The sequence below is a fragment of the Brevibacillus sp. NSP2.1 genome (genome assembly GCF_000470975.2).
Lineage (GTDB): Bacteria > Bacillota > Bacilli > Brevibacillales > Brevibacillaceae > Brevibacillus > Brevibacillus agri.
In genome coordinates, this window is record NZ_CP048274.1 from 5207501 (window position 1) to 5263579 (window position 56079).

A 56079-nucleotide genomic window follows, 5' to 3' on the forward strand; every position below is an offset into this window, starting at 1 on the left:
TGCGTTGAAACCAATGCCCACTGCTTCTTTTTTCAGGCGCTCTACGATTACAGAACCTTCCAGTCCTGCGTTCGCAGCGATTTGACGAACCGGCTCTTCCAGGGAACGGAGTACGATTTGTACACCTACAGCCTCTTCGCCTTCTACTTTGATTGCTTCTACCGCTTTGATCGCGTTAATCAGAGTAGTACCACCGCCAGGTACGATACCTTCTTCTACTGCAGCGCGAGTAGAGTTCAGAGCGTCCTCGATGCGGAGTTTTTTCTCTTTCAGTTCGGTTTCAGTAGCTGCACCGACTTTGATAACTGCTACGCCGCCAGCCAGTTTAGCCAGACGCTCTTGCAGTTTTTCGCGATCGAAGTCGGAAGTAGTGTCTTCGATTTGTTGACGGATTTGGGATACGCGGCTTTCGATAGCTGCTTTGTCGCCAGCACCTTCAACGATGGTTGTGTTTTCTTTGGTAACCACGATTTTGCCAGCGCGGCCCAGTTGCTCCAGCTTAGTGGATTTCAGGTCCAGACCCAGCTCTTCTGTGATTACTTCGCCGCCAGTCAGAGCAGCGATGTCTTGCAGCATAGCTTTGCGGCGATCGCCGAAGCCAGGAGCTTTCACCGCTACGGCTGTGAAGGTACCACGCAGTTTGTTCACTACGAGAGTAGCCAGCGCTTCGCCTTCCACGTCTTCTGCGATAATCAGGAGCGGTTTGCCGCTTTGTACCACTTGCTCCAGTACAGGCAGAACTTCCTGGATGTTGGAGATTTTTTTGTCAGTAATCAGGATGTAAGGGTTGTTCAGAACCGCTTCCATCTTGTCAGTGTCAGTAATCATGTAAGGGGAAGCGTAGCCGCGGTCAAATTGCATACCTTCTACTACTTCCAGCTCAGTTACGAAGCCTTTGGACTCTTCAACGGTGATGACGCCGTCTTTGCCCACTTTTTCCATAGCTTCTGCGATCAGGTTACCCACTTCTTGATCGTCAGCGGAGATCGCAGCAACTTGTGCGATGGAGGACTTGTTCTCAACTGGCTTCGCGATGGATTTGATTTCTTCTACAGCAGCACGAACAGCTTTTTCCATACCGCGACGGATTACCATCGGGTTAGCGCCGGCTGTTACGTTTTTCAGACCTTCGCGGATCATAGCTGCAGCCAGAACGGTTGCAGTAGTAGTACCGTCACCTGCGATGTCGTTCGTTTTGGTAGCAACTTCTTTAACCAGTTGCGCACCCATGTTTTCGTAAGCGTCTTCCAGCTCGATTTCTTTCGCGATGGTTACGCCGTCGTTTGTAATCAGCGGAGAACCGAATTTTTTCTCCAGAACCACGTTGCGTCCTTTTGGTCCGAGAGTTACTTTCACTGCGTTTGCCAAAGTTTCCACACCGCGGAGCATGGAGCGGCGAGCGTCTTCAGAGAATTTGACTTGTTTTGCCATCTAAAACTCAACCTCCTGTTATGTGTATTGTCGTTCGACTTCCTATGTCAAGAGCCTTAACCGATGATCGCGAGGATATCGGATTCGCGCAGCACGAGGTATTCTTTATTGTCTACCTTTACTTCAGTACCAGCGTATTTGGAGAAGATTACTTTATCGCCTTCTTTTACTTCCAAAGCGATGCGCTCGCCGTTGTCGGCAACACGGCCAGAACCAACTGCGATTACTCGGCCTTCTTGCGGTTTTTCCTTTGCAGTATCAGGCAAAACGATACCGCTTGCAGTCGTTTCGTCTTTGGAGATAGCTTCGATTACCACACGGTCACCCAATGGCTTAAGCACTAAAAACACCCTCCTCAAAAAATGTAGGTAAACAAATTTTTCTGTTGTTAGCACTCACTTGTTATGAGTGCTAACACCCAATTCCTATAATAATGAATCGCTATGTACTTTGCAAGTAGTTTCCCTCATTTTTTCTCAACCGCTAGTCTCCATTTGCAGTTTCTCTAGCAAATGATTTTTCTAGCAAAACGGTTCTAGCAAACAGACCGGCTCATATAAATCAAACAAACGATCAGACAAGCCTGCCAAGGAGGGATATGTTCCATGCATAAATGGCTCTGGATCGGCCTGATTGCCCTCGGTGTGCTGGGAATCAGCCGTTTGTTCTCATCGGACACCACTTCCTTTATACGGGTAAACATCTACCCTTCCGCCATCTTTTGGGACGGACGCCAAATCGCCACTGGCGGAAAGCAAGGGTATTACGTAGAAAGAGGCCAGGAGGTGCCCGCTTCCCTGGAGTATCGGGGAACGCTCTACGTCCCGCTTTCCATGATCGGACGGCACCTGAACAAACCAGTTGGCTGGGACAAAGCCTCTCATTTTGCCTGGGTCGGTCAGCCGCCGACGATCCCGACGGAGCTGCCTGCCGACAACAGCACTTCTCCGGCTGCTCCCAAACCGGACGAGGCTATACCCGCAAGCGCGCCGGCGCCAACTGCTCCGGCAAAAGCTACAGCCACAGACGCCTCTTCGCAGCAAGAGTCCGCTACGCTGTTCGGGCTGACTATCGGGACGCCTGCCGAGGAAGTCCGCAAGCTGCTGGGCGAGCCGGCGCGCAAAGACCCGAGCAGCCTTGGCTACGAATGGTGGGTGTACAACCGCGATCCGGCCCGCTACGTCCAGGTGGGCATCGCCAACGGCAAAGTAGTGGACCTGTACTCTCTCGCTCCGACCGCAATGCTGGGCAACATCGGGGTGGGCAGCAGCCTGCAAGCGCTGGAGCGGCAATACAGCCCGCAAAATACGCTCACCTTTTCCTATATGGGAGCCACCATCCAGATTACCAACCAGAAGCAGCAGCGTCCGCTCGTCATGAAGAACGGCATCCCGCACATTTTTTACCTGGACAAGCAAAATGGCAGCAAAGTGACCGGACTGCGCCTGATCGACACGCAAATGCTATTGCGCGGCGGGTTTTACGAAACGAAATGGTCGTACCAGGGGCAAGCCCCGGATTTCGATCCTCCGGCCTTGAGCGTGGGCGAACGGGAACAGGTCAACCTGGCCAATGAGCGGCAAACGCTCGATCTCGTCAATGTCTCCCGCTACCGCTACAAGCTGCCTCCCCTGCAATGGAACGAGGAAGCTGCAAAAGTAGCCAGAGCCCACAGCCTGGACATGGAAACGAACGATTACTTCGATCATGTTTCCGCGACGACCGGAAGCAGCCCGTTTGATCGTCTGAAGCAGGCCAAAATCGCCTACAGCATGGCGGGAGAAAACATCGCAGCAGGCTATCCCGACGCAATCGAAGCGCATGAAAGCTGGATGAACAGCCCCGGCCACAGGAAAAACATCCTGGAAAAAGACTTCACCCAGCTTGGCGTCGGCGTCATTACCGACTATTTCACCCAAACCTTCCTCACGCCGAGCAAGTAAGCCGCTGTCAGCGCAAACGGACGCTCGCCCTGAGCTGATCCACCGCTCCGGAAAACTCGACTACGACTGTCTCGTATTCTTTGGTGTGCAAAATCAGCCACGGGCGCCTGCCTTCTTTTTTCGGCATGATGACGAACATCTCCGCGATCTCCGTGTCGATGCCAGACGGGGCATGCTGCAACCTCTGCGGCGGTGCCAGCGGGATTTTGACGATCATCACGTGGTCGAGCGACGGATTCAGCTCCAACACGCGCCCGCTTACGGTGCGTAACAGTTGCTGCGCCTCTTTTTGAAACACGTCCGAATTGGCAAACGTCGCGACAACCTGCTGCTTGTCCGAATCGAACAACTCTACCTGCTCTCCGCCATTGGCGGAACCAGCCGAAAAAAACAAGGTCAAGCATAAAATTAGCCACATGTTGCCCTAACACCTCCCCTTCCTAACTTTTCTAGTATCTCCTACCTGTTTGCGGTCATTCGCATCGTGGCTGCTGCCCAGCGGTGACAGCCTTGCCCAGCCGATTTTTTTCATCAAAAAAGACCCGCTGCTATCCGTCCCGATAGCAAGGGGTCTTCTCTGTGATCGTCCTTATCGTACCAGCTCGTCCGTTTCAAAGCCGCCAAATTCTTTTTCCCACTCCGCTTCTTCGCGCAGTTGCTTGCGGTAGACGATGCGCGACAGCCAAATGCTCAGCTCATAGAGCAGCAAAAGCGGGATCGTCACCATAATGTCGCTGACGATCTCGGGAGGCGTCAACGTAATGCCGACTACAGCCAGCCCAAAATAGGCGAACCGTCTCACCTTTGCCAGCCGCATCGGATTGAGGATGCGCAGACGGGTCAGAAACATCACGATAATCGGCAATTGAAACAGGATGCCAAAAGGGATGACCATGTTGAACAGGAAGCCGAAGTACTCAGCGATTCCGTAGTTCGGATCAGCCCCGATGGTCGCGGTCATGCCGGTCATAAACTGCATAATCATCGGAAAAACGACGTAATACCCAAACAAAATGCCCGTGATGAAAAGCAAACAAGCCGCCGGAATAAAGTAAAGCGAACCGCGCCGCTCATGCTCCTGCAAGCCTGGCGAGACGAAGCGCCAGAGATGATAGAGCGCAACGGGCAGCGCTACTACCGCGCCAATCAAAAAGGCAAACTGCATGTAGACGCGAAGAGCATCGGATGGATGCAAGGAAATAATCGGCACGCCATCGGCGATCGGCTCTTGCTTCAAATACTCAATCAACGGACCGGCAAAGAAAAAGCCGGCTATCAGTGCGACAACGAAAACAGCCAGCACCCATATGATGCGCTTGCGCAGCTCCGTTAGGTGTTCAACCACTGTCATTTCCTGATCTTTCATGGCAACCACCTTACCTGATTAGGCCTTCTGCTGCTCTTTTTCCATCTGAAGGCGTTCCTTTTCCAGCTTTTCGCGAATTTCTTTTTCCAGACGCTCGCGCTCCAGGCGTTCACGCACTTCCCGCTCGATTTTTTCGCGGTCAAAGGCGTCCTTCTCCGTGACGACAGCCGTTTTGGCTGGTGCTTCTTTTGCAGCCAGCTCCTTCTTTTTCGCTTCTTCGTCATCGTCGTCGTCGCTCGTCAGGCTGCGCGTTGCGTTTTTAAACTCTTTCAACGTATGGCCTACTGCTCGTCCCAGTTCCGGAAGCTTTTTCGGCCCAAAGAGCACCAGCGCCAACACCAGAATCAAAATTAATCCAGGAATCCCAATCGTACTCATGCTTTTCACTCCTTTTTCCTGTTATTTGACAGTCTAACCAGCTAGCACTTCCGTAAACCGCCATAACCGAGTCTCGTCATGTCGGAAGCGACTATTCGTTCTCCTGCAAGAATGCGCGGCAAAAATACATCGAATGAGGTAAACGGCTCATGCATCACGGCTCCGGGCAGACCGAGGATCGGGACGTCCCCTTTATAGGCGACCATCAGCATCGAGCCTGGCAGCATCGGCGTGCCGTAACGGACCACTTCCGCTCCCACTCCGGCAATCGCTCCCGGCGTCCTGTCATCCGGGTCGACGGACATGCCGCCTGTGACGAGCACCAGATCAACGCCTTCGTCGAGGAACGAAAGAATTTGTTTTTCAATCGCTTCTTTATCGTCCGGAGCAAAACGTTGATCGACTACGGTAGAGCCGAGCGCTTCCACCTTGTTGCGGATCACAGCGCCGAACTTGTCTTCGATCCGGCCGGAAAACACTTCGCTTCCGGTCGTCACAAGGCCGACCTGCTTCTCCTGGAACAGCTTCACCTCGATGATCGGGCCGTCAAACTGCTTAGCTAGCTTCTCCAGCTCCACAATGCGCTCTTCTTCGATAATCAACGGAATGATTCGGGTGGCAGCCAGCGTGTGGCCGGGGTGCACGATCTGATCGCCGTACATCGTGGAGAAGGCAATGCCCTCCAATGCATTAATGGCGTGTACCGCTTCCTCGTTGACTTTGGCAAGACCCGTCCGCGAAGCTTTCATCGAGACTTTGCCCTCGTACGGAGGCGTGAGCGTCAAACCTTGACCGGATACGGCCTTGGCGATCCGGATGCCCGCCTCTTCCTCGTGAATGAAGCCTTCTGGCATCTCCAGCACGTAAATGTGTTCCTTGCCAATGGACAAAAGCGGCTCGATATCCGCCTCCGTGATAACATGTCCTTTTTTAAACAGGCGGCCTTTAAACTCACCAGGCAAAATTTGCGTCATGTCGTGCGGCAGCATCATGCCGATCGCTTCTCGCACCGGAACTTCCCGCATTTTCGGTTTTTCTACCAACCCAATCCTCCCCAATCTTCATTGGCTTCGCCTGTCCCTTGCAAAATGTGCAAAGCATCCGCGAGCATGTCGCCGATGGCGTTGAAACAGATTTCTACCCCTTTTGAATTTCCGGGAAGGTTAATGATGAGCGAGTTGCCGCGTGTACCCGCTACCGCGCGTGTCAGCATCGCCCGTCGGGACTGCTGCAAGCCGGCGCGGCGCATTTCTTCCGCAAGTCCTGGCACTGGTCTGTCAATCACCCAGGCGGTCACTTCCGGCGTCACATCGCGCGGGCTCAGTCCAGTTCCCCCGGTCACGATCAGCAGGTCGCATTTTTCGCGGTCCACCAGCTCAATCATGTTTTCCTGCAGCTCTTCCATATCATCAGTAACGGCACGGTAGACAGCTACATCTACGTCCAGCCAATCCCTTGTCAGATTGCGGATGATGGGAATCCGATCATCAGCCCGGTCCCCTCTGGCAATCGAATCACTCGCCGAGATAACGCCTACCTTCCATTTACCCACAGTTCATTCCTCCGTTTTCTCATTCGTTAGTATTGTACACTTTTTTGTCCATAGTGTAGAGGGCACAACAAGAAAAAGGAACCTCCTGACACAAAACCTTCACGATTGGAAAAAGCCGTTTTCCGTCACCATTCCATCCAGACGAATATCGTGAGGCTCAAGTGGGACATGCTCGACTACCTGCATGGAAAAGCCGACGCCGAGCAAAAAAGGCGGTTTGTCCAGCCCGGCAAGGAACCGATCGTAAAAACCTCCGCCGTAGCCCATTCTGCCGCCCTGCCTGTCAAACGCCACACCGGGCACGACTACGGCGTCCAGGCGGGCAAGCTCTGCTTCCTCTGCCTTTGCCGGGTCCGGCTCCATGATCCCGTACACGCCCTGCTTGAGCATTTCCGGTCCTGTATAGCGGTAAGGAATCAGGCGGCGCTGCTCGACAAGGGCGAGTGGCAGCCATATTTCCTGCCCTCTTTTCATCGCCTCCTGAATGAACGGCAAAATGTCTGCCTCGTCTCCAAAAGGATGAAAGGCCATGATTGCCCCCGCTGCCGCGAGCCGCTCATTTTCCAGCAGATGGCGGCATATCCGGGCAGCGTATTGCTGGCGCTCGTTTGGCGGCATGGCTTTGCGCCTCTCCAAAATATGGCTTCGCAACTGTTTTTTATTCGTTTTTTGGTCCATGGCAACCTCTTCCCTCTCCTTGCCGCACAAGGACCGCCCCCTGAAGGCTTGTCCCGTGCGCCGTCTCTAGGCTACACTTGCATTACTATATAAAGAGGTGAATCAGATGATTTTGCTGCAGGCTGAACATATAGAAAAAACATATGGCATCGAAACCATTCTACAAGACATCTCTCTGCAAATACAAACAGGAGAGCGGGTCGGGCTTGTCGGCGTGAACGGCGCGGGCAAATCGACGCTGATGAAAATACTCGCGGGCGAGCTGAGCTACGACAGCGGGCTGGTCCGCATCCCGAAAGATGTGACGGTCGGCTACTTGGCCCAAAACGGCGGGCTTGAATCCGAGCGATGTATTTGGGATGAGCTGTTGAGCGTCTTCGACCATTTGCGGGCAGAGGAACAAGAACTGCGGGAGCTGGAGGCCAAAATGGGCGACCCGGCCGTGCTTGCGGACGAAAAGCGCTATCAGCAAATTTTGGAAAACTATTCGCTCCGCTCGGAAGAGTTCAAGGAAAAAGGCGGCTACAGCTACGAAGGCGCCATTCGCGGCGTCCTGCACGGCTTGCGCTTTGCGGACATGGACTACCAGACCCCGATCAAGACGTTGAGCGGCGGACAGAAAACAAGGCTGGCACTAGCCAAGCTGCTGCTGCAATCCCCTACGATTCTTTTGCTGGACGAGCCGACCAACTACCTGGATATCGAGACACTCACCTGGTTGGAGACGTATTTGCAAAACTATCAGGGCGCGATTCTCGTCGTCTCCCACGACCGCTACTTCCTCGACAAGCTGGTGACGGTCGTCTATGAAATCGAGCGGACTCGCGCTACGCGTTACGTGGGCAACTACAGCCGCTTCCTCGATGAAAAGGCAGCTCGTCTCGAGCAGGAGCTGAAGCGCTTCGAGAAGCAGCAGGAGGAAATCGCCAAGCTGGAAGACTTCATCGCCCGCAACATCGCTCGCGCCACCACGACCAAACGGGCGCAGAGCAGGCGTAAGACGCTGGAAAAGATGGAGCGCATGGACAAACCGATCATGCACAACAAGTCCGTGAATTTTTCCTTCGACGTAGCCAAAATGAGCGGAACGATCGTCATGAAGGCGAACAACCTGTCTGTCGGCTACCCGGATGCCGTCCTCTCCCGCGGCCTGACGTTTGAAATCGAACGCGAGGAACGTGTCGCACTGGTCGGGCCAAACGGGATCGGCAAGTCGACTTTGCTGAAAACGATTGTCGGGCAACTGAAGGCGCTCGCGGGCGACGTGCATTTCGGCAGCAATGTGACGATCGGCTACTACGACCAGGAGCATCGCAATCTGAATGAGCGCAACACGGTGCTCGGCGAAATATGGGACGAGTATCCGCACATGCTGGAAAAAGACGTGCGGACGCTGCTCGGCAACTTCCTGTTCAGCGGCGACGATGTGCAAAAGAAAATCAGCGATCTGTCCGGCGGGGAGCGCGCGCGTGTCTCGCTGGCGAAGCTGATGTTGAAGCAGGCCAACTTCCTGATTTTTGACGAGCCGACGAACCACCTGGACATTTTCAGCAAAGAAGTGCTGGAAAACGCGCTCTACGACTATCCGGGCACGATCCTGTTCGTCTCCCACGACCGCTACTTCCTGAACAAGATAGCCAGCCGCGTGCTGGAGCTGACGGGCGATGGCGTGACGAGCTACTTGGGCAACTACGATTACTATTTGGAGAAAAAGCAGGAGCTGGCAGAGCTTGCCGCCGAGCAAGCGGCGCAGCCTGTGAAAAAGCAGGGGTCTACTGCCGCAGCCCAACCGGAAAAATCGTCCTACGAGCTGGACAAGGAAGCAAAAAGGCGCGAGCGTCAACGCCAGCGCCGTTTGGAAGAAATCGAGGCGACGATTCAAAAGCGGGAAGCCGACATCGTCAAATGGGAGGAAGAGCTGTGCCTCCCGGAAATCTACAGCGATCACGTGCAAGCCAAAGAGCGCAACGACCTGATCCAAGCCGCCAAGCAGGAGCTGGAGCAGTTGTACGACGAATGGAGCACGCTGTCGGAGGAATAGCGACTGTCTGACCGCATGAACGTATGCAGGCGGTGTCGTCGCGCTTCACTTGCGACTCACGTCGAGCAGCGCTCCTGTGTCGGCTCCTCCAGCGCCGCGTACAGAGCGGGCACGACGAGAAACGAAATGCAGGTCGCAGCGGTCACGATTCCCGAGTCGTTGAGCGCAAGTCCCGCCAGCGCTCCAGCAATGACGCCCGCGAAGCCTTTTACCAAATACGGCGTATCCTGTGCCAGATGACGGAGAAAGCGGTCGTTTTTCAAGGCGAGCAGCCCGAGTACGATGAGCGAAACGGCAAACACCTTGCTCCAGATCGAGACGCGAATCAAACGCAAGTTCATCGCCAGCTTCCGCTCGACCATCTGCCCGATCTCCGCCCACTCGCCTGCCATTATTTGCTGGGCTACTCTACCGACGTGAGTGGGAGGCTGATCGGAAACGAGGCTCGCCGCCATCAACCCTATAACGCCAAGCATGAGGCCGCCTGCCAGAAGCAGGAGGCCTTTTTTGCCTATGCGCCAGCCGTGCAGCCGGGAAAAGGCGACAAAAAAGCCGACCAGCCCGGCGAGAAAGCCGCCTGCGTCCGTGCCCAAATCCGGCGCGACCATGTAGTACAGGACAATGCCGCACATAGCGGCCGAGGCAGCAGGCAGCAGCAGGCTCGCCCCGAAAAGCGCCCGGCTCCGCTCCCGGTAAAGCTGGTACAAGGAAGCGACCAGCATGATCGTTCCTCCGATCATGACGCCTTCGTATTCATTGCCCAAGCCGTAAAAACGCGCCCCGATCACCGGGTCGTAGCCGAGAAACGACTGCCGCATCAGCGTTGCCCCCGACCAGCCGTCGAGCAGCAAGGCGGCAACGGTTACGGCGCTTGCGGTCAGCGTGACGCGGGCAAGGGAGTGGTTTTCCTGCCAAAAGGCCGCTGCCAGCGCGGCCATAATCAACGCCCCGAGAACGACTGAACCGTGAACCTGCCAATCGAGCAAACTCTCGGCCAACAGCAAAAAGGGAAACCAGAGCAGCGCGAGCAGCGCCAGACGGACACCTCTGCGTATGCGGGACAAGCCTGCGCCTTCTCTTCTCCTGCCCCACAGCCACAGCAATGCCGCGAACGCCAACGTCACAATTTGCAGCATGACGTACGTATAGAGGACAGAAGAGCGCGTGGCGTACGTATGATGAATGTTCTCCACCTGATGGCTCAACAGCGGCAGCGTCCCCCTCTCCGTGCTGTGCATGACATGACCCGCCAAGCCTTTCGGAACAGGCACGTCCAGCCAGGACAACACCGTCGGCAATACGTCAAGTCCGCTTACCAGGCCGGCCTGCCGCGTAGTCGCTGAGGTCAGCAGCCCCGCTCCTTCTCCTGACCAGCTCAAAAGCGGCGACAGCAGCGCCTTTTCTTTTACGGCTACCGGGTTGACTGCTGGCGACACGAGCAGCACCAGTTGGTTTTCCCCGCGCGCGGAGAGCAGCTCGTCGAGAAACTGCGACAGATCGTGCAAAACCCGTTGATACTGTCTGGCAAACTGTCCCGGCTCCATGTCCGGGCCAAGCTGGTACAGGCGGGACAAGTCGGAAAGCTGTACCGCAATCAGGCCGGATATGCGGTCTGCCCGAATCTGCTCGCGCAAGTAGCTGTAATTCGTTTTCACCCCGAACGGATAGCCCTGCGCGAACAACGTGCTTTTGCCGGACACATCCCCTGCCGGAACTCTTCCCTCCTGGTCCATGGCAAACAGGACAGCGTGCCGCTGCCTGGCTTCCTCGACATCGCCGTTGCCGTAGGAAGCTACCCGAATCTTGTGCGCGGCAAGCGTCGTGCCCAACAGCCCAAGCCGGGAGGAATACGGTTTGTCCCGGTTATCCTCGTGCAGCCGGAAAATACCGGGAAAAACGATGGCAGAACGCGCCAGGTCCTGCGCTTGGTAACCGCCCAGCTCCTGCATCCGCTCTCCTGCCGTCTCTTTGGGGGAGAGCGCTTCTTGCGGGTGATAGGCCGTACCGCTGCGCTCGGTGTAAAGAGCCTGGGCGCCGCTGCCCATCAGCAAGTAACCGTTGGCCGCTGTCCGTGGCCCCGGCGTGCGCATGGATAAGGCACCTGCTGCCGCCTCGCCGATCCATTTATCCACAGGCGGCAGGCGTTTCAGCTTTTCCAGATCGGAAAAAGACAGCCCGTCTACAAACAGCACGACGACCTGGCGCTTTTCGTTGGCAGCAAGCGAATTTCCGCAATTTGTATGAGCAAACAAAATCAGGATGACCAAGAAAAGCCACACGAATTTTGTCTTCACGGCGTACCTCCTGTTGATAACCAGAGTCTTTTATCCACATATTCCACAAAATAATCCACAGGCTATACGTGAATTTCCCGGCCATTTTTCGCGTTATCACCAGTATTCACAGGCGACTGTGAGAACAACCCGGAAAGTTATCCTGATCTTGTGGATAATGCTGAAAACGCTTGGGCAACAGCAGGAACGAGGGCGGAATCAAAGGCGGCGCACAGCTCTCCTGGCGGGGAGAGACTGGCAGCAAGTTCTTTTCCCACGGTCGGGCTTTCCAGACGACAAGACTCGCGGAACGCAAAAAAGCCCATCCCCGCAAGGAATGGACTTTGCTGTTCGATCCAGCTACTGCTCGTTTTCGTTCAGCGACAACCCAGGCACGCCGTTCAAATCGAGCGCGGCGAACTGCCCTTTTTCATACTTGATATAGCCTGCTGCCGCGATCATGGCGGCGTTGTCCGTGCAAAGCGACAGCGGCGGGATGACGAGCGGGATTCCTTCCGCCTCGCAGCGTGCCTGCAGCCGTTCCCGCAGACCGCGATTCGCTGCTACGCCGCCTGCCAGCAGCACTTGCTTCGCCTGGCAGGCACGCACTGCGCGGATCGTTTTTTCCACCAGCACCTCTGTTACGGAGTCCTGGAAGCTCGCGGCCAAGTTCGCCGGCTCAATCGTCTCTCCCCGCTGCGCGGCGTTGTGCAGTGTGTTGAGTACCGCCGACTTCAAGCCGCTGAAGCTGAAATCGTACGAGTCTGGCTCCAGCCAGGAGCGCGGCAGCGGCACATTCGCTACCCCTTCGTGCGCGAGTCTGTCGATGTGCGGCCCGCCGGGATACGGCAGATTCAGCGCGCGCGCTACCTTGTCGTAGGCTTCGCCAGCGGCGTCGTCCCGCGTTTCTCCCAAAATCTCGAACTGGCCGTGCTCCTTCATCCAGACGAGTTCGGTATGGCCGCCGGAGACGACCAGGGCGATGAGCGGGAAGTTCATCTCAGCCACCAGCCGGTTCGCGTAAATGTGGCCTGCGATATGATGAACGCCGATGAGCGGGATTCCGCGCGCCAGTGAAATGGCTTTCGCCGCTGCCACGCCAACCAGGAGCGCGCCCACGAGGCCAGGGCCATAGGTCACCGCAATGGCGGAAATGTCCTCCAGCTTTTTGTCTGCTTCTGCCAAAGCCTGCTCGATCGTCAGCGTGATGTTTTCCACGTGCCTGCGGGAAGCGACTTCCGGCACGACGCCGCCGAAGCGCTTGTGAATATCGGCTTGAGAAGCGATGACATTGGACAGCACCTCCCGGCCATCGCGGACCACAGATGCCGAAGTCTCGTCGCAACTGGTTTCAATCCCTAAAATGTACACGGGCGCGCCAGACTTTTTCTGCGCCTCGTAAGCTTCTTGTATGCGCATCTCGTAGCGCGACGTCTTGGTCTTGTTCATTACAAAGTCACCCACATAATGATTGCGTCCTCATTGTTATCCGAATAGTATCCTTTGCGCACGCCATGCTCCCGGAAGCCGAGCTTGGTGTACATGTTGCGCGCTACGGTGTTGGAGGGCCGAACTTCCAGCGTCATGCTTTTCGCTCCAAACATTCTCGCGACTCCCATCATCTTAATCATGAGCCCCAGGCCGATTTTTTTCCCGCGAAACAGCGGATGTACGGCCACGTTGGTAATATGGGCCTCATCAACCACGATCCACATGCCACAGTATGCGACGATCCGATTTTGGTGGACGACGACGACATAGCGGGCGTTCGGGTTTTTCGTCAGCTCGTTGACGAACGCTTCATGCGGCCAGGGGGTGGAAAACGACAACCGTTCCAGCTCGGCCACAGCCCCGACGTCCTGCATCGTCATGAAACGATATTCCAGGTCAATTGGTTGGCTCATGCTTCTACTCCTTTACGGCCCCCGCCTGCTTTTGGGCAAGCCACTTCGCTTCTGCCTCCGCTAGCTGCAAATATTCAGGGACAAGCTCGTGCGCACTGCCTCCGTCCTGCAGTCGGCGCAACGCCGCATACCCGATGTGGGCTGCGCGCGGGTGGTTGGCAGCAGGAGAGGCAAACCGGGCCTGCTCCCCCAGCTCCTGCTCAATCGCCTTCCGATGAATCCGCACATCTTCGCCTAAAAACAAAACAGGCTCTCCCTGCGCCAAGTCCCTGAGCTGCGGCAGCCACTCCTGCAGCAAGACGATTTTCTCCTTCTCCTGCGCTTCTACCGATTCCAGGCCGTTTGTGCGGTAGCAGCCCGCGTACACCTGTCCCCGGCGAGCGTCAAACAACGGCACGATCAGCCCGGGAAAGCCCAAGGCATTCATGGCGACAACCTCCAGGCTGGACACGCCGATGACAGGCACATTCAGCGACCAGGCCATGCTTTTTGCCGTAGCCACCCCGATGCGCACTCCTGTATAGGAGCCTGGTCCGTTCGCTACCCCAAAGCCGCTCAGTTGCTCGGGAGAAGTTCCGGTCGCATCCAGCAGCTCGCTGATGCAGTCCATCAGCCTCACCGAATGGTTTTTTTGCTGGTTCGTCGTCATTTCGGCGAGGACGCGCTCCTCCTCCACAACCGCAACGCTCAACACCAGATTGGATGTATCAATCGCCAGTACGCGCATCAAAATCAAACTCCTCACACAATTTCACGTAACGCTCTCCCTGGGGACAAAGCTCGATGCTCCGCGCTTCCTCGCCTGCCGTGCGCAGATAGACCGTCAGACGATCCGCCGGCAAGTAATCCGCAAGCAGCGAAGCCCACTCTACCACACAAACCCCTTCGCCAAAAAAGTAATCGTCCAGGCCGAGAGAATCGGGATCATCGCCCACGCGGTAGACGTCCATATGATAAAGCGGCAAACGCCCCTGATATTCTTTTATGATCGTAAACGTCGGACTGTTCACTACCTGGCGAACGCCAAGTCCGCGCGCCAGCCCTTGGGTAAACGTCGTCTTTCCGGCCCCCAGGTCGCCTTCCAGCGCCAGGAAGTCGCCTGGCGCCAGACTTTTCGCCAGTTGCTCGGCAAAGCGCTGCGTTTCCTCTGCGCCCGCAAGCTTCCAAGTATAGCCCATTTTTCATCCACTCCTCGCTTACTCGCGCTGCCTGAAATGATTGTAGCCTGCCTTGGGCAGATCGGTGCGGCTATCGCCCGAGCGCAGGGACAGCTTCGGCTGGGCGGGCTTGCCTTCCTCCACCTCGCCAATGACGGTCAGCAAAATGCCTGCCGCCGCGAACCTCGCACGCACCGCCTCCACCTGGCTTTTTTCCAGCGTTCCTACCAGTTGATAGTCCTCTCCGCCGTAAAACGCCCACTCCAGCGGGTCTTTTCCGCTCAGAAGCGCATAGGCGCGAACATCCTCCCTGACAGGAATCTTGTCCGCATCGACGCACATGCTGACGGCGCTTGCCTCGGCGATCTCCCACAGCTCAGAAGCCAAGCCGTCGCTCACGTCATTTAACGCCCCGCACGCCCCCGATTCCAGAAGCAGCCTGCCCGCCTCCACCTGCGCGCGGGGGCGCTGGTGGGCTTCTATCAGTTTCGCCCAGCGACCCGACGGCTCAACCGTTGTCTGGTCACCGTGCAGCAGCACATGCAAGCCGGCGGCAGAGCTGCCTACATGGCCGGTCACAAAAACGACCTGCCCCGGCCGCGCCTGCGAGCGGCGAATCGCGCGCCCTTTTTCCACTTCACCCAGCACCGTGACAGACAAGTGCAGCGCATCCGGTGCAGAAACCGTATCACCGCCGACCACCCTCACGTTGTACGCTTCACACGCAGCGTAGATGCCGTCGTAGATACCCTGGCATTCCTCCGGCGTCCAGTGCGGCGCCACGGCGATGCTGACCAGCGCATAGCGGGCGTAGCCGCCCATCGCCGCGACGTCGCTTACGTTGCTCGTGACCGCCTTGTAGCCGATGTCGCTTGGGCTCATTGTTTCTTTTAAAAAATGGACCGTCTCAACCATCGCGTCACAGCAGGCCACGACTTCCATCTCTGGCGCAGGAGAAAAAACGGCGGCATCGTCCCCGATCCCGACAGTCAAGCCGTCTCCTTCCTGTCCGTCCGAACGGCTCGTCCATTGCCGGATCAGGGAAAATTCATCATGTGCCACCGCAAACGCTCCTTTTTTGCATAGTGAGTCCATTATACCTCTGCTGTCAAAATGCGTGCAAGAAAGCCGGTGCCCACAGCGAAGCCGCTACTTCTTCAGCTCTCGCAGCTCCAGCCCCCCTCTGCAGCGCCCGCAGCGATAGCGGGAAGGGTCCATTTTGCGCTTGCGTTTATACGTCATCCCGCACGCCCGGCAGACGAGCTCATAGCGATAAGGCAAAACCGTGCGTCCCGTGCCGACCTGCTGGCAATACCGGCTTCCGCCGACTTGGGCAAGCAGCCTGCGAAAGTCCTGGTCTGCGTGGCGATAGCCTTTTTTCTCCAGGTGCAGGTGATAGTGGCACAGCTCATGCTTGATGATCGCAACCAGCTCCGCCTCTCCGTGCTCCTCCAGATGTTTGGGATTCAATTCGATGTCGTGAGAGCGCAGCAAATACCGCCCGCCTGTCGTGCGCAGTCTGCTGTTGAAGCGGGCCCGATGGCGAAACGGCTTGGCGAAAAATTGACTGGATATTTGCTCCACCAGCTTTTGCAATTCCGTATCGGTCATGTCCTCTCTAACGCTCCTCTCTACTGTTCACGATAGCAGTTCCTGTTGAAAAGTGCCAGATAGATGGGCTACACTGGGTGGAAGAAAAGTAGATTGGTTTGGAGGAGCTTATGCGCTATTTGATTTTGCAGGAAAAAGTCGGGCTGAAGTTCGTTGCGCTGCCACAAACGCATATGTACCAGCTTGTTGCCCTGTTCAAGCGACTGCACAAGGAGATCGACAAGCTGACCATCACCGATCGGCCTGAGCTGCCGACCGTTCTGGCAGAGTGCGCTGACCTGGAGCTTCTGGGAAGCGAGCTGGCTATCGTGGATGGACTGGATTACGTCAGCAGTCTGGAAGAGCGTTTCGCTGCTCTCCCGGAGAGCCAGTACCCTTTGATCTCGCTGTTGACCGAGATTCGCGCCCTGCAAGCCCAATTGGAATTTTTGCGTGACGAAGAATAAGTTTTTTGGAAAATAAGTACCTCCTGGTCGCCTTTGTGCATACATTGCCAATAGGCGAATAATTCCAGGAGGTACCTACATGCCCCAGTGGATGCGTAAGCAGTTGCAGCGTGCCTTCAGCGGGAAGGACGTTCGACAAATTCGTTTGCTGAACAGTTGCTGGTTCTTATATTGGGAAAAACATGGCGGCCGTCCCGAGTAGCAGGAGGCCGCCTTTTTATGTGTCTTACGCCTCGCCAGGAGCGATCATGGTCAGCCCCACGCGCTGGCGTTTTTCGTCGATCTCTACGACCCACACGTCGACGATATCTCCCACGGTGACGACGTCGAGCGGATGCTTGACGAAGCCTTTTTTCAGGCGAGAAATGTGGACGAGGCCGTCATTTTTCAAACCGATATCTACAAACGCGCCGAAGTCGACCACGTTGCGGACGGTGCCTTGCAGCTTCATTCCGACGCCAAGGTCAGAGAGCTGTAGCACATCGCTGCGCAAAAGCGGCTTCGGCAGCTCGTCGCGCGGGTCGCGTCCGGGACGCAGGAGGCTTTCCACGATGTCTGTCAGCGTCGGCACGCCGATTCCGAGCCGCTCTGCCGTCTGCTCGATATTCAGCGACTGCAGGCGCTCCTTGCAACGCTCGCTGCCGATCTCCTGCGGCGCAATCTCGATCATCGCCAGCAGCTTGTGCGTAGCCGGGTACGACTCCGGGTGAATCGGGGTCTTGTCCAACGGATCGGTTCCCCCGACGATGCGCAAAAAGCCGATACACTGCTCATACGTCTTGGCTCCCAGCCGCGGGACCTCCTTCAACTGGGCGCGCGACGTGAACATGCCGATCTCTTCGCGCTTTTTCACGATGTTGCCCGCTACCTGTTTGCTGATGCCGGAAACGTATTGCAAAAGCGAAGGAGAAGCGGTGTTGACGTCTACCCCGACGTGGTTGACCGCCGATTCGACGACAAATTGCAAGCTGTCCGCCAACTTCGCCTGGGATACATCGTGCTGGTACTGGCCTACGCCAACCGATTTCGGGTCGATTTTGACCAACTCGGCCAGCGGGTCTTGCAGACGCCGCGCGATGGAGGCAGCACTGCGCTCCGCCACATCGAGGTCCGGAAACTCTTCCTTGGCCAGCGCGGAAGCCGAATACACCGACGCCCCCGCCTCATTGACGATGATGTACATCACCTGGCGCTTCAACTCTTTCAGAAGGTTGGCAATGAACTGCTCGGTCTCCCGGGAAGCTGTACCGTTGCCGATCGCGATCACACTGACGTCATACTTTTCGATCAGTTGCCGGACTTTGGCCGAAGCCTCTGCCACCTTGTTTGCCGGAGGGGTCGGGTAGACTACCGCTACTTCCAGCAGCTTGCCCGTCTCATCGACGACTGCCAGCTTGCAGCCCGTCCGGAATGCCGGGTCGACGCCCAGGACGACTTTGCCTTTGACGGGAGGCTGCAGCAGCAGATTGCGCAAGTTTTCCGCAAAAATGTGGATGGCCCGTTCTTCTGCCACCTCTGTCAGCTCCGCGCGCACCTCACGCTCAATCGACGGGGCGATCAGGCGCTTGTACGCGTCTTCAATCGTCTGTTCCAGCAAAGAGCGCACGACGGTGTCGCGGGGAATGAGCCGCCGCTGCATCCAGGCCAAAATTTCCGCCACAGGCGCTTCTACCGTCACCTTCAAGATGCCTTCGCTCTCGCCGCGGTTGATGGCGAGCACGCGGTGCGGAACGACCTTTTTCAACGGCTCGCTGTATGCGTAGTACATTTGATAGACGTTTTTCTCGTCTGCTTCTTCCGCCTTTTGCTCGGTCAGAAGCAGCCCTTTTTGCACGGTGCGCTGGCGAACCCACTGGCGGATATCCGGATCGTCGGAAAAGTGCTCGGCGACGATGTCCATCGCCCCCTGCAAGGCTTGCGCGATCGTGTCTACGCCTTTTTCCGCGTCTACGTATTTTTGTGCTTCCTGTTCGGGATCGCCTGTCTTGGGCAAGCTCAGCAAGTAGTTGGCGAGTGGCTCCAGCCCTTTTTCCTTGGCCATCGTCGCACGCGTGCGGCGTTTTTGCCGGTACGGCCTGTAGAGGTCTTCCACCTCTTGCAGCTTCGTCGCCCGCTCAATCGCTGCTTTCAGCTCTTCCGTCAGCTTGCCCTGCTCCTCGATGAGCCGGACGACTTCTTCTTTTCGTACTGACAAGTTGCGCAAATAACGCACGCGTTCCTCGATCGCCCGAATTTGCGTTTCGTCCAACTGCCCGGTCATCTCCTTGCGATAACGGGCAATGAAGGGAACCGTATTGCCTTCATCCAAAAGGGCAACCGTGCGTTCCACCTGATGAGGTTTGACGCCCGTATCCTGGGCGATTGTCTGGATCATCAATGTAAGCTCCATACATTCCTCCTGCGCTCGTACTTCGCCGTTTATTGTACCACATTTGCTAGCAACGTCTGGAAAAGCGTTAGAAAACTTGGCTGCGCCAAGCCATTGACGCAGCCTTAGTTGCCCTTACACTGGATAAGAATCTTATAAATTCTTATCTGTACAAAAAAAAGAGGCGCACACGCCCCTCTTCCCATTTTCCCGTTATGTCTATGTCGCTGTCTTTGCCGTTTCCAGTTGTTCTACCCGCAAAGCCTCCCGCAACTTGCCCAGCGCCCTGCGCTGCAAACGGGAAATGTGCATCTGGGACATGCCCATGATGTCTCCGGCCTGCTTCTGGCTCAAATTTTGATAAAAGGTTAAATGTATGATTTCTTTTTCGCGCTTGTCCAGAACGTGCAGTGCCCGGTCGAGCATCAGGTTTTGCTCGACTTGTCCGTAGCCCGCTTCCTGCTGGCCGACGAGGTCCAGCAGTGTGATCGTGTTGCCGTCGTTGTCTGCTTCCAGCTCGCTGTCCATCGACAGGGAATGGTAGCTCCGCCCCATCTCCAGCGTTTCCAGGACAGCCTCTTCCGTCACGCCCAGACAGCTTGCGATGTCTGAGATTTGCGGCGAACGCTGCAGCTTGGCTGTAAGCTCGTCCACCACACGCTTGATCTTGGGGCTGAGCTCCTTCACGCGACGCGGAACGTGCACGCTCCACGTCTTGTCCCGGATATACCGCTTGATTTCCCCGACGATGGTCGGGATCGCAAAGCTTTCAAACGTTCTGTCGAAGGAAGGATCGAACCGGCGCAAAGAAGCCAGCAAGCCGATCATACCCACTTGAACGAGGTCTTCGTACATGACTTGTCCGCGCACAAACTTTTTGGCCAACGTCTCTACCAGAGGAGTATAGGCTGTCACCAGTTGCTCCTGCAGGCTGTCATCTCGCGTCTGCCCATACAGGTGAATGAGCTGCCGCAGCTCCTCCGGACTATACTTCCGTTTCCGAGCTTGTCCAGTCATCGCCAGCCACCCCATCCCGCCGAACATACTTGGTCATGGAGACCGCCACTCCCGATTCAGAGCGAATCACGACTTCATCCATGAGCGTGTGGATCAGATAAAGCCCCAGACCTCCCTCATCCAGATCCTCCAGGTCTCTGCCTGCAAAAATCGGTGTCAGTTGTTCCGGCATCAGTTCACTCGCAAACCCTACGCCTTGATCGCTTACCTCGATACACAGACGATCCCGGCAAACCTGACATTCTATGTGGATAAAGCCAAGCTCTTCTTTTTGCTTGTACGCGTGTTTCACTGCATTCGTGCACGCTTCCCCTACCGCCAGCTTGATGTCCTCAATCTCCTCATAGGAAAAGCCCATGCGATTCGCGATCCCGGACACAGTGAGCCGCGCTACGCCCAAATATTCCGTCTGATTGGGCAGCGTCAACCGGATCACGTCAGCTTGAGGTTTTTGTTGAGCCATTACTCGCTCTCTCCTTTGCGGATGGCAATATGTTCGTACAAGCCCGTGATGCGAAACAGCCTTTCCACGCGTGGAGACAACTTTTGAACCTCAAACGCGCATTCCTTTTGCTTGCACGCTTTCATGACCGCGATGAAAATTCCTATGCCCGTGCTGTCCATGTACTCGACGGCTTCCAAATCAACCAAGAGGTGGCTTGTGCCTGGCTCATTCGCGAGGGACATGAGCGTCTCCTTCACTTTTGGTCCGGTATGCGCGTCAATATCGCCCCCGAGGACCACTCGATGCTCTGTTTCCTGGCTGGTTGTTTCCAAAAACAAATCCATCGCCATCTCCCTCCTTTGCATTGCTTCATGTTCTGCGAAGTACGATCATGGTGTAATCATCCAGCAGTTCAAATTGGGAGAGCGTAAGCAGCCTGTTGTACAGGGCGTTCGCCATTTTCTGGGCATGGACGCCCACTTCGGCTTGCATCTGAAGTACGAGCTCATCCCTTTGCAAATAATATCGGCTTTTTTTGCATTCTGTTACACCATCCGTCAGAAGAATCAGAACATCTCCCGGTTCCAGGCGAACCTCCTGCACTTCGTATTCACTGTTCGGGCTGAGTCCCAGCACGGAGCCTTGGCCCGCCAAATCGTAAAACGCGCCTTCCGCAGCCCGGTACAAAAAGCCTGGCTCGTGCCCCGCCACTGCGTAACGGAAACAATGCTCGTGTGTATCGTAAGACCCGTAGAGCATGGTCACAAACATGCTGGGGTCGATATTGCGCCCGACAATCCGGTTGAGGTGGTGAAGCATTTCGTCAGGGCCAAGCGGCATTTCCCGCAAGCTGTCTATCGCGTATTTGAGCATGGACATGCACATGGCCGCGGAAATGCCTTTTCCGGTAATATCTGCGACAGTCAGGCAAAACCGCTCTGCATCCTGGCAAATAAAATCGTAGTAGTCCCCCGACATTTGCTTGGCGGCTATGCTGACAAGGCCAATTTCCAGTCCGGGGTAAACGGGCAGTTGGCTCGGCAAAAGCGTCTGCTGCATCGTCTGCGCCACGGTCAGCTCTGCCTCCATCTGTTGATGCCGGCTTCGCCAGCTATGTACGGATCGGTGTTCATTGCCGTATTCAATCATCACTTCGGTCAGGACAGAAAAGGAGGCACGCACGAACTCCGGTACCTCCCCCAGCTTTTCCAATGCCCGCCCATGCATGTCTGTCAGTTCCTCTGGCGAAACATTGCGCGCGAGCAGCCATTTGCCCATCTGCTGGGCGACGTATAGCTGATCCTCGCCTGGGCCGTTCAGGTAATCCCGAAGAAGCTTTACGTACTCTTCTTCCAGGCTTCGGGTTACCATCTATCTACCCCCTCCTCTATCGGGCTGTTCCACTTCACGACGACAACACGCGTGCCCTCGCCAGGAGAGCTGTGGATCTCAAATTCATCCATCATCCGCCTGACCCCAGGCAGCCCTGCTCCTAGCGCACCGGAAGTGGAGTAGCCGTCTTCCAATGCCTTGCGGATGTCCGGGATTCCCGGCCCCGCATCTATTGCTGTCAACTGCAAGCCGATCACACCGTTTTGTTCGATCGGCGCTATGGTAATCGTCCCAGTGCCCGCGTACAAAAAAATGTTGCGAGCCAGTTCAGAGATGGAAGTGGCGATTCGGGACTGCATGATTGTACCGAAGCCGAGCTGTCTCGACATATTTCGCCCCACTTGCCTCGCTGTCACTATGTCTGCTTCTCGTTCTATCTTGATTGTCTCAGGACTACAGCTCTGCCACAATCAAAAAACCCCTTCCGCCCTCACTTAATAGGTAGAAATAATGAAATGAATGCGATCGAAGTTTTTTTCTCTACCTCGGAAGTAATAGCAAATCGTGTCACTTTTTGTCTACTATTCTCACCAAACACATTCGCTACACATACAGCGATTCCTGCCCCCATAGCAAAAAAACCACTTGCTTCACCCAAGTGGCTTTTCCTCTCCAGTGCCTGATTCATTTTTAGAAATCAATGAGTCCCAAGCTGATTTGCAAAGACTCATTGACCCGATCCATCATCTCGTCGTCAAGATGGGTAATCTTATCAGTCAGCCTCTGTTTGTCAATGGTTCGTATTTGTTCCAACAAAATGACGGAGTCACGATCAAATCCATATGTTTTTGCGTCAATTTCCACATGCGTAGGCAGTTTTGCCTTCTGAATTTGGGCCGTAATGGCGGCGACGATGACCGTCGGACTAAATCGATTTCCAATGTCGTTCTGAATGACTAAAACAGGCCGCACGCCTCCTTGCTCAGAGCCAACGACCGGTGACAGGTCCGCGAAAAATACATCGCCACGTTTGACAATCACTGGTCACACCCCGCTAACTAAGCGGACAAGAGTATGGTCAGCCTCTTCTTCAGCGCCAAAAGCCTCCGATGCCATTTTCAGATTAATCTTCGCCATCTCCATATACCCTTTTTGCATTGTCTCGCGGATCGTACGTTTTTTACGCTCCTTCAAATACAAATGCATCGCCTGGCGAATGAACTCGCTGCGATTGGATTTCTCCTTTTGAATGACGCCATCCACTTCTTGTAGCAAGTGTTGCGGCAAACTGATCATGATGCGTTTCGTGTTTGACTTCGACAAGACAAATCCACCTCCAACCATGACCGTAACTTCCATCTACCATGCCAGTTCTTGAAAGAACAGCCAGCATGAACAATACCATTATGTCGAAACCATTGCAAAAATATACCTATCCGTACGCTTTTCAGGCAAAAAAGCCCACATTTGCGCTTAACTAATATTCGCGCTCCAATACAAAATTCCTGCTGGTTTTTGTTTGCTAGTTATTTACACTTTTTCCTGGCGCGTGTTTCATCGCCAATGGATGGAACACTTCGGCCACTTCCTTGTTGCGAACATAGACGCGCGGAATCCGGTAATTCAGCATGCAGGGAACTTCGTAGTTGATCGTTCCGAGCAAAGCGGCAACCTCATCCAGCGAGATTTCCTCGTCTCCCTGCTTACCGTACAGAACGATCTCCTCATCGACCTGCCCTGCGCCCGGCTCCAGCCTGACCATGATCTGGTCCATGCAGACTCGCCCGACAATTGGATAGCGGGAACCATTGTACAACACTTCTCCCCGATTGGACAAGAGGCGGGAGTACCCGTCTGCGTATCCGATCGGCAGCGTCGCGATCCGCTCGCCAAGCTTTGCTGTGTACGTAGCGCCATAGCTGACCGTAAACGGCTCTACAGCGGTCTTTACATGCGCAATTCTGGTTTTCAGGGAAAGAGCAGGGACAAGAGGGACGTCCGCTCGCTCTTTCATGTACGGAGAAGGATACAATCCGTATAAACCTATGCCTAAACGGATCGTATCATACCCCCAATCGGGAAAAGCGATCGCTGCCGCCGTATTGCAGCAGTGAACTTTCGGCAACTTTTTCCCTTGCTCGCGCAGCGCCTGCAAAAAGGATTGAAACGTCTCGTGTTGTCGTCGCACATGGGTCGTATCCGGTTCATCCGCGCAGGCAAAGTGCGTGAAAATGCCTGTCCATTCCAGCTTGGCGCTGTTTTCAAGCGCCGCTACCACTTCGAGCAAATCATCTGTCGTCCGAACGCCCAGGCGTCCCATGCCTGTGTCGGTTTTGACGTGCACACCGACAGGGCGAAGCTCAGCCTGTTCCAGCCGCTGATTCGCTGAAACGATCCATTCCGGGCTGTACGCCGTCAGTTCTACATTCAGCCTGCTGGCTTGCTCGACCGAATCAGCCGGGGTGTACCCGAGCACCAGTATCGGCGCGTCTATGCCCGCTGTCCGCAGGATGATCGCTTCATCGAGCATCGCTACTGCCAAAGAGTCGGCACCGCTTGCCAGCGCCTCTCTGGCGACATGCACAGCGCCATGACCGTAGCCGTCTGCCTTGACGACAGCCATAATGCCCGTGCTTTTCGGCAAGTGGCCGCGGAACGTCTCGACATTGGCCCGGATGGCGTCCAAATCAACCTCAACCCAAGTGTCACGACAAAACGGTTTCATTTCTATCTCCTCTTGTTCCCTTTATGATAGTAAAACAAGCGCTCATTCAAATGGCTGAGAAACTGCCTGGAAACCATCAGCGATTCTTTTTTGCCTCCCAAACGGTAGAAATGGCGGCCTTCGTAAACTTGCTCCACTTCTGACAGCGGGTAGCTGGTTTCTTTGCCAGAGATGCTGACAATCAGGTGAGTCTTCGTCAGCTTGTACACAGGACGCATGGTCGCCTTGTACAGGAACGGTGCCAGGCCGACGACCGCAATGGCAATCGCAAAGGCAAGCACTTTGAAGGTCGTGTCATTGCTCGGAAAAAACTGGGCGAGAATCATCATGCCCAAAACGAAGGCGACAGTCTCTGCGATGCGCATACTCCAGCTTTTTCGCAACAGCATGTCCACGTAGGTCGACTCTTCCTGGTACAAAACATCGGTAGACGGTTTTTTCATCTTACAGCATGCCACCTCATTACGGTATAAGTTACCTTGAATGTATCGTGTTTTCCTGCTGCGTGTCAATTCGGGGTTTGTCCTTTTTCCTCCTGCACACGCGAGCTTACAGGGGCAAATCGGCCGACTGCGCGCGATCCCGGAACGTTATTTTGCGTGGCGAAAGATATCTCGCCGGACGCGGCGGGAGAAAGGCGAGCTTCAAACGCTTGTCGCTGCCCGAAAAGCATGCAGTCCGGCCTGCCATATGCGGAGGAAGGGAGACGGAGACGGAGACAGCGACAGAGACGCAAAAAGCCAGGCGAGATGTGCTCCCGCCTGACTTGTTTGCAGCGCTGTTATTGCTCGCTCGCTGTGCCTTGCTCTTCTTTTTTCAGGTCATGTTTGCGGATGGCGATTTTCTCAAAGCTGCCTTCCACCATTTTTTGCACCATGGAAGCCAGCTCCTCGCTGCGCTTGTCCGCTTGCTCCTGCGTCAGCTTGCCTGCTTCGACCGCTTCCTTCAATTTGGCTTCCTGTTCTTTTACCAGCAGGGCTACCACATCATCCACGGATACGCCTTGCGCTTCCGCTACGGCTGCCAATGTCTTGCCTGCTTTCAGCTCTTCTTGCAGTTTGGCGGCGTCGAGTTTCAGCAAGGACAGCAGTTCTTCGTTTTTGTCGAGGCCAAATCCGAAGCCTTTGCCTGGTCCTTTGCCCGGATGCGTGTTTTGCACCATTTCTTTTACGCGCTCTGCTGCGTTTTCGTTCAGTTTATCGGCTTGTTCCTGTGTCAGCTTGCCTGCTTCCACTGCTTCTTTCAGCTTGGCTTCCTGCTCTTTTACCAGCAGGGCTACCACATCATCCACAGATACGCCTTGCGCTTCCGCTACGGCTGCCAATGTCTTGCCTGCTTTCAGCTCTTCTTGCAGTTTGGCGGCGTCGAGTTTCAGCAAGGACAGCAGTTCTTCGTTTTGTCGAGGCCAAATCCGAAGCCTTTGCCTGGTCCTTTGCCCGGATGCGTGTTTTGCACCATTTCTTTTACGCGCTCTGCTGCGTTTTCGTTCAGTTTATCGGCTTGTTCCTGTGTCAGCTTGCCTGCTTCCACTGCTTCTTTCAGCTTGGCTTCCTGCTCTTTTACCAGCAGGGCTACCACATCATCCACAGATACGCCTTGCGCTTCCGCTACGGCTGCCAATGTCTTGCCTGCTTTCAGCTCTTCCTCCAGCTTGGCTGCATCCAGCTTCAGCAAGGACAACAGCTCAGTGTTTTCTTTGAAGGAGATTCCTTTCGCGAATCCGCCCGGGTGACCCAGCTTGTTGAATGCGAACTTCACCTCTGCCGGTTTGTTCAATTGCTGTGCTTGCGCCTCTGTTTGCGCTGTATCTGCTGCCAGGGCGCTGCCCAAGCTCCCGATACTCAGAACCGCTGCCATCGTGCCCAAAAGCATACCCAGTTTTGCTTTGCTAAACATATTTGCTCAACCCTTTCATCTGCTGTAGTTATGTACCGCATCTCCCTGGTACAAGTCCAAGTGTACAGGGGCTTTATTAGATTCCTGTTTGAGAAAAATGGAAAACTTGCGGGAAAGTCAAGGAGTATTTGTAAGAGCCAAAAGCTTCCCCTATGCACAAAAAAAGAGGACGGTCACGCCCCGTCCCCTCTCCCGTATTTTCTTTCTTATTTCCCGCCGAGACCATATGTCGACTGGGCGACATTCACCATCTCTTCTTCAGGCAAATCGCCGGCGATCGTAAATTCTACTCCGTCCAGCTCCCACGTCAGAAGTCGCGTGTTTTCACCCGTTTGCGCCAGCACCCCAACCGTAAAGCCGAGGTTGACCGGCATGCCCTGTTCATACGAGACGGATGCTTCTGTCGGACGGGCTTCAATCAGCTTGTAGTTGTAAGCTCCCTTGTAATTGAGGATGACCGTTCTCACGCCGTCGCGCGTGACAGGCTCGATATCGCCCTGTTTGACTCCTTCCGGCACATACGTTGGAACGATGACGCCAAACTGGCTGTTCGGCTGCTGGGCAACCTGTCCATTCGCCCCTGCCATGGTAGGAATCGCCGTCAACGAGCTGGTCGTCATGTTGCGATCTTTGTCAAAGGCATCCTTGTCAAATGTCGGATTGAACGAAAATTCGGTAAAGTCGATTTTCACCAGCGGCTTCATGCTCGAATCCATAATCTCTGCATGGGTAGGCTTGAAGTCTTCGGTCAGCCAAATTTTTTGCTTGGTCAGAGAGCGATTGCCGGTGTAATTGGCTTTCACCTCAAACACGTACTGCTTTTCCTCCATCTTCATCTGACGCTCCGTGTCGTCGATGATACTCTTCGCCAGCGTCTCGTACAAATACAGGGGGCCGTTGTTTTCCGGCCATCCGCTCTGGAAGCGGAAGCTCTTGTTCAGATGTGGAGTCAGTACAAATACTCCCTCGTTGTTGCGCAAAATGATCTGCGTGATTCCGCGCTGTTTGGAAGTAAGAGCTACCCGATAGTTGGTGGGCTTTTCATACCAAACCTGAACGTCGTACTCCATTGGAGTAGAGCCCGTCTGCATGGTCAAAACTGCCTGAGACTTGTACCCGCTCATTTTTCCCAGCGTCCCGTTCAGGTCACTCACCACATCTTCCGGTGTTTTCTGACCGAAGCAACCGCCGAGCAGCAACGTAAAGACCAACAATAACACCAGTGGTAAAGCTGCCCTCTTCATTCAATGAACTCCTCCTTGTCAACTTTTTCGACAAAGAAGGGCACCCCTGTCTATTTCCTGGGAAATCTGTCAGTCTTTCGCCTCTGGCCGCGCTCATCGTGTCAAAATGCTGTACTGGGTACAAAAGGACGCGATATCGCTTGATCGGCTGAAGACTTACCCTTCCTGTGTAAGAGCAGGTAGTCCCTCCTGATCTACGCGATATAAATGTATGTCCATCCTCGTCCCAATATGCAGACAAGTTTACAGCTCTTCCACAACTACCTGTGCCATGGCGTGTGTCTGACTGTGGGAAATGCTTACGTGTACGCGAACGCGCTGCGGGTCCAAACCGAGCCTGGTCAAAACGTCGCCGTCTACTCGCATCATCGGCTTGCCCGTCTCGCTCGGGGTAATTTCCATATCCAAAAAGCCGAGCGCATGGCCGATGCCTGTCCCGAGCGCTTTCGCTCCGGCTTCCTTCGCCGCAAACCTGCCCGCCACCATTTCCGCTTGTCTCGATTCCGCTTTGCCAGCCAGCAGCTTCTTTTCTGCTTCGGTCAAAAACCGTCCGATCGCCTTTTCCTGTCGCTTCATCAAGGCGGCGATCCGCTCAATCTCCACGATATCCACGCCAATGCCGATAATCATGGGACTCTCGCCCTCCCAGCTTGTAGATTCTGCTGTCACAGTACCATCCTCCTCGGCCTTTTTGCAAGCGCGGATGAAAAAACGAAAAAACCCCCGCATATAGCGAGGGTTGTTGTCCATAGCTACTACTCAGTAGCTTGACCTGCTTGTTGGCCGGATTTTTGAGCGGATTGCTGGTTTTGACGACGAACTTCCGCTACGTTTGTTTCGCTCGCGAATTCAGTCGCAGTGTTTTGCGCCTGAGCTGCTTGGTTTGCTTTGTTCAAACCGTTTTGCTTGTTTTGTTTAGGCATCGTTCCATTCACCTCCTCGACGTCACTGAATATAATTTGTACCGCCCCCCTCGCTGGTATCCATCCTCATTTTTCCAGATCGAGGCATCACAGAACGGCGCGGACGGCTGCGTCCTTTTCGGGCAGGACGGGGCATCCTATAACTGTTTTGCTGCGCAGGAAATCCGTCAGCAACCGCGAATTATGTTGTTCGACTACACTTGAGAGGAGCACCTGTATGGCTCAAACCGTTATTGTCTATACCCAAACTACGTGCGGCCCTTGCCAGGAAGAAAAAATGTGGCTGGCATCCCAAAACGTCGCTTTTGAAGACAGAGATATCCGCAAAAACGATGCGTATTTCCAGGAAGCAATCAACCTTGGCGCCAGCATGACCCCTGTTACGTTTATCGAAAAGGAAAACGGGGAGCAATTCGTCATTCACGGCTTCGACAAGGAAGAACTAAAAAAAGCGTTGGATCTTAACTGATCCAACGCTTCCTACGACCGATCAGCCGAAGGAAGGTTCACTCTCGGCTGATTTTTGTTTGACAATCGGTGACATATCCGGCAAGTGTGACAAGATTTGCTTGACTGCAGGAGAGCATTCTGTATTAACGGAGTAAAATACCCATGGTCCCTTGCGACGCTCTTTGACCAAACCATGTGTCTTTAGCTTAGCTAAGTGCTGGGAAACAGAGGGTTGGGAAGTTTGCAGAATCTCCACGAGATCACGGACACACAATGATTGCACTTGCAGAAGAGCCATGATCGTCAAGCGCGTCTTGTCACCAAGCAGCTTATAAACCTCGGACAAAAACAAAACCTGCATCAAATCCGTTTCCATACGAACCCACCTTTGCCTTGCATATCTGTTTCCCAGTATACTATATGGCTTATAAGATGGGGAAGATATGAACGTAAAAGTTCCTTGAACACTTCTTAAACATCGCGTTGCCGCATCGCTTCGACCAGCTTGTCTGCGGTGCGCGCAGCCAGCGCCATTACTGTATTTGTCGGGTTGCTGCCACCCGATGTCACGAACGTGGAAGCGCCCGCTATGAAAAGATTGGGAATGTCGTGCGACTGCCCAAATTCATTCACAACCGATTGCGCAGGGTCGTTCCCCATCCGGCAGCCACCCATCAAATGCGCGGTATCGGAGACGACGTGCTCCGGCTTGCCGCCCATGGCTTCCATGATCCGGTTCATTTGGCCGATCGCATGCTGATAGAGTTTGCGATCGTTTTCCTGATAGCTGAAAGTGACCTTGGGCACCGGCATTCCGTACTCGTCTTTTTCCCCGCTGAGCGTGACGGCATTGTCAGGGTGAGGCAAAACTTCGCCGACAAGCGTGATTCGCCCGTACATGTTGTAGTCGAGCATCGTTTCCCGCAGTTGTTTTCCCCATAAAAAGGTCTGGTCTTCCCGCTCCGTCGCAATTGCCCCCGCCATGGAAACAGGTCTTGCCCCGTGTGCGCTCAAGGTGTACCCTCTGGCAAAGCCGCGTTCCCGGTCTGTCTCGTAAAAATGCTGGGTCAGGGCAAGCACTGGCGTCCCTTTGTACAGGCGCACTTCTTCCGGGAGGCGGCCGTAGACGTCATGGCTGGAATGCGGCATGATCGCCTTGCCTACCCAGCCGCTGGAGTTGGCCAGCCCGTCGGGAAAGCGCGAGGTCGCGGAATTGAACAGCAGCCTGGGCGTCTCCACGACAAAGCCGGCGAGGATGACGACCCGCGCCATTTGCCGATGCATCAGCCCGTTGTGCGAGAACAAGACGCCGCTGACCCGGTCGCCAGCCATGAGAATTTCCGTGACCATACAGTCTGACAGCACCTCGGCCCCTTCCGCAATGGCCTTCGGAATATGGTGGATCAGGCCGCTGTATTTGGCGTTGGGCATGCATCCCTGGTTGCAAAAGCCGCGGTTGATACAGGGCGGACGTCCGTCGAACGGAGCCGACAAAATCGCCAGCGGAGCGACCACACTCTCGATCCCGAGCTTGTCGCAGCCTTCCCGGAACAACTGCGCATTCGCGCTGATCGGCTCGCGGACCGGGTAAGGGTAGGGTCCCTGAAAAGCGCCCCAAGGAAAATGGCTCGGGCCAGAAACGGCAATTTCCCGCTCGATCTTGTCGTAGTACGGGGCCAAATCGCGGTACGTGATCGGCCAGTCTTCCCCTACGCCATCTATCGTTTTCGTCATAAAATCGCTCTCGTGAAACCGCAAAAACACCCCGGTAAAATGCACCGTTCCTCCGCCGACTCCCCGGCCGGAGTTGTTGTGCCCGAGGCGCAGAGGATCGTTTCCCGCTACCAGCCTCGTCTCCTGCCAGGCCAGACGCTGCATCTCCAGTTCGTCGCTGGCAAAGTCGCGCTGCGGGTCCCAAAAAGGCCCTGCCTCCAGCACGACGACGCGCAAGCCAGCTTTTGCCAGCTCATATGCCAGCACGCCTCCTGCGGCTCCCGCTCCGACGATGCATACATCCGCTCCGTCGGCGTATTTCCTGTTTTCCATCTGCCGTGTACCGCGTTCCTGGCTATCGCCTGCGCGCTGCTCCTGCTCTTTATTCGCCATTTGCCCTCGCCTCCCATGGGTCCGTCAATCCTTTTTCCACACGCACATAACCGCGGGGATAAGCAGGCCCGCCGTAGCCGATATCTGACCAGACGAGCGGATGCGAGTAATACGCCTGCACTGTGTCATGCAGCAGCTTTTTGAAAAAATCGACGGGAGCGACCTGGCTCCATGCCTCTGTATCCTTGCCGTTGCCCGTGGAGATTTGCCTCAGCACCTCCTGCTGTTCTGCGGCAGAAAGCGCGCCAAATTCCGTCCCGTACCCGGCGTGGCTCTCCGCCTCCACCCCTGCCAGTCCCAGACGGTACAGCTCTTTTTTCGGCGGAACCCCGACCTTGCGCTGCGCCTCCCCGATCGCGCTCGCCAGCGAATCGTCCAGGTGCGCGACAACAAAGGTCAGCACCTCCAGCCGATAGTCGTCGACGAGGACGCTTACGATTGCCTGCAACAGCAAAGCTTCCGCCTGCTGCAAGTACCGATGGGCAACCTGCGGCATTTTTCTGGCTCCAACGACTTGTCTCGTGTGAACGTCCCAGTTTTGATGCTGCTCCCACACGTCATAGGAAGGATAACGTCTATGCTTGGCCATCTATCTTCACCCCCAGAAAAGGGCAAGAAGCCCCAAAGCCGCGATGGCAGTAATGAGCAGAGGCAAAATGACGGGCGGGCCGACGAGGAAGTTTTGCGATTGCGAAAAGCCTCCTACCCGCTGTCTGACTCCGGCAGCATGCAAGTAAGCCCCGTACACGCCGCCGCCCATCCCGACGAACATCATCAAGGCAAACACTACGCGCAGCCATCCCGCATTTACGAACGATAAAACAATCGCCGTCACCGCAAAAATAGGCAGCTCAATGACAGGCACCCACATCGCCCAATGGCGGAAGTTTTGCCTGGAATGAAAAAGGGTGACCTGCACGGCAATCAAGACAAACGCCAGTCCCGTAAACAAAATGAGCACACGCTCTATCGGCCAGCTCTGCCACATGGAAACATCCTCCTTTTTACGCACGTTGCGCCTATTTTTCCCCTGGCCGCCTCTCTTATTCCGGCAAAAAGAAAAAGCCTGCTGAGCTGTTGCATCAGCAAGCTTTTGTCATTGCTCGTTTCCCAAAACAAGCATCAGGTACAGCCCGAGCAAAGCGATCAGCAAGGTCGGTACCGTCAGCACGATCCCCGTACGAAAGTATTGCCCCCAGGTGATTTTGACCGCTTTGCGCCCCAGCACGTGCAGCCAGAGCAGCGTGGCGAGCGAGCCAATCGGCGTAATTTTCGGCCCCAAATCGCTTCCGATGACGTTGGCGTAGATCATCGCTTCGCGAAAGACGCCTTCCGCCTGCGTGCTGCCAATCGCCAATGCATTGAACATCACGGTAGGCAGGTTGTTCATCGCCGAAGACAAGACAGCGGCAATCAGCCCCGTCCCGAGCGTCGTCGCAAGCAAACCGTACTCCATCAGCGTATCGAGCGCCGCTTTTACCAGATCGGTCAGCCTCGCATTGTGCAAGCCCCAGACCACGATATACATCCCGACAGAAAAAATGACGACGACCCACGGCGCCTCCTGCATGATTCGGCCCATGGCAATCGCCTTGCTTTTTCGGGCGGCAAGACAGAAGACGAGGGCGGCGGAAGCAATGATAAACGACACCGGGACATGGATGGACTCGCTAATGAAAAAGCCGAGCAAAAGCACAGCGAGGATCGGCCACGCCAGGCGGAACAGTCTTGCATCACGAATGGCTTCACCGGGTTGTTTCAGTTGGGACAAATCCACGTAATGCGGGATGCTTTTGCGATAATAAAGGAATAAAACCAACAAACTCCCTGCTACGGAAAACAAGGTAGGCAACACCATCCGCACCGCGTACTCGGCAAAGCCGATGTCAAAATAGTCGGCGGATACGATGTTGACGAGGTTGCTGACGACAAACGGCAACGAGCTGGTGTCCGCGATAAAGCCGCTGGCCATGACAAACGCCACAACCGCACCCCCGTCCAGCTTGAGTGCCCGAACCTGCGCGAGCACAATCGGAGTCAGAATCAGCGCCGTGCCGTCATTGGTGAACAGGGCCGACACCAATGTCCCGAGCAAAATGACGTAGGCGAACATCAGCCGGCCATTTCCTTTTGCCAAACGGGCCATGTGCAAGGCCGCCCATTCAAAAAAGCCGATCTCGTCCAGCAGTAGCGAAATGATGATGATGCCGACCAGCGCAAACGTGGCGTTCCAAACGATCGAGGTCACTTCGGCCACATCGTCGAGAGACACCACGCCCGTCAACAGCGCCAGCACCGCTCCCCCGACGGCGGGATAGCCGATCGACAAGCCTCTTGGCTGCCAGATGACCAGCGTCAACGTGACGATAAAAATGAACAAGGAAATCCAGACCACCTGCTATGTCTCCCCTCCATGCAAAAAAGAGCGAACCCGCAAGCGGGCCGCTCCTCTACCTTACTACAAACAGTTGTTATCCGAAACGGCCAGTAATGTAGTCTTCTGTCCGTTTGTCCCGGGGATTTTGGAAAATCGTTGGCGTCTGGTCAAACTCGACAAGCTCTCCGTTGAGGAAAAACGCCGTTTTGTCGGAGATGCGCGCCGCCTGCTGCATGTTGTGCGTAACGATGACAATCGTGTACGTGTCTTTCAGCTCCTCCAGCAACTCCTCGATTTTGGCTGTGGAGATCGGGTCGAGAGCGGATGTCGGTTCATCCATCAAAATCACCTGCGGCTGAACAGCGAGCGCCCGGGCGATACAGAGCCGTTGCTGCTGCCCGCCGGACAGCCCGGTTGCGGGCTTTTTCAACACGTCTTTCACCTCGTCCCACAGCGCTGCGGCCTTGAGGCTTGTCTCCACGATCTCGTCGAGCTTGTGGCGATCCATCAGGCCATGCAGGCGCGGTCCGTACGTGACATTGTCGTAGATGCTTTTCGGGAACGGATTCGGGTGTTGGAACACCATCCCGATATTTTTGCGCAAGCGCTCGACTTCCACGCTGGAACTGTAAATGTCTTCATCGAACACTTTTACCACGCCGGTGATTTTCGTATTTGGCACCGAGTCGTTCATCCGGTTCAGCGTTCGCAAAAACGTGGACTTCCCGCAACCGGACGGCCCGATCAGCGCGGTAATGGAATTCGGCTCAACATCGAGATTTATATTGTAGAGGGCTTGTTTGTTACCGTAGAAGAGATTTAACTCTCTCACCGAAATAACACTCATGCGTCCTTCGCTCCTTCGCGGTTGTAGCATCTGTCTTCCCAACCACTATAGCGTGCGAATGTTATGCTTTGATGTGAAGTATATTAAGTTTCCTTAAAGTTTTAAAGCCAGGTAAAGTTATGGTAAATGTTTCTGACAAACCATATACGCTCCCCATAGTACCCCCTACAATAAAGCTGAACGTTTTGTCGAATAAGGGGAGAGCATGTAATGCCGAGAAAAATACGAACATTGGGCAACACGTCGTTTCAGTACCGTTCGATTTTCACCAGATTATTTTTCGGGATTCTGACCATGGTTGTCAGCATGATGGCGATCGCCGCTTTTTTTATCAGTTATCAATCCGAGAGCACGCTCAACGAAAAGACAAAGCAGCAGCTCCACGATGCATCGAGTGCCGCCTTGCAGGAAGTGAACAGCCGCGTCCAGTCCATCATCACCGCCTTGGCTTCCTATGCTTCCACGTACAAAAACAGCAAGGTCACGAACAGTCAAAGCTTCGGCATTTTTACCGACATGGTGAACAACAATCCAACCATTTCCGAAATACAAGTCGTGACAGCAGACGGGCACTATTTGACCTTCCCCGGCTCGCCGCTGGACAGCTCCTACGATCCGCGAACAGCCGACTGGTACAAAGGCGCCTGGGACAAGCCAAACGCATTCGTCTCGGACGTCTTTCAGTTTTCCGCCACGGAATTTCCGAAGATCGCTGTCTCCATGGCTTTGCGCAACGAGGAGGAAGAGCCTGTCGGCGTCGTCGTGGCCTTCGTCTCCGTGCCGAAGCTCAGTGAATCAATCGGACAGATCAAGCTGGGGCAAACCGGATACGCCATGATTGTCGACCAGCAAGGGAAGCTGCTCGCTCACCCGGATAAAGCCTACGCCCTGCAGCGCCCGCTCCTGACCGAGCTGCCTGTCGTCGCCAATGTCATTGCGGGCAATTCCGGCTTTGAATCGTTTCATATAAACGGCATGGATGCCTTTGCCGCCTACAAATTCGACCCGGCGCTCAAATGGGGCATGATCGTCGTGCAGTCCGTATCCGAGGTCAAACAGGAGGTGCGCCGCCTGCAGTTGACGATACTCGCGGTCTCCCTCGTCGGATTAGGCTCGTTGGCATTGCTGCTCTACTTGTACGTCCGCAAGATTATCAAGCCCGTCAAAGAGGTGCAGCAAAAAATGACGGCGTTCAGCGAAGGCGACCTGTTTCAGACGATGCACGTCCAGACCAACGACGAAATCCGCCAGCTCGCCGACAGCTTCAATCGGATGAGCGGGCAAATCCGCACCATCATCGGCAAAATCCAGCACGTGATCGCCGACGTCAAACAGGTGGCCGAGCATGTGGGCAAAGGCTCGCGACACTCTCACGCCATGCAGACAGAGGTCGTCTCCGTCACCGAGCGGCTGGCGCAAGAAATGGACAACCAGCAGGTGCAAATCGACGACATCCACGCCACGATGGCCGGAATTACAGCAGAAATGACACGCATTACACAGTCGATGGAAACAGCGGTCAGGCAAAACGAAAAGTCGCGGGAGCAGAGCGCCAAAGCGGCTACCTCGATTGATTTGCTGAAGGACAACATGCAAAAAATATCGACAGACATGAAAGCCTCCCTCCAGGCGATGGGCTCGATGCGCGAGAGCATGGACGACATCCGCGAGATTCTCGGCTGGATCTCCTCGATCTCCCAACGAACGAAGCTGCTGTCTTTCAACGCCCGCATCGAAGCATCACGAGCCGGCCAGGCGGGACTCGGCTTCGGGATCGTCGCGGACGAAATTCGCCTCCTGTCTGAACAGACAGAAGAAGCGACGGCCCGCATTCAACAAGTCATCGCTTCAGGGGAAAACCGGATGGAACGGGTGGCCGCATGTCTGGAAACGACCGATCACGCCACGGTCAACGGCATTTCGACGCTGCATCAGGCAACGGATATTTTCCAGCAAACCTTCGCCATCAGCGAAGCGCTCACCGCGCAGCTTGAAACGATCAGACATCTGGCCGAATCCATCGCAAGCCAAAGCCAGATCATCTCCCGCCGCGTGGACAGCCTGGCGGATTCCGCCCAGGAAGTCGTCTCGGGCACACAGCAAGCGGTCGCGGCCAACCAGGAAAGCCTCTCCCTCTCGGAGCAGTTCCTGCACGATTCCGAGCGGCTGGCGGGCATCGTGGAAGATTTGGAGCAGGAAATCCACTTCTTCCGGGCAGTGGAAAAGCCTTCTGCATAGAAGGCTTTTTTCTTGTACGATTGCACATCTGTAGAGAAACAGGTAGGAGAAAACGTCGGCCCCGGCAAGCTGCACGGCGCTATAGCACACCCATTCCAGACTGCGTTGCACCATGCAAAAAGCCCTCCGTTTGCGCGTCAGGCGCAAGGAAGGCATTTTTTTGTACGGTTCAGCCAAAACGGCCGCTAATATACGCTTCGGTCTTGTCGTTTTCCGGCGAGGTGAAAATTTTTGCGGTCTCGTCCATCTCGATCAGCTCCCCGAGCAAAAAGAATGCCGTTTTGTCCGAGATGCGGGCCGCCTGGTGCAGATTGTGCGTCACGATCACGATCGTGTACTCTTCCTTTAGCTGCGTGACCAGCTCTTCAATTTTCATCGTCGAGATCGGGTCGAGCGCGGAAGCCGGCTCATCCAGAAGCAAAATCGTCGGCTGCATGGCAATGGCGCGGGCGATGCACAGGCGCTGCTGCTGTCCTCCTGACAGGGAGAGCGCAGAGTCGCGCAGACGGTCTTTTACCTCGTCCCACAACGCCGCTTTGCGCAAGCTCGTCTCGACCAGCTCATCCAGCTCGCGGCGGTCTGTCATTCCGTGAAAGCGCGGAGCGAAGGCGATATTTTCATAAATCGATTTAAAAAACGGATTGGCGCGCTGAAACACCATTCCGACGATTTGCCGCAAGCTCTCGATGTTGACCTGCTGGCTGTTGATGTCAATGCCGTCGACGACGATGGAGCCTGTGACGCGGCAGGAAGGCACGAGATCGTTCATCCGGTTCAGGCTGCGCAAAAGCGTGGACTTCCCGCAGCCGGACGGCCCGATAAAGGCCGTCACCGAGTTGCGTTCAATGTCCATCGAAATATTTTTGACCGCTTGCTTATCCCCGTAGTAAACCGAGACATTGTTCGTCTGAATAATCGTATCTTGCATGGTGAGTACGGACATCGCTATCACCTCTCCTTAGTTGGAACCTGACGTCATCTTTTTGTACACCCACGTCCCGAACCAGCGGGCCGAGACGTTAAAGAGCAGCACGGCAATAATCAGCACAGCGGCAGCGCCATCCGCCACGTCGCGCGCATCCGGCGTCAGCCCTTCGCTGTTTACTTTCCAGATATGCACAGCCAACGTTTCGGCCGGGCGGAACGGATTCAGCGGCGAAGTCGGGCTGTTCAGCGAGAAATCAGCAAAGTTCAGGTTCGGTGAAGACATCCCTGCGGTAAACAGCAAGGCAGCCGCTTCCCCGAAGACGCGTCCGGAAGCGAGAATCGCCCCCGTAATGATCCCAGGCAAAGCCGCCGGAAGAATGACGGAGACAATTGTCCGCCATTTGGTGATGCCAAGCGCCAGGCTCGCTTCTTTTTGGCTGCGCGGCACGTTGCGCAACGCATCCTCTGTCACGCGCACGAGCAGCGGCAGGTTGAAGACGGTCAGCGCGAGGGCACCGGAGAAAAGCGTATAGCCCCAGCCTGTCATGTTTACGAAGACGAGCAAGCCAAACAAACCAACGACAATGGACGGCAAAGAAGAAAGCACTTCTATACTCATGCGGATAAACTGCGTAAACTTGTTATCCGGCGCGTATTCAGCCATATAAATACCTGCTCCGATTCCAATCGGCAAGGCGATCAGCATGGTCAAGACCAGCAAATAAAACGAGTTGAACAACTGCGGACCAATCCCGCCCCCTGCATTGACGATATCTGGCGGCGAGGTCAAAAAGTCCAGGTTCAGCTTGTGCCAGCCTTGCGTCAAAATGAAGCCGAGCAAGCCAATGAGCGTGCCGATAATCAAAGCGGCAATCAACGTCAAAACGATCGTAGCAACGCGGTCCATCAGTCTCGCTCTCATCTACTTCACCAGCCTCTTTCTGCCCAAAAAGCGCAAGATCATAATGAAGACGAACGACATCAGAAGCAGCAGAAGCGCCATGGACCAGAGTGCATTGTTGTACGGGGTTCCCTGAATCGTATTCCCCATGTTCAGCGTGATGCCGCTGGTCAACGTGCTGATCGGGTCCAAGAGACTGCCCGGAAGCTTCGTCGTGTTCCCGATGACCATCTGTACGGCGAGCGCTTCGCCAAAAGCGCGAGCCATCCCCAATACAACCGCGGTCAGGCAGCCGGGAAGCGAAGAGTGCAGCACCACATTCCAGATCGTCTGCCAGCGTGTGGCTCCCAAAGCGAGAGAAGCGTTGCGCAAATCTTGCGGTACGGCTTCAATGGCGTCTGTCGCCACGCTGGTGATCGTAGGCAGGATCATCAGGGCAAGCACAAGCCCCCCTGCCAAAAGACTGAAACCAAGAACGTCAAATTGTTCGCGAATAAAAGGAACCAGAAGAGTAAGACCAACATATCCGTACACAACGGATGGAATGCCAACCAAAAGCTCGATCACCGGCTTCAACACTTTTTTGCCGAAGCCCGGAAAAATTTCCGTCATGAAAATAGCCGCCCCGATCCCGAGCGGTGCCGCGATCAACGCAGCCAAAGCCGTCACCAAAAACGATCCGAGAATGAACGGGAACACACCGTAAAGTGCAGGCTCGCCCTCCGGGTCCCATTTCACCTGTGTTAAAAATTCGCTGATACTGACGCCGTCGACAAAAAAGGTGGACAGCCCTTTTGAAGCGATGAAGTACGTAATCGACAAAACGACGATGACCAGCAAGGCCGCACAGACCATGGCAATCGTTCGGCCCGTCATGTTCTCTGTAAATTGACGTTTGTTATATGTCAGCATTTTTCGCGCAATCAGCGATTGGCGATTTGTCTCTACCCCTTCAATACGATGGTTCATGTTCTCCCTCCCAGAAAGAAAACGGCTTTCGCGCAAGCAAAATGAGGGGTAAGGCCCCTCCACCCCTCTATTTTGCTGTTGACCCGTGAGTGTCTTATTTTTGTGTTACTTTTCCTTCAGCGTCGCGTTCTACTTTCATGTCTGTGATTGGCAGGAAGCCCAGATCGACAATCGTTTTCTTTTGCACTTCTTCAGACAGGATGTAATCCAGGAACGCTTTTGCGTTGCCAGTAGGCTCGCCTTTTGTGTACATGTGCTCGTATGCCCACACTGGGTATTTGTTCGTTGCGATGTTTTCTGCGTTTGCTTCCACGCCATCCAGTTTCAATGCTTTTACGGAGTCATTGAAGTAGGACAGAGCCAGGTAGCCGATTGCGCCCGGTGTTTCGGCAATGATTTTGCGAACAGTACCGGAGGAATCCTCTGTGATGCCTTCTGCTTCTTCTTTTCCGTCCAGTGCGAATTTGCTGAATGTTGCACGAGTACCGGAAGACTTCGGACGGTTCACCAGCGTGATTTTCATGTCATCGCCGCCAACTTCTTTCCAGTTGGTGATTTTGCCAGTGAAGATGTCGATCAGTTGTTGCTTGGTCAGGTTGTCTACTTTTACTTGCGGGCTAACCGCTGCTGCCATTCCGACAACGGCTACTTTATGGTCAACCAGTTCGTTTGCCGGAATGCCTTTTTTCTCTTCTGCGAAAATGTCGGAGTTACCGATTGTTGCTGCGCCGCTTGCTACCTGGCTCAGCCCTGTTCCGCTTCCCCCGCCTTGTACTTGAATTTGTACACCTTGATTTTTCGCCATAAAGTCTTTGGCCGTTTGCTCGACCAGAGGCTGCAAAGCGGTGGAACCAACTGCTGTGATCGGTTCACCGGATGTTGTTGTAGTCGAACCAGAGTTGCTTTCCGGAGCCGGGGTAGCTGGTTGTTGCTGCGCTGGTTGTTGTTGCGATGGAGCCGCACTGTTGCTGCCACATCCGGCGAGCAGTGCCCCTACAAATGTCAGCGCCATAAACATTTTGCTGAGTTTTTTCATTGGATGAAAATCCTCCTTAACAGGTTCGGTTTGTTTTTCTCTCTTACAAGTACAAACTATACAGGTCGAATGTTGTAGGATTGTGATGCGATTGTTAAGCTTTTTTAAAGATGGAGCCAACCCTGTATAAAACGAAAACAAGCCGCTTGACGAAACAGCAAAAAGGCGGCACAGCCTGGATGCTACCAGGTTGTGCCGCCTTCACTCGGCGATTGCCTGTTTAGTTGTCGCGCGTCAATGGCTCCGATACATCGACATGGCCCATCAACGATTCGACTTTTTTGCCATCTTCCAGGAAGACGATTTGCTTTACTTCCGGGAACTGAAAAAAGGTTTTCTTCAGCGCGTCCAGCGCCATCCCTTCGCCGCTTGAGCCGAGGTTGTACTGGTTTTTGCTGTCGGCATCAATCGTCAACGTGCCATCCGCAAAAGTGATGTCATGGTATCGGAAGTCTTTCCAGAGCGGAAAGTGCTCTTCTGCTTTTGTCGGCTTCTCCAAAAGCGAGAGGGTTTTCTTGTACTTTTCGATGTCTTCTGCAAAAGTGATTTCTTGTTCCTCTTTTTGCAGCTCCATCAGGTCGCCGTCGGAATAGTAGACGGTAACGACCTGTTTGTTGAGTGTCGGCTCTGCTGTCGATGGGTCAGTGTTCGTGCCAGATGGCTGTTCAACAGGTGCCGTAGGCTGCGGTGCAGGAGCCGCATTTTGTCCGCAACCAGCCATTAGCAGCACAGCCAAAGCCGCCACCCAGATCATCCGACTTTTTTTCATCGTGAAAGCCTCCCTTACTGATAAGACTGATAGTATTCACGGATAGCCGCAACGAGGGCTTTCGCGATTTTGTCCTGGAATGCAGGCGAGGTCAGCAGCGCATTTTCTTGCGGATTGGACAGGAAACCTGTCTCTGTCAACACGGCTGGCATTTTCGTGTTCTTGATAACGTAAAAGCCGCTCGCCTTGACTCCCCGATCCGGGAACTGCGTTGCTCCTTGCAGGTGCTTGTGCACCAATTGCGCAAACGTCTTGCTGTTTGCATTGTAATAGAAGGTTTCCGTACCGCCTGTCGTCGGTTTCGGGAACGAGTTGGCGTGAATGGACAAGAACAGGTCCGCCTCCAGCTCATTCGCGATTGCCACACGCTCGGACAGCTCGTAGAACACATCTGTCGTGCGCACAGGCACTACTTGAAACTCCGGATATTGCTTCAGCAAAGCGACTACTTTGTTGGCGACAGCCAGCGTGTAGTCTTTCTCGTGGTTGCCCGCCACGCCCAATGCACCTGGGTCTTTTCCGCCATGACCCGCGTCGACTACGATCAGGTAGCCTGTTTTCTTAGGCTTGGGCGTCAGCTTCACTTCAATGCCGTCTTTTGTATAGGCCAGATTATACTCGCTCTTCTGGTTCAGCTCAATCACGACACGCACGGTCTCTGGCGAAGCACTGTACTGGCTGTACCGCAGGCTTGCGATCAGCGGCTCTTCTTTTGGCTCGCTGGCTGCTGACTGCTCGTCCTCTTCGCCGGAAGAAGCTGCTTGCTTGCGCTCCTCTGACTCTCCGATACTGCCGTTTTCTTCGTTCTTTTTCAACTCTTCCACCAAATCGTCCGCCAAAGCGGTTTGCGGGAGGTCCAGCACGATGCGATGGGGGCCTGTGAGCACAAAAGAATTGGCCTGCACGGGCAGCTTCATCTCAATATGTACGCGATCCCCATCCTTTGTAACACCTGTCAGCCGATTGAGTCTTTCGATTTCAAGCAGATTCTTTTTCTTGTTCCAAGTGATCGAACCGCCTAGCTCGTCCTCTACTTGCTCAATTGGAAGAACCAGTTGACTGTCGATCGTCATGCCGCGTTCCGGGCGATTCCATACAAAGCCTTTTTGTCCGACCTGCTCCGCGACCGCATCGGCAGACACGTACATGGTGTCCGACACTTGATACAGCTTGATCGCTTTTTCAGGAGCACGGCCGTTCAGCGTAACCTGTGGCGTTTCGTTAGCAATGACGGTGCGGGAGCTGTTGTCCCACCCTACAGTGATCCCGAGCGATTCCCCGACAAACCGCAGAGGGAGCAGCATGCGCTGCTGGGAGATGACAGGCGGCGTATCCAGCTTTACCTGCTTGCCGTTCAATAGCGCTGTGCGCGAGTCCAATGTGAGGGAAAGCTGCGTCGTACCCCGTGTAATCACCGCTGTCCGCTTCGCTTCGTTCCAGGCGACATCCGCGCCCAAACCTTCTGCGATGACACGCACGGGAACCAATGTCCGCCCGCTCTTGATGACTGGTGGCACGTCCGGGGTCACTGCTTGTCCACCGATCATCAGGTTGACGGCTTCCTCAGTTGCACTACTTGCCGCAGCCGCCCAACCGGGGATAAGCAGCAGGACCAGCAGCGCCAGAAGCAGAGGGTAAAATCGTCTTTTCATCCTGACCTCCTCCGTGATGTCTGTTCTGTTGTGTGGCGTTAGACCATTGTGCAACGTTCACCATTCTATTAGACGCGTCAACATCTGTAAAGTTTATAGTCTTTTCGTACCAAAAAGACAAAAGACTGCTCCTTTTTGACAAAGAAGCAGTCCAGAAAACCAAGAAAGTTGTCGATTAGCGAAACAACCCGCGCCGTTCTCGTCTGCTCACTTCTTCTACAGGCGCTTTCAGCATGTTCAAGCCGCCGTTGGCGATAAACTGTTGAATCATGGACAGGACGGCCGGATTGGACAGCACTTTGATGGAATCGGCCACCTTCGGATTTTTCAGTTGCGGGATAGCCCCGCTCAAATGCGGCAGCAATGGCAGCAAATCCTCAATGGAAATCGCAGGCTTTGCTTTCTCAGGGACGGACTGCACGGGAATCGGACGCCGGCGCGGTCCAAACAGAATGCTGCGCCGCGGCCCCTGATTGGGAGCGGCCTTCAGCCTTCCGAGCGTATCCTTCATGTCCTGCAGTTCTTGCTTCATCTGGCTCATCTCGCGCATCACCTGAGCATTGCTCACATTGTGCGCATCCGCCAGCTTGTTCATCGTCTCTATCAGTTGCCCCTGGGCACCGGCCTGTTTCTTTTTCTTTCTCGTTTTGGCAGCGATAATCCCACCTCCCTCCTGGTAAGCCCCCCTTTATTTAAAGCGCTTTTTCAGGCTGTCGATGTCTTTGGCGTTGACGCCTTTTTTGGAAAGCTTGTTCAGCAGGCTGCCGACGTTTTCTGTCTTGGACATATGCCGAAACTGCGCCACATATCCGTTCAGTTCCTTATCCGTGAAGTTTTTACCGGCTTTTTTGCCCAAATCGCGGATGACTTCCTTCAAGCCTGCATCCGTCTTCAGCTTATCCTTGGGAATTGACCTTACAATACTGAGCAGTTTGCCAATATCCACAGCGATCCCCCCTGGTTGCAGTTTGTTCCTTTTTACTCTATGTAGCCAGGAGCACAATGGATTGGTCATTTGTCCATGCGGGAGAAAAAAAGAAGAAGGGCAGCGGCACCCCTCTTCTTTGAATCATTTCCTCTATATAAGATTAAGGCTTGATATCGACGTACTTGAAGTCGATCATGCCGAGCCCGTCCAAAATCGCGCCGTCGACTTTCTCGCTTTGCAGCCAGCTCTGGGCATAGTAGTAGATCGGCATAATCGGCATTTCGTCCATTAAAATTTGCTCGGCCTTGGCCAAAATCGCCTTCCGTTTTTCCGGGTCCTGCTCCAAAGCGGATTGGTTCAAGAGCTCTTTGTATTTGGGGTGTTCCCAGCCCGTGTCGTTGTTTCCGCCGTTTTTGTCCTTGAACATTTCCAAAAAGTTGATCGGATCGTTGAAGTCGGCTAGCCAACCCGCACGCGCAATCTGGTATTTCCCCTGGTGTACGTCCTCTATGTATACTTTCCACTCTTTGTTTTCCAGCTTCACGTCTACCCCGAGCTTTTTCTTCCACTGGTCCCTGATTTCTTCAGCAATCGCTTTATGGCCCATCGACGTGTTATAGGAGACGGTGATGGGAGGAAGTTTTGCGATTCCCGCTTCCTTCATGCCCTCCTGAAGCAGCTTTTTGGCCTCTTCTGTGTGATTGTCTGTAAAGTAGCCACCAGATGCAACAGCCATGCTCGGCGGCACAAAACCTGTCGCGGGAAGGTGGTTGGCCAACATGGTCTCCACCAAAGCTTGACGATCCAGTGCATAAGCAAAAGCTTTGCGGATTTTGGCATTGTGAAAAGGCGCTTGCTCTGTGTTGAAGCGGTAGAAGTAAGTGCCCGCGATCGCTTGCGTATGAAACAGCGCAGGCGACTTCCAGGAAAGCTCGAAATCCATGGGGACTTCAGACAAAGGGGCGCCTGCCCAATCCAGATCGCCGTTGCGAAACATCTCCAGCTCTATATACCCGTCATCAATCATAGAAAAATCAATCTTGTCCAATTTTACATTTTGTTTGTCCCAGTAGTTCTGGTTTTTCGTCAGAACGAGCTGGTGCTTGGGCTTCCATGTCTCGATTTGAAACGGACCGTTCCCTACTATCGTCTTGGGATTGCTTGCCCATTCCTTGTCGGCTTCCACGACTTTTTTGTTAACAGGATAATAGGTGTAAAAAGCCGTCAACTCCGTGAAAAACGGGGTCGGATTCGTCAGTTCCACAACCAATGTTTTGGCGTCGACGGCTTTGACACCAACGTCACTCGCCGTCCCGGTTCCCTTGTTATACGCTTCCGCTCCTTTTAAATAGTAGAGCTGGTAGGCGTAATTCGATGCTGTCCTGGGGCTTAGCGCACGTTTCCAGGCGTATTCGAAGTCATAGGCGGTGACCGGATCGCCATTGCTCCATTTGGCAGGGCGAATTTTGAACGTATAAGTTTTGCCGTCAGCCGAAACGGTATAGCTTTCTGCCGCTGCTACATGTACTTTTCCGTCTTTGCCCAAACGAGTCAACCCTTCGAAGATTGCCCTGCTTATTGTGCCGGACGTTGAATCTTCAGCAATGCCCGGATCTACGGTTGGGGGATTGGAATGCATGTTCATTCTTAATACTTTTGCTTTTGGCTCCGCCGCTTGCCCGGCATCCGCATACCCTGCCAAGCTCCCGCCGAGAATCAGCATCGCACCTGCGACTGCAACGACATTCTTTTTCACGATCAAGCACCTCGTTTTTTTGTATACACTTCTATCATCAGTATACAAGAAAAAGGGATTTTTGGATGTTTTTTCTTTTAGTTAGTTTTGATGCAACTCGACTAGGAAAAAAATGGTTCGCCCCTTTTCGGGTGAGAATTTTCAGCCCCGATCAACACCCGCTTTTCAAACAAAAAAGAAGAGAAGCGTCAAAAACGCCCCTCTTCCTTAAATCGGTTGCTTTGCTTCTATTATTGTTTGATGTCAGCGTATTTGTAGTCAACAGCACCCAGACCGTCGATGATTACGCCGTCAACCTTGTCGTTTTTCACCCAAGATTGCGTGTAGAAGTAGATTGGCATGACTGGCATTTCATCCATCAGGATTTGCTCAGCTTCAGCCAGGATCGCTTTCCGTTTTTCCGGATCTGTTTCCAGAGCGGATTGGTTCAGCAGCTCTTTGTACTTCGGATTTTCCCAACGAGTATCGTTGTTTCCGCCGTCTTTTTCCTTGAACATTTCCAGGAAGTTGATCGGATCGTTGAAGTCACCCAGCCAACCAGCGCGAGCTACTTGGTATTTACCTTGGTGTACGTCATCCAGGTATACTTTCCACTCTTTGTTTTCCAGCTTCACGTCTACACCGAGGTTTTTCTTCCATTGGTCTTGGATTGCTTCTGCGATCTTTTTGTGACCTTCGGAAGTGTTGTAGGACAGAGTCAGAGTTGGCAGCTTGCTGATGCCAGCTTCTTTCATACCTTCTTCCAGCAATTTTTTCGCTGTTTCGAGGTCTTTGTCCTTGAAGTAGCCATCTTTGTTCAGAGCCATGCTCGGTGGTACATAACCGGTTGCTGGCAACTGACCTGCCTGCAGGATGTTGTCGATCAGGCTTTGACGGTCGATCGCGTAAGCAAACGCTTTACGGATTTTCGCGTTGTTGAATGGCGCTTTTTCTGTGTTGAAGCGGTAGAAGTAAGTACCCGCGATTGGTTGGGTTGTCATTTTTCCAGACTCTTTCAGAGCAGGAATCGCGTCAGTTGGCAATGCGGAAGTTGGAGCACCTGCCCAATCCAGCTCGCCGTTTTCAAACATGGACAGCTCAGTGTTCTCATCCTCTACCATGGAGAACTCGATTTTGTCCAGTTTTACGTTGTCTTTATCCCAGTAGTTCTCGTTTTTCACGACAACCAGTTTGCTCTTGTGTTCCCATGTTTCCATTTTGAATGGACCGTTACCCACGATTGTTTTCGCGTCAGTAGCCCATTTGTCGTTGGCTTCAACTGTTTTTTGGTGAACCGGGAAGTATGTTTTGAACGCTACCAGCTCCAGGAAGAACGGAGTTGGGTTTGTCAGTTCCACTTCCAGTGTTTTGTCGTCGAGCGCTTTTACGCCAACGTCTTCTACTTTACCAGTACCTTTGTTGAATGCTTCCGCACCCTTCACATAGTACAGTTGGTAAGCGTAGTTGGAAGCTGTTTTCGGATCGAGCGCGCGTTTCCAGGCGAATTCGAAGTCTTTCGCTGTTACAGGATCGCCGTTGCTCCATTTTGCATCGCGAATTTTGAATGTATATTTTTTACCGTCTTCAGATACGGTATAGCTTTCTGCTGCTGCTTCATGCACTTTGTTGTCTTTGCCTACGCGAGTCAGACCTTCGAAGGTAGCAGTGATGATTGTGCTGGAAGTAGTGTCTTCCGCGATACCTGGGTCTGCTGTTGGCGGCTCGGAGTGCAGGTTCAATTTCAGTACTTTTGGTCCCGCTGCTGGTGCAGTGGTTTCTGTTTTATTGCCTGCTGCGTTGTTATCTGCTGGCGCTGCTTGGTTGCCGCCGCCGCATCCTGCGAGTGCCGCACCAAGAACGAGGATAGAACTCATTGCTACGAAAACATTCTTTTTCATACAAGTAATCCCCCTTTTCTAAATCTTTTTTCAATATACATGCTTTTATATTATTTTTAAATATGTTTTAGAATGATTTAATAAATTTTTATTTATTTATAAAGATGATTAATGATTTATAAAAAATAATTTATTGATAAAACTCGATGGAAAATGATTCCCGTTAGTATAGACAGCTTGAAAATGTTGATTTATCGCGGTTTTCTCCATGGACCTCCCCACCTTTTTCTTTGCTGCACACAAGATTACCATGAGACAGCGTCAGTGAGAGGCTTGTCCCACGCCTCGTTTGAATTTTAAAAATATTTATAGTTGCGAACAGCTCTCCTCCCCATTTTGTTGATAGATGAAGAATCTCCCATCCTTTGCGCTTTATTTTTCGCCAAAAAAAGAAGGGCTATTCGCCCTTCTTCTTATCGTTCGCTTGGCTTTCTTATTTAATGTCTGCCCATTTCCAGTCTACGAAGCCGAGACCGTCGAGCACAACGCCTTGTACTTTGTCGCTCTTCACATAGGAATGCGTGTAGTAGTAAATTGGCGCGGCTGGCATTTCGTCCATGAGCAGCGCTTCCGCTTGCGCCAGGATTTGTTTGCGTTTTTCCGGGTCTTTTTCCACCGCGGATTGGTTCAGCAGCTCTTGATACTTGGGATTTTCCCAGTTGGTATCGTTGTTGCTGCCTTTTTTCAGTTTGAACAGATCCAGGAAGGTGTACGGATCGTTGTAGTCGCCAGTCCAGCTAGAGCGAGCGATCTGGAACTTGCCTTGGTGCAGGTCGTCCAGGAATACTTTCCACTCTTTGTTTTCCAGCTTCACTTCTACGCCGAGCGCTTTTTTCCATTGGTCTTGGATAGCTTCCGCGATTTTCTTGTGACCTTCGGACGTATTATAGGAAAGAGTCAGAGTTGGCAGCTTGGTGATGCCTTCTTCCTTCATCCCTTCCTCCAGCAGTTTTTTCGCTGTTTCCACGTCGCCGTCCTTGAAGTACGGGCTAGTTGCCACAGCCATTGTTGGAGGTACCAGACCCATTGCCGGCTCCTGGTTCGCTTGCGTTACGTTGTCGATGATCGTTTTGCGGTCAATCGCATAAGCGAACGCTTTACGGATTTTCGCGTTGTTGAACGGCGGTTTCTCCGTGTTGAATTTGTACAGGTACGTACCCGCAATCGCACGGGTTTGCATTTTGCCGGACTCTTTCAGTGCCGGGATTGCATCTGTTGGGAGTGCGCTTGTAGGAGCACCTGCCCAATCGAGGTCGCCGTTGTCAAACATGGACAGCTCGGTGTTTTCATCCTCTACCATGGAGAAGTCGATCTTGTCCAGTTTTACAGCATCTTTATCCCAGTAGTTTTCGTTTTTCGCGAGAATGAGCTTGCTCTTATGCTCCCAAGTCTCGATCTTGAACGGACCGTTACCTACGTGCGTTTTGGCGTCACCCGCCCAGTTTTGTGTGGATTCGACCACTTTTTGGTTCACCGGGTAGTAGGTGTAGAAAGCAGTCAGCTCCAGGAAGAACGGAGTCGGGTTTTTCAACGTAACAACCAATGTTTTGTCATCGGTTGCTTTCACGCCCACATCTTCTGCTTTCGCTTTTCCGGTGTTGTACTCCTCAGCGTTTTTCAGGTAGTACAATTGGTAAGCATAAGTGGAGCCGAGCTTCGGATCGAGCACTCGCTTCCACGCGTATTCAAAGTCTTTCGCTGTTACCGGGTCACCGTTGCTCCATTTGCTGTCGCGCAGGTGGAATGTATAAGTAAGTCCATCTTCAGAAACGTCGATTTTTTCCGCTACGGATTCATGCGGTTTGCCATCTTCACCGATACGAGTCAAACCATCAAAAGTCGCACGCAAAACAGCACCGGATGTGGAATCTTCAGCCAAGCCAGGGTCAGCCGTCGGCGGCTCACTCTTCATGTTCATGCGCAGAACTTTTGGACCGCTAGTTTGTTCACTTCCAGCAGAATTTCCTTGCTCTCCTGCTTTCTCGCCGCCGCCACAGCCAGCCAGCGCCGCACTCAGAACCAGGATGGAACTCATCGCTGCAAATACGCTTTTTTTCATTAGTGTTGACCCCCTTTGTATGTGTAACACTCCATGGAAAGCTACTTCAACAAATATACTGCATTTTTAGTAATATTGAAGACATTTTAAGCAAGTTTAATTATGTTTTATTCAAAGATCAAATTATATTAAGGGAAATAAATTCACATTCTTCATTACATGAAGTATGCCTCGCACAAGAAAAACTATGCAAATCTTAGGAGTATCGCCGCTCACCGAGGCAAAACAAAAAGCCCCCTCCCATCGCGAAAAAGCGACGTCACAGGGGACTTTGTTTACAATTATAAAGTTTGGGTCTGCCGGTATTCTTGCGGCGATACACCGACAATCGCCCGGAAGTCGCGGATAAAATGCGAGTGGTCGTAGTAGCCGAGCGCGATGGACAAGTCCAGCCAGTCGCTGACGGCTCCCTGGTCGATCATCTGCGCCGCTTCGTGCAGTCGGTAGCGCTGGATTACCGATTTCGGACTGACGCCAACATAGCGGTCAAACAAGCGCTGCATCGTCCGGATGCTCATTCCGGACAGTCGGCTCGCATCCTCTACCTTCAGCACCGTCCGATCTGCCTGAATCAAGCCGACCAGCTCGCTTACTCTCTTTACATTCGGATCGCGCTCCGGCAGACGCTCGCCCAAAAACGCTTCGATGCGGCGAACCATCTGGGCGTCTTCCGGCATGGCAAGCATCTCGGCTTCCAGCGGGGCTGTCTCCACCTGAAACACTTCTTCCAACGTAGTAACCGTGCCGTACAACTGCGAAACCGGCTTTTGCCAAAATGGATAAAAGCCGCCTGGTTTGAACTTCACTCCGAACACATGGCCTTGGCCAGCCAGCAAATGCGAGGACGTGGACAAAGCGACACCGAATATGCCTGTGGCGCCCTTTTCAAACACCAGATTCACATTGGGGTGGCCCAAAACTGTTTGGGAGTAAGGAGCTTGCCCGCGCAAATCCCACCTGACCACCCAGTAATGCTGGACGAAGTAACCGACGTCGCCGCCTGGTTCATACCTTTGCAGCGAAAACTTTTTTCCGCCAAGCATGGCATGCAGCACACCTTTTGGCAGCATGTCCTGCTTTTTTTCCATAGCGCCGCCTCCTGTCGCATTTTTACAATACGCCCCTCCATTATCTGCCTATACTAAGAGTAGTAGCAACAGCAAACGATTACAATTTGAAAATGAATGGAAACAGGAGGCACTGCTATGGAACTGCGTTTCGATTTTTACATCGGGGCCACCCCGGAGCACGTCTGGCACGTTCTTACCTCGGAAGAAGGAGTCAAGCATACGTTTTTTGGCTCTGTCATTCGCTCTACTTTTCAGGTAGGGGACGATCTCGCTTATGTCGGTCCCGGAAATGATGGCGACGAAACTGTCCATGTGTACGGCAAGGTTGTGGCGTTTGAGCCGCAGCAAACCTTCAGCTTCCTGGAACATCCCGGCCCTTCGTACCACGCCAACCACGCCGAGCTTCAATCGCGCGTAACTTTCCAATTGGAGCCTGTTGGCGGATGCACGCGGCTGACGCTGATTAACGACCAGTGGACCGAAGATCACCCTTCCTTCGCCAACGCGAGCAACCATTGGCCGATGATTCTCTCCAACATCAAAACATATGCAGAAACCGGAAAAACGTTGGATTTTGGCTATTAATTCCGGGCAAAAAGGAAGGAAAACCCCAGCAGCGAGCTGCCTCGGCACTTCGCCTCTGGGGTTTTTGCCTGTTACTCGACCATTTCCGCCCACTTCAGATCAATAAAGCCCAGTCCGTCCACTTGCACGCCTTTTACCTTATCACTCTGCACCCAGACATCCACGTCCGTAAACAGTGGGATTACAGGCATGGCATCCATGAAAATTTGCTCGGCTTCCGCAAAAAGCTGCTTGCGCTTCTCCGGATCGCTCTCCATGGCCGACTGTTGCAGCAGCTCCTTGTAGCGCGCGTTCTCCCAGCCTGTGTCGTTGTTTCCCGTCTTCGCATCGCGGAACATCTCCAGGTAGTTGATCGGATCGTTAAAATCGGCATTCCAGCCCAAACGGCCAATCTCGTAATTCAGTTCATGCAAATCTTGCAAATGCACCTTAAATTCCTTGATCGCCAGCTTCACGTCGATGCCAAGGTTGCGCTTCCACTGGTCCTGCATGGCTTCGGCGATTTTTTTGTGGCGGTCTGTCGGGTTGTACGACATGGTGATGGTCGGAAACTGACTCAGCCCCAACTCCTGCATGCCTTCCGCCAGCAGCTTTTTCGCTATCTCCACGTCGTTGTCGCGGAAGTAGCCCTCCGGCTTGATAATCATGGATTGCGGCAGCATCCCCATCGTAGGCACCTGGCCGACCTGTGTGATGTTGTCCACGATGCTTTGGCGATCAACCGCATAAGCGAGTGCTTTGCGAATTTTTACGTTTTGCAGCACTCCTTTGGTGGTATTGATTTTGTACCAATACATCGTCGCCTTTGGATGAACGACGAGTTTGCCTGCTTCTTTCAGGGACGGAATCGCATCGGTTGGCAGGCCGCCAAGCGGTTGACCCGCCCAGTCCAGCTCGCCGTTTTCAAACATGGACAGCGCTGTGTTATCATCCTCAATCATGGCAAACTCGATCCGGTCCAGCTTGACAGCGTCTTTGTCCCAATAGTTTTCGTTCTTCTCCAAAACGATCTTGCTCTTGTGCTCCCAGCCCGTCATCTTGAATGGCCCGTTGCTCACGTGTGTTGCTGCTTCATTCGCCCAGTTCGGATTGGCCTCTACGACCTTTTTGTCTACAGGATAATACGTGTAAAATGCCGTCAGTTCCAGGAAGAACGGTGTCGGGTTTTCCAATGTTACTTCCAGCGTCTTGTCATCCAGAGCTTTTACCCCCAGCTCGTCTGCTTGCGCCTTGCCTGTGTGTACTTTTTCCGCATTTTTGATGTAGTAGAGCTGATACGCATACTCGGCTCCCAGCTTTGGATCGAGGACGCGTTTCCAGGCAAATTCAAAGTCGTGCGCCGTCACCGGATCGCCGTTGCTCCACTTGGAGTCGCGAATCGTGAACGTGTACACCCGTTTGTCGTCGGATATTTTCACATCAGACGCAACCGAGTTCATCGGCTTCGCGTCTTTGTCCAGCCTGGTCAAGCCGTCAAAAGTGGCACGGACGATCGCCCCTGAGGTAGTGTCCTTGGCGAGCCCAGGGTCTGCCGTCGATGGCTCGCTGGTCAGATTGGCCCGAAACACTTGCGGCTTTGTGCTGGCAGGCGCGCCAGACGAAGCCTCACCCGCAGGAGCAGCAGCAGGTGCAGTCGAAGTCGGACTGCCTCCACAGCCTGCCAAAAGACTTCCGACCACCAATGTCAGGCCGACAAACATTTTGAATGTTCCCTTCATCAGAATTTTCCCCCTTATCAAATTTTTTCTATCGCCACCACAATATACTCGACGACAGATTTCTTGAAAATGGGGTTCGGTGATATTTAATTAAATTTTATGAATATTTATTCTTTTGTAAACAGAAATAAACCCAACAGCCTTAAAGGGCCAATTGGGTTTATTTGTTGATCCATCAATTACTTTTCCTTAGAATGCCGGAATGATGGAACCTTTGTATTCGTCTTCAATGAATTTTTTCACTTCAGGGGAGTTCAATTCCTTCGCCAGCTTTTGGATGGCTTCGGAGTCTTTGTTGTCAGGACGAGCTACCAGGAAGTTCGCATATGGAGATTCCTTGTCTTCGATGAACAGAGCGTCTTTGGTTGGCACGAGCTTCGCTTCGAGCGCGTAGTTGGTGTTAATCAGCGCCAGGTCCACTTCTTCCAGAACGCGCGGCAGCATCGCTGCTTCAACCTCTTTGAACTTCAGGTTTTTCTTGTTTTCCACAATGTCTTTCACAGTTCCGCTGATGCCAGCGCCTTCTTTGAGCTTGATGACGCCGTTTTTCTCCAGGAGAGCGAGGGCGCGGCCGCTATTGGTCGGGTCGTTTGGCAGCGCGATAGTTGCGCCTTCCGCCAGTTCGTCAACCGATTTCACTTTTTTGCTGTAAGCGCCAAATGGCTCGATGTGAACCGCAACTACAGGTTGCAGATCCATGTTTTGTCCTTTATTGAAGTCTTCCAGGTAAGGCTTGTGCTGGAAGAAGTTTGCGTCGAGTTGTTTTTCGTTGAGCTGTACGTTTGGTTGTACGTAGTCGGTGAACTCTTGTACTTCCAGGTTTACGCCTTGTTCTTTCAGTTTTGGTGCGATGTGCTTCAGGATTGCTGCGTGTGGAACCGGAGAAGCGCCTACTTTCAATGTCACTTCTTGTTGTCCGCCTTGTGCGCCGCCTTCGGCTGGAGCTGGAGCAGTCTCCGTTTTGCCTCCGCACGCTGCCAAAGAAAATGCCAATACGGTAGAAAGTACAGATACGACTAGCTTTTTCATAAATGATTTCCCCCTACTTTTTTTGATCTTTGTACTTGCAAACTTCTATGGGAAAGACCTTACTTGCGGCTGAAACGCAATACCAGGCGATCACCCAGCGACTGTAAGATCTGCACCAACACGAGCAAAATGACGACAGTGACAATCATGACATCGGTCTGGAAGCGCTGATAACCGTAACGGATAGCCAAGTCGCCCAGACCGCCGCCGCCGATTACCCCGGACATGGCCGTGTAGGACACGAGCGCAACGGTCGTAATCGTAATTCCGGCCACCAGTCCCGGACGAGACTCTGGCAGCAGGACGTTCCAGATGATTTGCCAATTGGACGCCCCCATCGACTGGGCGGCCTCAATGACTCCGCGATCTACCTCGCGCAGAGAGGTTTCCACCAGCCGCGCAAAAAACGGGGCGGCCCCGATCACGAGCGGCGGAATCGCTCCGAGTACGCCGAGCGAAGTGCCGACGATCAGTTTCGTGACCGGAATCAGCAAGATCATCAGAATGATGAACGGCACGGAACGCAATACGTTGACGATGAATGAAGCAACCGAGTAAAACGCCTTGTTTTGCAGCAACTGTCCACGTGAAGTAAGGAATAAAATGATTCCCAGCGGCAAGCCGATCAGGATCGTAAACAACGTGGAGAAACCCAGCATCGTCAGTGTGTCTAGTGTACCCTCAGCGATCTCCGACCAATCCACATTTTCCATTGTCCAGTCCATCTATATCACCTCTACTTCCAAACCACGCTGACGCAACGTCTCGATGGTTTTTTCGTTTTGACGGACATCGCCTTCCAGTTCGACGACCAGTTGGCCGTACGGCGTATCCTTCATGCGGGAAATCGTTCCCTGCAAAATGCTGAATACTGTGCCTGTCTCCTGCATCGTCTGGAACAAAATCGGCTGGTACGTCTTTTCTCCCAGGAAGGTGACGCGCGCAATCGTGCGGTTCCCCGCTGCTTTTTCGTGCGCGACAGCTTCGCGCAGCTCGGTGGAATCTGCCACCTGCTCGACAAATTCCTGCGTAGTCGGATGCTGCGGCTTGAGAAACACGTCCAGCACCTCGCCCGACTCGACGATTTTTCCGCCGTCGATCACGCCTACGCGGTCGCAAATGGAGCGGATGACGTGCATCTCGTGCGTAATCAGCACGATGGTCAATCCCAGCTTGCGGTTGATGTCCAAAAGCAGCGCCAAAATCGAGTTGGTCGTCTGCGGATCGAGCGCCGAGGTCGCTTCGTCACACAGCAGCACTTTCGGATCGTTTGCCAGCGCCCGTGCGATGCCGACGCGCTGCTTCTGGCCGCCGGACAACTGGGACGGGTATTTGTCCCGGTGCGCTTCCAGCCCTACCAGCTTGAGCAGATCGTCCACTTTTTTCTGAATCTCCGCCTTCGGACGCTTGGCCAGCTTGAGCGGAAACGCGACATTTTCCCCGACGGTGGACGAGGACAGCAGGTTGAAGTGCTGGAAAATCATCCCGATCTCGCGGCGCTTTTCCTGCAGCTTGACGTCGTCGAGCTTGGTCAGGTCGACCCCATCGACGATGACTTGTCCCGACGTAGGGCGCTCCAGCAGGTTGATGCAGCGGATCAAGGTACTTTTCCCCGCCCCGGAATGGCCGATAATCCCGTAAATTTCCCCTTTATCTATAGAAAGATCAATCCCGAGCAACGCCGGAATCGTCTTGCCCTGCACTTGATAGCTTTTATGCAAATTTTTCAATTGAATCAACGCATCCACCTCCCAGCAAAATCCTTGTGAAAAACGTAAAAACCCCTTTTTCATAAACGAAAAAGGGGCTGCAACGCATGTATACGTTCGCATCCACCCTTCTCATCTATCAAGATCCAACCAATCTTGTAGGAATTGGCACCGCGACGTCCATTTCAAAAAATGAACCGGTTGCCGGGCTTCATCGGGCCTGTCCCTCCGCCTCTCTTGATAAGAAAGATTTCCACGTATATTATGTTCGTTTTTCATATTTTCATGATACAAACCGGATTATATCCTTTTTGAAAATATCCCGTCAATAGCAATCACAGGAAAA

59 protein-coding genes and 1 riboswitch (1 of these 60 running past the window's edge) are annotated in these 56079 nt (G+C 53.7%); of the genes, 7 read left to right on the top strand and 52 right to left on the bottom strand.

What is annotated here, in order from left to right:
• Window positions 1-1431: the 5' portion of a chaperonin GroEL gene (gene groL, locus M655_RS25595; RefSeq protein ID WP_005830243.1), read on the bottom strand. 201 nt of this gene lie to the left of the window's left edge; only the first 1431 of its 1632 coding nucleotides appear in the window; it begins with the start codon at window positions 1429-1431; its stop codon lies off the left edge, out of view.
• A 56-nt stretch (window positions 1432-1487) separates the two neighbouring features.
• Complete coding sequence (groES, locus tag M655_RS25600) at window positions 1488-1772, bottom strand: co-chaperone GroES (RefSeq protein WP_005830242.1); 285 nt, start codon at window positions 1770-1772, stop codon at window positions 1488-1490.
• Window positions 1773-2036: 264 nt separating this feature from the next.
• Here groES and M655_RS25605 point away from each other — a divergent pair, with 264 nt between their 5' ends.
• On the top strand, window positions 2037-3374 hold the full coding sequence (locus M655_RS25605; protein WP_007776980.1) for a CAP domain-containing protein: 1338 nt from the start codon (window positions 2037-2039) through the stop codon (window positions 3372-3374).
• Between the two features lie 7 nt (window positions 3375-3381).
• Here the strand turns inward: M655_RS25605 and M655_RS25610 are convergent, their stop codons facing one another.
• The 6 genes from M655_RS25610 to M655_RS25635 form a co-directional block, all read right to left on the bottom strand.
• Window positions 3382-3792: a hypothetical protein gene (locus tag M655_RS25610; protein ID WP_007776978.1), complete on the bottom strand. Its 411-nt coding sequence runs from the start codon at window positions 3790-3792 to the stop codon at window positions 3382-3384.
• Between the two features lie 171 nt (window positions 3793-3963).
• Window positions 3964-4740 carry a twin-arginine translocase subunit TatC gene (gene tatC, locus M655_RS25615; protein WP_005830239.1) on the bottom strand — a complete coding sequence of 259 codons (777 nt, stop codon included), beginning with the start codon at window positions 4738-4740 and terminating at the stop codon, window positions 3964-3966.
• Between the two features lie 18 nt (window positions 4741-4758).
• Window positions 4759-5118, bottom strand: a complete 360-nt coding sequence (tatA, locus tag M655_RS25620; protein WP_005830238.1) for a twin-arginine translocase TatA/TatE family subunit — start codon at window positions 5116-5118, stop codon at window positions 4759-4761.
• 41 nt (window positions 5119-5159) lie between these two features.
• The gene (locus M655_RS25625; protein WP_026558260.1) at window positions 5160-6161 is read right to left on the bottom strand and encodes a molybdopterin-binding protein; all 1002 of its coding nucleotides are present in this window, start codon (window positions 6159-6161) and stop codon (window positions 5160-5162) included.
• Window positions 6155-6670: a MogA/MoaB family molybdenum cofactor biosynthesis protein gene (locus tag M655_RS25630; protein WP_005830235.1), complete on the bottom strand. Its 516-nt coding sequence runs from the start codon at window positions 6668-6670 to the stop codon at window positions 6155-6157. Before M655_RS25630 ends, M655_RS25625 begins: the two co-directional genes overlap by 7 nt.
• A 99-nt stretch (window positions 6671-6769) precedes the next feature.
• On the bottom strand, window positions 6770-7348 hold the full coding sequence (locus M655_RS25635) for a 5-formyltetrahydrofolate cyclo-ligase (RefSeq protein ID WP_005830233.1): 579 nt from the start codon (window positions 7346-7348) through the stop codon (window positions 6770-6772).
• 106 nt (window positions 7349-7454) lie between these two features.
• Here M655_RS25635 and M655_RS25640 point away from each other — a divergent pair, with 106 nt between their 5' ends.
• Window positions 7455-9389 carry an ABC-F family ATP-binding cassette domain-containing protein gene (locus M655_RS25640; RefSeq protein WP_026558261.1) on the top strand — a complete coding sequence of 645 codons (1935 nt, stop codon included), beginning with the start codon at window positions 7455-7457 and terminating at the stop codon, window positions 9387-9389.
• Between the two features lie 56 nt (window positions 9390-9445).
• On the opposite strand, the gene M655_RS25645 is transcribed toward M655_RS25640, so the two are convergent.
• The 7 genes from M655_RS25645 to M655_RS25675 all read right to left on the bottom strand — a co-directional run bounded on the left by M655_RS25645 (window position 9446) and on the right by M655_RS25675 (window position 16334).
• A complete protein-coding gene (locus tag M655_RS25645) occupies window positions 9446-11683 on the bottom strand; it encodes a hypothetical protein (protein ID WP_026558262.1) in 2238 nt (745 codons plus the stop codon).
• 339 nt (window positions 11684-12022) lie between these two features.
• Window positions 12023-13111: a tRNA (adenosine(37)-N6)-threonylcarbamoyltransferase complex transferase subunit TsaD gene (gene tsaD / locus M655_RS25650; RefSeq protein WP_005830229.1), complete on the bottom strand. Its 1089-nt coding sequence runs from the start codon at window positions 13109-13111 to the stop codon at window positions 12023-12025.
• Complete coding sequence (gene rimI, locus M655_RS25655; protein ID WP_005830227.1) at window positions 13111-13566, bottom strand: ribosomal protein S18-alanine N-acetyltransferase; 456 nt, start codon at window positions 13564-13566, stop codon at window positions 13111-13113. Before rimI ends, tsaD begins: the two co-directional genes overlap by 1 nt.
• Window positions 13567-13570: 4 nt before the next feature.
• Window positions 13571-14293 (bottom strand): tRNA (adenosine(37)-N6)-threonylcarbamoyltransferase complex dimerization subunit type 1 TsaB, encoded by a 723-nt coding sequence (gene tsaB, locus M655_RS25660; protein WP_025845688.1) that lies wholly within the window; start codon window positions 14291-14293, stop codon window positions 13571-13573.
• Window positions 14274-14744, bottom strand: a complete 471-nt coding sequence (gene tsaE, locus M655_RS25665; protein WP_005830223.1) for a tRNA (adenosine(37)-N6)-threonylcarbamoyltransferase complex ATPase subunit type 1 TsaE — start codon at window positions 14742-14744, stop codon at window positions 14274-14276. The genes tsaB and tsaE overlap by 20 nt, the downstream gene beginning before the upstream one ends.
• 18 nt (window positions 14745-14762) lie before the next feature.
• Window positions 14763-15785, bottom strand: coding sequence for a thiamine-phosphate kinase (gene thiL / locus M655_RS25670; protein WP_026558263.1), 1023 nt, complete (start codon window positions 15783-15785; stop codon window positions 14763-14765).
• Window positions 15786-15872: 87 nt separating this feature from the next.
• Window positions 15873-16334 (bottom strand): SprT family protein, encoded by a 462-nt coding sequence (locus tag M655_RS25675; RefSeq protein ID WP_005830220.1) that lies wholly within the window; start codon window positions 16332-16334, stop codon window positions 15873-15875.
• Window positions 16335-16444: 110 nt separating this feature from the next.
• On the opposite strand from M655_RS25675, the gene M655_RS25680 reads away from it, so the two are divergent.
• On the top strand, window positions 16445-16780 hold the full coding sequence (locus M655_RS25680; RefSeq protein ID WP_026558264.1) for a hypothetical protein: 336 nt from the start codon (window positions 16445-16447) through the stop codon (window positions 16778-16780).
• A 79-nt stretch (window positions 16781-16859) separates the two neighbouring features.
• The gene (gene cmpA / locus M655_RS25685; protein WP_005830216.1) at window positions 16860-16982 is read left to right on the top strand and encodes a cortex morphogenetic protein CmpA; all 123 of its coding nucleotides are present in this window, start codon (window positions 16860-16862) and stop codon (window positions 16980-16982) included.
• Window positions 16983-17006: 24 nt separating this feature from the next.
• Here the strand turns inward: cmpA and M655_RS25690 are convergent, their stop codons facing one another.
• The 15 genes from M655_RS25690 to M655_RS25760 all read right to left on the bottom strand — a co-directional run bounded on the left by M655_RS25690 (window position 17007) and on the right by M655_RS25760 (window position 28730).
• Window positions 17007-19169 carry a Tex family protein gene (locus tag M655_RS25690; protein ID WP_025845693.1) on the bottom strand — a complete coding sequence of 721 codons (2163 nt, stop codon included), beginning with the start codon at window positions 19167-19169 and terminating at the stop codon, window positions 17007-17009.
• A 198-nt stretch (window positions 19170-19367) separates the two neighbouring features.
• Window positions 19368-20165 (bottom strand): RNA polymerase sigma factor SigB, encoded by a 798-nt coding sequence (sigB, locus tag M655_RS25695; RefSeq protein WP_005830213.1) that lies wholly within the window; start codon window positions 20163-20165, stop codon window positions 19368-19370.
• Window positions 20134-20628, bottom strand: coding sequence for an anti-sigma B factor RsbW (gene rsbW, locus M655_RS25700; protein ID WP_005830211.1), 495 nt, complete (start codon window positions 20626-20628; stop codon window positions 20134-20136). Before rsbW ends, sigB begins: the two co-directional genes overlap by 32 nt.
• Window positions 20628-20954, bottom strand: a complete 327-nt coding sequence (locus M655_RS25705) for an anti-sigma factor antagonist (RefSeq protein WP_005830210.1) — start codon at window positions 20952-20954, stop codon at window positions 20628-20630. The genes rsbW and M655_RS25705 overlap by 1 nt, the downstream gene beginning before the upstream one ends.
• Window positions 20955-20979: 25 nt before the next feature.
• Complete coding sequence (locus tag M655_RS25710) at window positions 20980-21981, bottom strand: PP2C family protein-serine/threonine phosphatase (protein WP_007776949.1); 1002 nt, start codon at window positions 21979-21981, stop codon at window positions 20980-20982.
• Window positions 21975-22331 carry an anti-sigma regulatory factor gene (locus tag M655_RS25715; protein WP_007776946.1) on the bottom strand — a complete coding sequence of 119 codons (357 nt, stop codon included), beginning with the start codon at window positions 22329-22331 and terminating at the stop codon, window positions 21975-21977. The genes M655_RS25710 and M655_RS25715 overlap by 7 nt, the downstream gene beginning before the upstream one ends.
• A 301-nt stretch (window positions 22332-22632) precedes the next feature.
• Window positions 22633-22983, bottom strand: coding sequence for a type II toxin-antitoxin system PemK/MazF family toxin (locus M655_RS25720; RefSeq protein WP_005830205.1), 351 nt, complete (start codon window positions 22981-22983; stop codon window positions 22633-22635).
• A 3-nt stretch (window positions 22984-22986) separates the two neighbouring features.
• Window positions 22987-23286, bottom strand: coding sequence for a CopG family ribbon-helix-helix protein (locus M655_RS25725; protein WP_025845698.1), 300 nt, complete (start codon window positions 23284-23286; stop codon window positions 22987-22989).
• A 178-nt stretch (window positions 23287-23464) separates the two neighbouring features.
• Window positions 23465-24667: an alanine racemase gene (gene alr, locus M655_RS25730; RefSeq protein WP_007776941.1), complete on the bottom strand. Its 1203-nt coding sequence runs from the start codon at window positions 24665-24667 to the stop codon at window positions 23465-23467.
• A gap of 2 nt (window positions 24668-24669) precedes the next feature.
• On the bottom strand, window positions 24670-25110 hold the full coding sequence (locus tag M655_RS25735) for a hypothetical protein (RefSeq protein ID WP_005830198.1): 441 nt from the start codon (window positions 25108-25110) through the stop codon (window positions 24670-24672).
• Window positions 25111-25448: 338 nt separating this feature from the next.
• Window positions 25449-26045 carry a hypothetical protein gene (locus tag M655_RS25740; protein WP_286085930.1) on the bottom strand — a complete coding sequence of 199 codons (597 nt, stop codon included), beginning with the start codon at window positions 26043-26045 and terminating at the stop codon, window positions 25449-25451.
• A complete protein-coding gene (locus M655_RS25745) occupies window positions 26039-26563 on the bottom strand; it encodes a hypothetical protein (protein ID WP_286085931.1) in 525 nt (174 codons plus the stop codon). The genes M655_RS25740 and M655_RS25745 overlap by 7 nt, the downstream gene beginning before the upstream one ends.
• 206 nt (window positions 26564-26769) lie before the next feature.
• Window positions 26770-27807, bottom strand: a complete 1038-nt coding sequence (locus M655_RS25750) for an outer membrane lipoprotein-sorting protein (RefSeq protein WP_005830195.1) — start codon at window positions 27805-27807, stop codon at window positions 26770-26772.
• A gap of 243 nt (window positions 27808-28050) precedes the next feature.
• Entirely contained in the window at window positions 28051-28437 is a 387-nt protein-coding gene (gene acpS / locus M655_RS25755) for a holo-ACP synthase (protein WP_007776935.1), read from the bottom strand.
• Between the two features lie 125 nt (window positions 28438-28562).
• Window positions 28563-28730 carry a gamma-type small acid-soluble spore protein gene (locus M655_RS25760; protein WP_005830192.1) on the bottom strand — a complete coding sequence of 56 codons (168 nt, stop codon included), beginning with the start codon at window positions 28728-28730 and terminating at the stop codon, window positions 28563-28565.
• A 217-nt stretch (window positions 28731-28947) separates the two neighbouring features.
• Here M655_RS25760 and M655_RS25765 point away from each other — a divergent pair, with 217 nt between their 5' ends.
• Window positions 28948-29199 carry a glutaredoxin family protein gene (locus M655_RS25765; RefSeq protein ID WP_007776929.1) on the top strand — a complete coding sequence of 84 codons (252 nt, stop codon included), beginning with the start codon at window positions 28948-28950 and terminating at the stop codon, window positions 29197-29199.
• A gap of 21 nt (window positions 29200-29220) precedes the next feature.
• On the opposite strand, the gene M655_RS25770 is transcribed toward M655_RS25765, so the two are convergent.
• From M655_RS25770 to pstB (M655_RS25795), 6 genes are all read right to left on the bottom strand, one after another.
• Window positions 29221-29556, bottom strand: a complete 336-nt coding sequence (locus M655_RS25770) for an ArsR/SmtB family transcription factor (RefSeq protein ID WP_005836907.1) — start codon at window positions 29554-29556, stop codon at window positions 29221-29223.
• Between the two features lie 95 nt (window positions 29557-29651).
• Entirely contained in the window at window positions 29652-31226 is a 1575-nt protein-coding gene (locus M655_RS25775; RefSeq protein WP_026558267.1) for a GMC family oxidoreductase, read from the bottom strand.
• A gap of 49 nt (window positions 31227-31275) precedes the next feature.
• Window positions 31276-31875, bottom strand: a complete 600-nt coding sequence (locus M655_RS25780; protein ID WP_026558268.1) for a gluconate 2-dehydrogenase subunit 3 family protein — start codon at window positions 31873-31875, stop codon at window positions 31276-31278.
• Window positions 31876-31881: 6 nt separating this feature from the next.
• Window positions 31882-32274 (bottom strand): hypothetical protein, encoded by a 393-nt coding sequence (locus tag M655_RS25785; protein WP_005834680.1) that lies wholly within the window; start codon window positions 32272-32274, stop codon window positions 31882-31884.
• Window positions 32275-32382: 108 nt separating this feature from the next.
• Entirely contained in the window at window positions 32383-33681 is a 1299-nt protein-coding gene (locus M655_RS25790) for an arsenic transporter (protein WP_026558269.1), read from the bottom strand.
• 76 nt (window positions 33682-33757) lie between these two features.
• Window positions 33758-34510, bottom strand: coding sequence for a phosphate ABC transporter ATP-binding protein PstB (gene pstB / locus M655_RS25795; protein WP_005834683.1), 753 nt, complete (start codon window positions 34508-34510; stop codon window positions 33758-33760).
• A gap of 210 nt (window positions 34511-34720) precedes the next feature.
• Here pstB (M655_RS25795) and M655_RS25800 point away from each other — a divergent pair, with 210 nt between their 5' ends.
• Window positions 34721-36748 (top strand): methyl-accepting chemotaxis protein, encoded by a 2028-nt coding sequence (locus tag M655_RS25800; RefSeq protein WP_026558270.1) that lies wholly within the window; start codon window positions 34721-34723, stop codon window positions 36746-36748.
• Window positions 36749-36917: 169 nt separating this feature from the next.
• On the opposite strand, the gene pstB (M655_RS25805) is transcribed toward M655_RS25800, so the two are convergent.
• From pstB (M655_RS25805) to M655_RS25860, 12 genes are all read right to left on the bottom strand, one after another.
• Window positions 36918-37691, bottom strand: coding sequence for a phosphate ABC transporter ATP-binding protein PstB (gene pstB, locus M655_RS25805; protein ID WP_007776906.1), 774 nt, complete (start codon window positions 37689-37691; stop codon window positions 36918-36920).
• A 15-nt stretch (window positions 37692-37706) separates the two neighbouring features.
• Complete coding sequence (pstA, locus tag M655_RS25810) at window positions 37707-38597, bottom strand: phosphate ABC transporter permease PstA (protein ID WP_007776903.1); 891 nt, start codon at window positions 38595-38597, stop codon at window positions 37707-37709.
• Window positions 38598-39545: a phosphate ABC transporter permease subunit PstC gene (pstC, locus tag M655_RS25815; protein ID WP_005835479.1), complete on the bottom strand. Its 948-nt coding sequence runs from the start codon at window positions 39543-39545 to the stop codon at window positions 38598-38600.
• A 94-nt stretch (window positions 39546-39639) separates the two neighbouring features.
• Window positions 39640-40581, bottom strand: coding sequence for a phosphate ABC transporter substrate-binding protein (locus M655_RS25820; protein ID WP_005835481.1), 942 nt, complete (start codon window positions 40579-40581; stop codon window positions 39640-39642).
• Between the two features lie 220 nt (window positions 40582-40801).
• Complete coding sequence (locus tag M655_RS25825) at window positions 40802-41350, bottom strand: GerMN domain-containing protein (RefSeq protein WP_007776898.1); 549 nt, start codon at window positions 41348-41350, stop codon at window positions 40802-40804.
• A gap of 14 nt (window positions 41351-41364) precedes the next feature.
• On the bottom strand, window positions 41365-43002 hold the full coding sequence (locus tag M655_RS25830) for an N-acetylmuramoyl-L-alanine amidase family protein (protein ID WP_005835486.1): 1638 nt from the start codon (window positions 43000-43002) through the stop codon (window positions 41365-41367).
• A gap of 175 nt (window positions 43003-43177) precedes the next feature.
• A complete protein-coding gene (locus M655_RS25835; protein WP_005835488.1) occupies window positions 43178-43597 on the bottom strand; it encodes a hypothetical protein in 420 nt (139 codons plus the stop codon).
• 93 nt (window positions 43598-43690) lie between these two features.
• Entirely contained in the window at window positions 43691-43948 is a 258-nt protein-coding gene (locus M655_RS25840) for a hypothetical protein (protein WP_005835490.1), read from the bottom strand.
• Between the two features lie 142 nt (window positions 43949-44090).
• Window positions 44091-45686, bottom strand: coding sequence for a peptide ABC transporter substrate-binding protein (locus M655_RS25845; RefSeq protein WP_005835492.1), 1596 nt, complete (start codon window positions 45684-45686; stop codon window positions 44091-44093).
• Window positions 45687-45916: 230 nt separating this feature from the next.
• Window positions 45917-47563 carry a peptide ABC transporter substrate-binding protein gene (locus M655_RS25850; protein ID WP_005835494.1) on the bottom strand — a complete coding sequence of 549 codons (1647 nt, stop codon included), beginning with the start codon at window positions 47561-47563 and terminating at the stop codon, window positions 45917-45919.
• 433 nt (window positions 47564-47996) lie between these two features.
• Window positions 47997-49622: a peptide ABC transporter substrate-binding protein gene (locus M655_RS25855; RefSeq protein WP_026558271.1), complete on the bottom strand. Its 1626-nt coding sequence runs from the start codon at window positions 49620-49622 to the stop codon at window positions 47997-47999.
• A gap of 281 nt (window positions 49623-49903) precedes the next feature.
• Complete coding sequence (locus tag M655_RS25860) at window positions 49904-50710, bottom strand: helix-turn-helix domain-containing protein (RefSeq protein ID WP_005835527.1); 807 nt, start codon at window positions 50708-50710, stop codon at window positions 49904-49906.
• Between the two features lie 117 nt (window positions 50711-50827).
• Between M655_RS25860 and M655_RS25865 the strand changes: the two genes are divergently transcribed.
• Complete coding sequence (locus M655_RS25865; protein ID WP_026558272.1) at window positions 50828-51277, top strand: SRPBCC family protein; 450 nt, start codon at window positions 50828-50830, stop codon at window positions 51275-51277.
• A gap of 71 nt (window positions 51278-51348) precedes the next feature.
• Here the strand turns inward: M655_RS25865 and M655_RS25870 are convergent, their stop codons facing one another.
• From M655_RS25870 to M655_RS25885, 4 genes are all read right to left on the bottom strand, one after another.
• Entirely contained in the window at window positions 51349-52995 is a 1647-nt protein-coding gene (locus M655_RS25870; RefSeq protein WP_026558273.1) for a peptide ABC transporter substrate-binding protein, read from the bottom strand.
• Between the two features lie 189 nt (window positions 52996-53184).
• Window positions 53185-54024: a MetQ/NlpA family ABC transporter substrate-binding protein gene (locus M655_RS25875; protein ID WP_005835530.1), complete on the bottom strand. Its 840-nt coding sequence runs from the start codon at window positions 54022-54024 to the stop codon at window positions 53185-53187.
• Between the two features lie 59 nt (window positions 54025-54083).
• On the bottom strand, window positions 54084-54749 hold the full coding sequence (locus M655_RS25880; protein ID WP_005835531.1) for a methionine ABC transporter permease: 666 nt from the start codon (window positions 54747-54749) through the stop codon (window positions 54084-54086).
• Window positions 54750-55763 (bottom strand): methionine ABC transporter ATP-binding protein, encoded by a 1014-nt coding sequence (locus tag M655_RS25885; RefSeq protein ID WP_005835532.1) that lies wholly within the window; start codon window positions 55761-55763, stop codon window positions 54750-54752. It lies immediately after the preceding gene.
• A gap of 99 nt (window positions 55764-55862) precedes the next feature.
• A riboswitch (SAM riboswitch) is annotated at window positions 55863-55980 on the bottom strand.
• Window positions 55981-56079: the final 99 nt, after the last annotated feature.

What these genes read in the sequence shown, in the direction of transcription:
- M655_RS25830 (WP_005835486.1), bottom strand. Translation starts at nt 43,002, where the DNA reads ATGAAAAGACGATTTTACCCTCTGCTTCTGGCGCTGCTGGTCCTGCTG.
- M655_RS25785 (WP_005834680.1), bottom strand. Translation starts at nt 32,274, where the DNA reads ATGTGGCAGAGCTGGCCGATAGAGCGTGTGCTCATTTTGTTTACGGGA.
- M655_RS25780 (WP_026558268.1), bottom strand. Translation starts at nt 31,875, where the DNA reads ATGGCCAAGCATAGACGTTATCCTTCCTATGACGTGTGGGAGCAGCAT.
- M655_RS25855 (WP_026558271.1), bottom strand. Translation starts at nt 49,622, where the DNA reads ATGAAAAAAAGCGTATTTGCAGCGATGAGTTCCATCCTGGTTCTGAGT.
- pstB (WP_007776906.1), bottom strand. Translation starts at nt 37,691, where the DNA reads ATGTCCGTACTCACCATGCAAGATACGATTATTCAGACGAACAATGTC.
- M655_RS25715 (WP_007776946.1), bottom strand. Translation starts at nt 22,331, where the DNA reads ATGTCGAGACAGCTCGGCTTCGGTACAATCATGCAGTCCCGAATCGCC.
- M655_RS25605 (WP_007776980.1), top strand. Translation starts at nt 2,037, where the DNA reads ATGCATAAATGGCTCTGGATCGGCCTGATTGCCCTCGGTGTGCTGGGA.
- M655_RS25850 (WP_005835494.1), bottom strand. Translation starts at nt 47,563, where the DNA reads ATGAAAAAGAATGTTTTCGTAGCAATGAGTTCTATCCTCGTTCTTGGT.
- M655_RS25735 (WP_005830198.1), bottom strand. Translation starts at nt 25,110, where the DNA reads ATGAAAAAACCGTCTACCGATGTTTTGTACCAGGAAGAGTCGACCTAC.
- M655_RS25800 (WP_026558270.1), top strand. Translation starts at nt 34,721, where the DNA reads ATGCCGAGAAAAATACGAACATTGGGCAACACGTCGTTTCAGTACCGT.
- tsaE (WP_005830223.1), bottom strand. Translation starts at nt 14,744, where the DNA reads ATGGGCTATACTTGGAAGCTTGCGGGCGCAGAGGAAACGCAGCGCTTT.
- M655_RS25690 (WP_025845693.1), bottom strand. Translation starts at nt 19,169, where the DNA reads ATGGAGCTTACATTGATGATCCAGACAATCGCCCAGGATACGGGCGTC.
- pstA (WP_007776903.1), bottom strand. Translation starts at nt 38,597, where the DNA reads ATGAGAGCGAGACTGATGGACCGCGTTGCTACGATCGTTTTGACGTTG.
- M655_RS25635 (WP_005830233.1), bottom strand. Translation starts at nt 7,348, where the DNA reads ATGGACCAAAAAACGAATAAAAAACAGTTGCGAAGCCATATTTTGGAG.
- pstB (WP_005834683.1), bottom strand. Translation starts at nt 34,510, where the DNA reads ATGAGTGTTATTTCGGTGAGAGAGTTAAATCTCTTCTACGGTAACAAA.
- M655_RS25875 (WP_005835530.1), bottom strand. Translation starts at nt 54,024, where the DNA reads ATGAAAAAGCTAGTCGTATCTGTACTTTCTACCGTATTGGCATTTTCT.
- M655_RS25860 (WP_005835527.1), bottom strand. Translation starts at nt 50,710, where the DNA reads ATGGAAAAAAAGCAGGACATGCTGCCAAAAGGTGTGCTGCATGCCATG.
- M655_RS25745 (WP_286085931.1), bottom strand. Translation starts at nt 26,563, where the DNA reads ATGTTTAGCAAAGCAAAACTGGGTATGCTTTTGGGCACGATGGCAGCG.
- M655_RS25680 (WP_026558264.1), top strand. Translation starts at nt 16,445, where the DNA reads ATGCGCTATTTGATTTTGCAGGAAAAAGTCGGGCTGAAGTTCGTTGCG.
- M655_RS25835 (WP_005835488.1), bottom strand. Translation starts at nt 43,597, where the DNA reads ATGAACAAGCTGGCGGATGCGCACAATGTGAGCAATGCTCAGGTGATG.
- M655_RS25675 (WP_005830220.1), bottom strand. Translation starts at nt 16,334, where the DNA reads ATGACCGATACGGAATTGCAAAAGCTGGTGGAGCAAATATCCAGTCAA.
- M655_RS25710 (WP_007776949.1), bottom strand. Translation starts at nt 21,981, where the DNA reads ATGGTAACCCGAAGCCTGGAAGAAGAGTACGTAAAGCTTCTTCGGGAT.
- M655_RS25820 (WP_005835481.1), bottom strand. Translation starts at nt 40,581, where the DNA reads ATGAAAAAACTCAGCAAAATGTTTATGGCGCTGACATTTGTAGGGGCA.
- M655_RS25750 (WP_005830195.1), bottom strand. Translation starts at nt 27,807, where the DNA reads ATGAAGAGGGCAGCTTTACCACTGGTGTTATTGTTGGTCTTTACGTTG.
- M655_RS25610 (WP_007776978.1), bottom strand. Translation starts at nt 3,792, where the DNA reads ATGTGGCTAATTTTATGCTTGACCTTGTTTTTTTCGGCTGGTTCCGCC.
- M655_RS25725 (WP_025845698.1), bottom strand. Translation starts at nt 23,286, where the DNA reads ATGGTTGGAGGTGGATTTGTCTTGTCGAAGTCAAACACGAAACGCATC.
- M655_RS25765 (WP_007776929.1), top strand. Translation starts at nt 28,948, where the DNA reads ATGGCTCAAACCGTTATTGTCTATACCCAAACTACGTGCGGCCCTTGC.
- tatC (WP_005830239.1), bottom strand. Translation starts at nt 4,740, where the DNA reads ATGAAAGATCAGGAAATGACAGTGGTTGAACACCTAACGGAGCTGCGC.
- M655_RS25825 (WP_007776898.1), bottom strand. Translation starts at nt 41,350, where the DNA reads ATGAAAAAAAGTCGGATGATCTGGGTGGCGGCTTTGGCTGTGCTGCTA.
- rimI (WP_005830227.1), bottom strand. Translation starts at nt 13,566, where the DNA reads ATGAGCCAACCAATTGACCTGGAATATCGTTTCATGACGATGCAGGAC.
- M655_RS25760 (WP_005830192.1), bottom strand. Translation starts at nt 28,730, where the DNA reads ATGCCTAAACAAAACAAGCAAAACGGTTTGAACAAAGCAAACCAAGCA.
- pstC (WP_005835479.1), bottom strand. Translation starts at nt 39,545, where the DNA reads ATGAACCATCGTATTGAAGGGGTAGAGACAAATCGCCAATCGCTGATT.
- alr (WP_007776941.1), bottom strand. Translation starts at nt 24,667, where the DNA reads ATGAAACCGTTTTGTCGTGACACTTGGGTTGAGGTTGATTTGGACGCC.
- rsbW (WP_005830211.1), bottom strand. Translation starts at nt 20,628, where the DNA reads ATGGCTCAACAAAAACCTCAAGCTGACGTGATCCGGTTGACGCTGCCC.
- M655_RS25880 (WP_005835531.1), bottom strand. Translation starts at nt 54,749, where the DNA reads ATGGACTGGACAATGGAAAATGTGGATTGGTCGGAGATCGCTGAGGGT.
- tsaD (WP_005830229.1), bottom strand. Translation starts at nt 13,111, where the DNA reads ATGAACAAGACCAAGACGTCGCGCTACGAGATGCGCATACAAGAAGCT.
- tsaB (WP_025845688.1), bottom strand. Translation starts at nt 14,293, where the DNA reads ATGCGCGTACTGGCGATTGATACATCCAATCTGGTGTTGAGCGTTGCG.
- cmpA (WP_005830216.1), top strand. Translation starts at nt 16,860, where the DNA reads ATGCCCCAGTGGATGCGTAAGCAGTTGCAGCGTGCCTTCAGCGGGAAG.
- M655_RS25640 (WP_026558261.1), top strand. Translation starts at nt 7,455, where the DNA reads ATGATTTTGCTGCAGGCTGAACATATAGAAAAAACATATGGCATCGAA.
- tatA (WP_005830238.1), bottom strand. Translation starts at nt 5,118, where the DNA reads ATGAGTACGATTGGGATTCCTGGATTAATTTTGATTCTGGTGTTGGCG.
- acpS (WP_007776935.1), bottom strand. Translation starts at nt 28,437, where the DNA reads ATGATTATCGGCATTGGCGTGGATATCGTGGAGATTGAGCGGATCGCC.
- M655_RS25870 (WP_026558273.1), bottom strand. Translation starts at nt 52,995, where the DNA reads ATGAAGGGAACATTCAAAATGTTTGTCGGCCTGACATTGGTGGTCGGA.
- M655_RS25770 (WP_005836907.1), bottom strand. Translation starts at nt 29,556, where the DNA reads ATGGAAACGGATTTGATGCAGGTTTTGTTTTTGTCCGAGGTTTATAAG.
- M655_RS25865 (WP_026558272.1), top strand. Translation starts at nt 50,828, where the DNA reads ATGGAACTGCGTTTCGATTTTTACATCGGGGCCACCCCGGAGCACGTC.
- M655_RS25775 (WP_026558267.1), bottom strand. Translation starts at nt 31,226, where the DNA reads ATGGAAAACAGGAAATACGCCGACGGAGCGGATGTATGCATCGTCGGA.
- M655_RS25705 (WP_005830210.1), bottom strand. Translation starts at nt 20,954, where the DNA reads ATGGATTTGTTTTTGGAAACAACCAGCCAGGAAACAGAGCATCGAGTG.
- sigB (WP_005830213.1), bottom strand. Translation starts at nt 20,165, where the DNA reads ATGACTGGACAAGCTCGGAAACGGAAGTATAGTCCGGAGGAGCTGCGG.